Origin of the sequence: Roseateles cavernae (assembly GCF_040187885.1) — a bacterium.
Classification (GTDB): Bacteria; Pseudomonadota; Gammaproteobacteria; order Burkholderiales; family Burkholderiaceae_C; genus Roseateles_E; species Roseateles_E cavernae.
In genome coordinates this window covers 1-56,626 of the sequence record NZ_JBDPLH010000002.1, presented here as the reverse complement: position 1 = coordinate 56,626, position 56,626 = coordinate 1, and the positions used below count along the sequence as shown (strand labels likewise).

General features: G+C 68.7%; 47 protein-coding genes and 2 riboswitches (1 of these 49 cut by a window edge). Of the genes, 25 read left to right on the top strand and 22 right to left on the bottom strand.

The window, feature by feature from the left end; translation table 11 throughout:
- Positions 1–2,586 carry the 5' portion of a TonB-dependent receptor gene (locus ABGI63_RS07105; protein ID WP_349741780.1) on the bottom strand. Its footprint begins 138 nt before the window's first position, so only the first 2,586 of its 2,724 coding nucleotides appear in the window; its start codon is at positions 2,584–2,586; the stop codon falls past the left edge of the window.
- A 196-nt stretch (positions 2,587–2,782) separates the two neighbouring features.
- On the opposite strand from ABGI63_RS07105, the gene ABGI63_RS07100 reads away from it, so the two are divergent.
- Positions 2,783–3,448, top strand: a complete 666-nt coding sequence (locus ABGI63_RS07100; protein WP_137944793.1) for a response regulator transcription factor — start codon at positions 2,783–2,785, stop codon at positions 3,446–3,448.
- Positions 3,445–4,866, top strand: a complete 1,422-nt coding sequence (locus ABGI63_RS07095) for an ATP-binding protein (protein WP_349741779.1) — start codon at positions 3,445–3,447, stop codon at positions 4,864–4,866. Before ABGI63_RS07100 ends, ABGI63_RS07095 begins: the two co-directional genes overlap by 4 nt.
- Here the strand turns inward: ABGI63_RS07095 and ABGI63_RS07090 are convergent.
- Positions 4,810–5,631, bottom strand: coding sequence for a GntR family transcriptional regulator (locus tag ABGI63_RS07090; protein WP_349741777.1), 822 nt, complete (start codon positions 5,629–5,631; stop codon positions 4,810–4,812). The two genes, ABGI63_RS07095 and ABGI63_RS07090, sit on opposite strands and share 57 nt — an antisense overlap.
- Positions 5,632–5,797: 166 nt before the next feature.
- On the opposite strand from ABGI63_RS07090, the gene ABGI63_RS07085 reads away from it, so the two are divergent.
- Together ABGI63_RS07085 and ABGI63_RS07080 are read left to right on the top strand one after the other, a co-directional pair.
- Positions 5,798–6,301 carry a hypothetical protein gene (locus tag ABGI63_RS07085; protein ID WP_349741776.1) on the top strand — a complete coding sequence of 168 codons (504 nt, stop codon included), beginning with the start codon at positions 5,798–5,800 and terminating at the stop codon, positions 6,299–6,301.
- 191 nt (positions 6,302–6,492) lie between these two features.
- On the top strand, positions 6,493–6,741 hold the full coding sequence (locus ABGI63_RS07080; RefSeq protein ID WP_137944788.1) for a GlsB/YeaQ/YmgE family stress response membrane protein: 249 nt from the start codon (positions 6,493–6,495) through the stop codon (positions 6,739–6,741).
- 12 nt (positions 6,742–6,753) lie between these two features.
- On the opposite strand, the gene ABGI63_RS07075 is transcribed toward ABGI63_RS07080, so the two are convergent.
- From ABGI63_RS07075 to ABGI63_RS07040, 8 genes are all read right to left on the bottom strand, one after another.
- Positions 6,754–7,914, bottom strand: coding sequence for a lactonase family protein (locus ABGI63_RS07075; protein WP_349741775.1), 1,161 nt, complete (start codon positions 7,912–7,914; stop codon positions 6,754–6,756).
- Between the two features lie 11 nt (positions 7,915–7,925).
- Complete coding sequence (locus tag ABGI63_RS07070) at positions 7,926–9,026, bottom strand: ABC transporter ATP-binding protein (protein ID WP_349741773.1); 1,101 nt, start codon at positions 9,024–9,026, stop codon at positions 7,926–7,928.
- Positions 9,027–9,032: 6 nt separating this feature from the next.
- Positions 9,033–9,848 (bottom strand): carbohydrate ABC transporter permease, encoded by an 816-nt coding sequence (locus tag ABGI63_RS07065; RefSeq protein ID WP_349741771.1) that lies wholly within the window; start codon positions 9,846–9,848, stop codon positions 9,033–9,035.
- The gene (locus ABGI63_RS07060; RefSeq protein WP_349741770.1) at positions 9,841–10,728 is read right to left on the bottom strand and encodes a carbohydrate ABC transporter permease; all 888 of its coding nucleotides are present in this window, start codon (positions 10,726–10,728) and stop codon (positions 9,841–9,843) included. The genes ABGI63_RS07065 and ABGI63_RS07060 overlap by 8 nt, the downstream gene beginning before the upstream one ends.
- Positions 10,728–11,951 (bottom strand): ABC transporter substrate-binding protein, encoded by a 1,224-nt coding sequence (locus ABGI63_RS07055; protein WP_349741768.1) that lies wholly within the window; start codon positions 11,949–11,951, stop codon positions 10,728–10,730. The genes ABGI63_RS07060 and ABGI63_RS07055 overlap by 1 nt, the downstream gene beginning before the upstream one ends.
- Positions 11,948–14,116 (bottom strand): family 20 glycosylhydrolase, encoded by a 2,169-nt coding sequence (locus tag ABGI63_RS07050; protein ID WP_349741766.1) that lies wholly within the window; start codon positions 14,114–14,116, stop codon positions 11,948–11,950. The genes ABGI63_RS07055 and ABGI63_RS07050 overlap by 4 nt, the downstream gene beginning before the upstream one ends.
- Before the next feature lie 209 nt (positions 14,117–14,325).
- Positions 14,326–17,028 (bottom strand): TonB-dependent receptor, encoded by a 2,703-nt coding sequence (locus ABGI63_RS07045; RefSeq protein WP_349741765.1) that lies wholly within the window; start codon positions 17,026–17,028, stop codon positions 14,326–14,328.
- A gap of 75 nt (positions 17,029–17,103) precedes the next feature.
- Complete coding sequence (locus tag ABGI63_RS07040) at positions 17,104–17,838, bottom strand: chitinase (protein WP_349742384.1); 735 nt, start codon at positions 17,836–17,838, stop codon at positions 17,104–17,106.
- A 131-nt stretch (positions 17,839–17,969) separates the two neighbouring features.
- Between ABGI63_RS07040 and ABGI63_RS07035 the strand changes: the two genes are divergently transcribed.
- On the top strand, positions 17,970–18,632 hold the full coding sequence (locus ABGI63_RS07035; RefSeq protein WP_349741763.1) for a response regulator transcription factor: 663 nt from the start codon (positions 17,970–17,972) through the stop codon (positions 18,630–18,632).
- Complete coding sequence (locus ABGI63_RS07030) at positions 18,629–20,020, top strand: sensor histidine kinase (RefSeq protein WP_349741762.1); 1,392 nt, start codon at positions 18,629–18,631, stop codon at positions 20,018–20,020. The genes ABGI63_RS07035 and ABGI63_RS07030 overlap by 4 nt, the downstream gene beginning before the upstream one ends.
- Here ABGI63_RS07030 and ABGI63_RS07025 read toward each other — a convergent pair whose 3' ends face one another.
- Genes ABGI63_RS07025 through ABGI63_RS07015 form a run of 3 tightly spaced genes read right to left on the bottom strand, consistent with a single transcriptional unit; the run spans position 20,021 to position 24,666 of the window.
- The gene (locus ABGI63_RS07025) at positions 20,021–21,253 is read right to left on the bottom strand and encodes a DUF5009 domain-containing protein (protein WP_349741761.1); all 1,233 of its coding nucleotides are present in this window, start codon (positions 21,251–21,253) and stop codon (positions 20,021–20,023) included.
- Positions 21,254–21,269: 16 nt separating this feature from the next.
- The gene (locus ABGI63_RS07020; RefSeq protein ID WP_349741760.1) at positions 21,270–23,906 is read right to left on the bottom strand and encodes a TonB-dependent receptor; all 2,637 of its coding nucleotides are present in this window, start codon (positions 23,904–23,906) and stop codon (positions 21,270–21,272) included.
- 43 nt (positions 23,907–23,949) lie between these two features.
- A complete protein-coding gene (locus tag ABGI63_RS07015) occupies positions 23,950–24,666 on the bottom strand; it encodes a chitinase (protein WP_349741759.1) in 717 nt (238 codons plus the stop codon).
- Positions 24,667–24,812: 146 nt separating this feature from the next.
- Between ABGI63_RS07015 and ABGI63_RS07010 the strand changes: the two genes are divergently transcribed.
- Positions 24,813–25,475 carry a response regulator gene (locus tag ABGI63_RS07010; RefSeq protein WP_349741758.1) on the top strand — a complete coding sequence of 221 codons (663 nt, stop codon included), beginning with the start codon at positions 24,813–24,815 and terminating at the stop codon, positions 25,473–25,475.
- On the opposite strand, the gene ABGI63_RS07005 is transcribed toward ABGI63_RS07010, so the two are convergent.
- Positions 25,427–26,365, bottom strand: coding sequence for a LysR family transcriptional regulator (locus ABGI63_RS07005; protein ID WP_349741757.1), 939 nt, complete (start codon positions 26,363–26,365; stop codon positions 25,427–25,429). The genes ABGI63_RS07010 and ABGI63_RS07005 overlap by 49 nt on opposite strands.
- A 90-nt stretch (positions 26,366–26,455) precedes the next feature.
- Here ABGI63_RS07005 and ABGI63_RS07000 point away from each other — a divergent pair, with 90 nt between their 5' ends.
- Both ABGI63_RS07000 and ABGI63_RS06995 read left to right on the top strand, forming a co-directional pair.
- Complete coding sequence (locus tag ABGI63_RS07000; protein WP_349741755.1) at positions 26,456–26,671, top strand: DUF1127 domain-containing protein; 216 nt, start codon at positions 26,456–26,458, stop codon at positions 26,669–26,671.
- Positions 26,634–28,142, top strand: a complete 1,509-nt coding sequence (locus ABGI63_RS06995) for an AMP nucleosidase (protein ID WP_349742383.1) — start codon at positions 26,634–26,636, stop codon at positions 28,140–28,142. Before ABGI63_RS07000 ends, ABGI63_RS06995 begins: the two co-directional genes overlap by 38 nt.
- Here the strand turns inward: ABGI63_RS06995 and ABGI63_RS06990 are convergent.
- Positions 28,136–32,215: a PAS domain S-box protein gene (locus ABGI63_RS06990; RefSeq protein WP_349741754.1), complete on the bottom strand. Its 4,080-nt coding sequence runs from the start codon at positions 32,213–32,215 to the stop codon at positions 28,136–28,138. The genes ABGI63_RS06995 and ABGI63_RS06990 overlap by 7 nt on opposite strands.
- Entirely contained in the window at positions 32,216–33,343 is a 1,128-nt protein-coding gene (locus tag ABGI63_RS06985) for an HD-GYP domain-containing protein (RefSeq protein ID WP_349741753.1), read from the bottom strand. It abuts the gene before it with no gap.
- Between the two features lie 166 nt (positions 33,344–33,509).
- Between ABGI63_RS06985 and ABGI63_RS06980 the strand changes: the two genes are divergently transcribed.
- The 3 genes from ABGI63_RS06980 (at position 33,510) to ABGI63_RS06970 (ending at position 37,884) form a co-directional block, all read left to right on the top strand.
- Entirely contained in the window at positions 33,510–34,685 is a 1,176-nt protein-coding gene (locus ABGI63_RS06980) for a GGDEF domain-containing protein (RefSeq protein ID WP_349741751.1), read from the top strand.
- Positions 34,686–34,793: 108 nt separating this feature from the next.
- Positions 34,794–35,444 (top strand): GNAT family N-acetyltransferase, encoded by a 651-nt coding sequence (locus tag ABGI63_RS06975; protein ID WP_349741750.1) that lies wholly within the window; start codon positions 34,794–34,796, stop codon positions 35,442–35,444.
- A gap of 124 nt (positions 35,445–35,568) precedes the next feature.
- A complete protein-coding gene (locus ABGI63_RS06970; RefSeq protein ID WP_349741749.1) occupies positions 35,569–37,884 on the top strand; it encodes a DUF6351 family protein in 2,316 nt (771 codons plus the stop codon).
- 7 nt (positions 37,885–37,891) lie between these two features.
- Here ABGI63_RS06970 and ABGI63_RS06965 read toward each other — a convergent pair whose 3' ends face one another.
- Positions 37,892–38,647: a TetR/AcrR family transcriptional regulator gene (locus tag ABGI63_RS06965; protein WP_349741748.1), complete on the bottom strand. Its 756-nt coding sequence runs from the start codon at positions 38,645–38,647 to the stop codon at positions 37,892–37,894.
- A 60-nt stretch (positions 38,648–38,707) separates the two neighbouring features.
- Here ABGI63_RS06965 and ABGI63_RS06960 point away from each other — a divergent pair, with 60 nt between their 5' ends.
- On the top strand, positions 38,708–39,283 hold the full coding sequence (locus tag ABGI63_RS06960) for a GNAT family N-acetyltransferase (RefSeq protein ID WP_349741747.1): 576 nt from the start codon (positions 38,708–38,710) through the stop codon (positions 39,281–39,283).
- On the top strand, positions 39,249–40,874 hold the full coding sequence (locus tag ABGI63_RS06955; RefSeq protein ID WP_349741745.1) for an acyl-CoA dehydrogenase family protein: 1,626 nt from the start codon (positions 39,249–39,251) through the stop codon (positions 40,872–40,874). Before ABGI63_RS06960 ends, ABGI63_RS06955 begins: the two co-directional genes overlap by 35 nt.
- Here ABGI63_RS06955 and ABGI63_RS06950 read toward each other — a convergent pair.
- On the bottom strand, positions 40,871–41,671 hold the full coding sequence (locus ABGI63_RS06950) for an alpha/beta hydrolase (RefSeq protein WP_349741744.1): 801 nt from the start codon (positions 41,669–41,671) through the stop codon (positions 40,871–40,873). The genes ABGI63_RS06955 and ABGI63_RS06950 overlap by 4 nt on opposite strands.
- 11 nt (positions 41,672–41,682) lie before the next feature.
- Positions 41,683–42,861 (bottom strand): PQQ-dependent sugar dehydrogenase, encoded by a 1,179-nt coding sequence (locus tag ABGI63_RS06945; RefSeq protein WP_349741742.1) that lies wholly within the window; start codon positions 42,859–42,861, stop codon positions 41,683–41,685.
- Between the two features lie 99 nt (positions 42,862–42,960).
- A riboswitch (glycine riboswitch) is annotated at positions 42,961–43,050 on the top strand.
- Positions 43,051–43,160: riboswitch (glycine riboswitch) on the top strand.
- An 82-nt stretch (positions 43,161–43,242) separates the two neighbouring features.
- Between ABGI63_RS06945 and ABGI63_RS06940 the strand changes: the two genes are divergently transcribed.
- Positions 43,243–44,556, top strand: a complete 1,314-nt coding sequence (locus ABGI63_RS06940; protein ID WP_349741740.1) for a D-amino acid dehydrogenase — start codon at positions 43,243–43,245, stop codon at positions 44,554–44,556.
- A gap of 77 nt (positions 44,557–44,633) precedes the next feature.
- A complete protein-coding gene (fusA, locus tag ABGI63_RS06935; protein ID WP_349741739.1) occupies positions 44,634–46,727 on the top strand; it encodes an elongation factor G in 2,094 nt (697 codons plus the stop codon).
- 3 nt (positions 46,728–46,730) lie between these two features.
- On the opposite strand, the gene ABGI63_RS06930 is transcribed toward fusA, so the two are convergent.
- Positions 46,731–47,339, bottom strand: coding sequence for an SRPBCC family protein (locus ABGI63_RS06930; RefSeq protein ID WP_349741737.1), 609 nt, complete (start codon positions 47,337–47,339; stop codon positions 46,731–46,733).
- A 111-nt stretch (positions 47,340–47,450) separates the two neighbouring features.
- Between ABGI63_RS06930 and ABGI63_RS06925 the strand changes: the two genes are divergently transcribed.
- The 5 genes from ABGI63_RS06925 (at position 47,451) to ABGI63_RS06905 (ending at position 50,375) form a co-directional block, all read left to right on the top strand.
- Entirely contained in the window at positions 47,451–47,996 is a 546-nt protein-coding gene (locus tag ABGI63_RS06925; protein WP_349741736.1) for a hypothetical protein, read from the top strand.
- 341 nt (positions 47,997–48,337) lie between these two features.
- Positions 48,338–48,523 carry a hypothetical protein gene (locus ABGI63_RS06920; protein ID WP_137944755.1) on the top strand — a complete coding sequence of 62 codons (186 nt, stop codon included), beginning with the start codon at positions 48,338–48,340 and terminating at the stop codon, positions 48,521–48,523.
- Between the two features lie 30 nt (positions 48,524–48,553).
- Positions 48,554–48,817 (top strand): hypothetical protein, encoded by a 264-nt coding sequence (locus ABGI63_RS06915; protein ID WP_269841348.1) that lies wholly within the window; start codon positions 48,554–48,556, stop codon positions 48,815–48,817.
- Positions 48,818–48,925: 108 nt separating this feature from the next.
- The gene (locus ABGI63_RS06910) at positions 48,926–49,768 is read left to right on the top strand and encodes an HDOD domain-containing protein (protein ID WP_349741735.1); all 843 of its coding nucleotides are present in this window, start codon (positions 48,926–48,928) and stop codon (positions 49,766–49,768) included.
- A gap of 1 nt (position 49,769) precedes the next feature.
- Positions 49,770–50,375, top strand: coding sequence for a methyltransferase domain-containing protein (locus ABGI63_RS06905; RefSeq protein WP_272648459.1), 606 nt, complete (start codon positions 49,770–49,772; stop codon positions 50,373–50,375).
- Here ABGI63_RS06905 and ABGI63_RS06900 read toward each other — a convergent pair.
- Positions 50,372–50,854 (bottom strand): Lrp/AsnC family transcriptional regulator, encoded by a 483-nt coding sequence (locus ABGI63_RS06900; RefSeq protein WP_137944751.1) that lies wholly within the window; start codon positions 50,852–50,854, stop codon positions 50,372–50,374. The two genes, ABGI63_RS06905 and ABGI63_RS06900, sit on opposite strands and share 4 nt — an antisense overlap.
- A 123-nt stretch (positions 50,855–50,977) precedes the next feature.
- On the opposite strand from ABGI63_RS06900, the gene hppD reads away from it, so the two are divergent.
- Positions 50,978–52,105: a 4-hydroxyphenylpyruvate dioxygenase gene (hppD, locus tag ABGI63_RS06895; protein WP_349741734.1), complete on the top strand. Its 1,128-nt coding sequence runs from the start codon at positions 50,978–50,980 to the stop codon at positions 52,103–52,105.
- Here the strand turns inward: hppD and ABGI63_RS06890 are convergent.
- Positions 52,089–53,012, bottom strand: coding sequence for an esterase/lipase family protein (locus tag ABGI63_RS06890; protein WP_349741733.1), 924 nt, complete (start codon positions 53,010–53,012; stop codon positions 52,089–52,091). The two genes, hppD and ABGI63_RS06890, sit on opposite strands and share 17 nt — an antisense overlap.
- Before the next feature lie 82 nt (positions 53,013–53,094).
- Between ABGI63_RS06890 and ABGI63_RS06885 the strand changes: the two genes are divergently transcribed.
- The 3 genes from ABGI63_RS06885 to ABGI63_RS06875 all read left to right on the top strand — a co-directional run bounded on the left by ABGI63_RS06885 (position 53,095) and on the right by ABGI63_RS06875 (position 56,561).
- Positions 53,095–53,838: a DUF8198 family protein gene (locus ABGI63_RS06885; protein ID WP_349741731.1), complete on the top strand. Its 744-nt coding sequence runs from the start codon at positions 53,095–53,097 to the stop codon at positions 53,836–53,838.
- A gap of 87 nt (positions 53,839–53,925) precedes the next feature.
- On the top strand, positions 53,926–55,614 hold the full coding sequence (locus ABGI63_RS06880) for a long-chain-fatty-acid--CoA ligase (RefSeq protein WP_349742382.1): 1,689 nt from the start codon (positions 53,926–53,928) through the stop codon (positions 55,612–55,614).
- A complete protein-coding gene (locus ABGI63_RS06875) occupies positions 55,614–56,561 on the top strand; it encodes an MBL fold metallo-hydrolase (RefSeq protein ID WP_349741730.1) in 948 nt (315 codons plus the stop codon). The genes ABGI63_RS06880 and ABGI63_RS06875 overlap by 1 nt, the downstream gene beginning before the upstream one ends.
- The last annotated feature ends 65 nt before the right edge of the window (positions 56,562–56,626 follow it).

Here is a 56,626-nt window from a genome sequence, read left to right as displayed (position 1 = left end):
GCTGAACTTGTAGCTCAGCGAGGCGGACAGGGTGCCGCTGGCGTCCATATGCTGGGCGAAGCTGCGGTCGATGCCGGCCAGGAATGAGCTGCGGTAGGTGTAGTTCAGCCGCGCATTCCATCGGACGTCTTCATAGTAGGCGCCCAGGTTGTAGCTGTGCTTGGAGGCGCCGACCAGGTCCTGGCCGGCGCTGTCCTCGCCGTCGGCATAGGTGTAGTTGGCATTGCCGCCGAAGTTGCCGAACAGCGGCGCCTGCACGGCCAGCTCCAGGCCCTTGTTCTTGGCCGACACAGTGATGGGCGCGGTCACCGTGTAGCTGCGCACCACACCCTGCTTGTCGTTGAAGAAGTCGGCCTTGTAGCTGCCGTAGCTGACGTAGGAGCCCATGTCCATATAGAAGACGCCGGCCGACAGCAGCGAGCGCGGCGCGAAATACCACTCGGCCGACAGATCGAAGTTGTTGGAGCGCACCGGGTTGAGCTGCGGATTGCCGCCCGAGGCCGTCAGCGTGTCGTCGTTCAGACCGACAGAGCCGCCCAGGGCACTGAAGTCGGGCCGCGTCATCGTGCGCGAGGCCGAGGCGCGCAGCAGCAGATTGCGGTCCAGCTCGTAGCGCAGGCTGGCGCTGGGCAGGTAGTCGGTGTAGCTGCGCTCGCTGCGGACCTGGCTGTACTTGCCCCAGGCCGAGCCCACGATGGGCTTGGCGCCGCCGGCCACATTGATCAGCGTCTCCTGCGTGGTCTTGACGACGCGCAGGCCCACATTGCCGCGCCAGCCCCTACCCGAGAGCTGGGCCATCAGATAGCCGGCCCGGGTGTCTTCCTTGAGCTCGAACTCGGCCGGCCATTCGTGGCGCACCACCGGGTCGGCATAGCGGTTGGCCAGCGACCAGTCGCGGATGGCCGCAGGGTCGAGCAGCCACAAGTCCTTCAGCACAGGGCCTCCCAGGCCGCCGCCGAAGTCGCCGGGGTATTTGCCGCCCGACCAGCCGGGAGCCCCCTTGACGCCCGTCAGCGAGGGGCGCGCCTGGATGGGCACTTTGACATCGCGCTCATGCGAGGCAAAGCGGGCACCGAACTTGACCGACTCCAGCACGCCGCGGTCCAGCGTCCAGTCGGCATCGATCTGGCCATAGCTCTCGCTGTCCAGCGACTTGCTCTGGCGGCCCCACAGCCAGTTGAAACCGGTCTGTTTGAAGTCGGCCGGGTTGGCGCCCGGAAACTCGACATGGGCCGGCTTCATGCCGTTCAAGCCATAGCCCAGGCCCGAGTTGGCCAGGTCGGCGGCGTAGGCGTGCTCCTCGGCGGTCTCGCCGACGCCACGGGTGCGGCCCAGTTGCGCCGTCAGGACCAGCGCATCGCTGAACTGATATTTGCCGTCCAGGTTCAGATAGGAGCTCTCGGCCTTGGAGCCGGGGCGGTAGATGCTGTCGACCTCGGCCACCGCCAGCGCCGTCTTGTCCCAGCTGGCGCTGCTGAGCAGGCCGTTGCTGACCACGTACTTGGACGGCGCCAGGCCGTTGACGCCCGTGTCGCCGGGGGTGTTCGGGTCGGGCGCGCGGCCGTCGAACAGGCGGTCCGGGCGGGCCAGGTAGTTGACGTTGTAATTGGCCGCGTCGAGCTTGGAGTAGAAACCGTTCAGGCCCAGGACCAGGTCGCGGCCCAGCTTGCCCTGCAGCTCGAAGGCGCCGCCCTGGCGCTTGCGTTCCTGCTGGAACAGGCTGGAGCCGATCATGGTCGGGTAGCTGACGCCCTTCAGATCGGGCTTGCTGGCCAGCACATGCTGGTGGCCCCAGGCGCTGCCGTCGAGGGTGGCATAGCCCAGGATCTCCTGGCCGTCGCGGCGCACATGGCGGGTCTGCGAGAAGATCTGGAACAGCGCCCCCAGATCGCCGGCCGCGTTCTTGATGTTCACCAGCGCGGCCAGCTGCGGATCGGTCTTGCCGGCCTTGTCCGAGTGCACGGCCTGGGCCGAAGCGAACACGGTCAGCGCCTTCTTGAACTCCAGCGGCTTGCGGGTCTCGACATTGACGGTGCCGGCGGTGCCGCCCTCGATCAGGTCGGCGCGCGCGCTCTTGTGCACCGTGACCTTGCCGACCAGCTCGGAGGGCAGCAGCGAGAAGCTGGCGCTGCGCCCCACCGAGCCGAACTGGTTCAGGATGAACCAGTCCCCAGTGCCGATGGCGTGGCCGTTGATCAGGGTCTGGGTCAGCGTCGGCGTGGTGCCGCGGATGCTGACGCGGTCGTTCTCGTCGAAGCCGCCCTCGCCGCCGGCGGCCGAGCTGATATTGATGCCGGGCAGGCGCTGGATCGAGTCGGCGACGTTCTTGTCGGGCATCTTGCCCACGTCTTCGGCCGTCACCACCTCGACCAGACCATCGGCCTGGCGCTTCTGGTTCAGGGCCTGCTCGAGCGCGGCGCGGATGCCGGTCACGACCACCGCATCCAGCGCGGTCGGCTTGGCCGCCGGTGGCGATGGCTGCGCCTGCGCGGCGCCCGTGCCCAGGGCCAGGCAGGCGGCCAGGGCCAGCGGCGTCAGCGCGGGTGTGTGGGGGGCGAGTTTGTGGGGGGCCGTAGCGTGTCTCATCGGTTTTGTGTTCTCTTGTGGGATGGCGGGACGAAGGCGGCGAGGCCTTGCGAGGCTGACTGCAAACCCGGCAGCGACCGGCATGCGTACCGGACGACAACTGGTTTTGAAGTGGTAGCAATATCGCCAGCCAGTTTTCAGGCTTCTTGAGCATCGCCTTAATGGCGCCTTAAGAGGCTTCGACTACAGTGTTGGCATGAGGGTATGTCTGGTCGAGGATGATCTGGCGCTGGGGCGCGCCCTGCAGGCCGCGCTGCAGGAATCCGGTCACGAAGTGGTATGGGTTCGGCGCAGCGTCGATGCCCGGCACTGGGTGCAGGACGAGCCCTTCGACGCACTGCTGCTGGACCTGGGCCTGCCCGATGGCGACGGGCTTGAGCTGCTGCGGCGGCTGCGCGCCCAGGGCAAGCAGGTGCCCATCCTGGTGATCACCGCGCGCGACGGCGTCGAGGACCGGCTCAACGGCCTGGACATGGGTGCCGACGACTATGTGATCAAGCCCTTTGTGATCCCCGAGCTGCTGGCCCGGCTGCGCGCGGTGGCGCGCCGCGCCGGGCGCTGGAGCGACGGCGACGCCGGCAGCCGCTGGGCCTGCAAGGATCTGGTGCTCGACGAGGGCCGCATGATGCTGACCCGCGCCGGCGAGACCGTGCATCTGTCGCGCACCGAGTTCATGCTGCTGCAGACCCTGATGCGCTACCCCGACCGGGTGCTGACCCGGCGCGAGCTGGAGGCCCGCGCGCTGCCGCACAGCGAGGGTCAGGCGCTGGACGTGCATATCTTCAATCTGCGCAAAAAGCTCGGCGAAGGCTATGTGCGCACCGTGCGCGGCATCGGCTTCGTGGTCGAGAGCGGCCCATGAAGCGCCGCACCCTGCTGGGGCGCATGCTCACGGGATTTGCCCTGGTGCTGCTGCTGGCCTGGTGCCTGCTGATCGCCTTCGAGGTCTACGAGGTCAAGGTGCTGCAGCAGCGCTACTCCAAGGCAGAGAACGACAGCCGCGCCCGCGGCCTGCTGCTGCTGGCCGAGTCGCTGCGCGACCGGCCCCAGCAACTGGCCCAGGCCATAGAAACCCAGGAGCAGCTGCGTCACCAGTACTGGTGGACGCTGGGCTATAGCGCGCCATGGATCCATCTGCAGATGTGGGTCGATGGCCGCCAGGTCTATGCCTGCAGCCCGCCGCTGCGCAGCGCGCAGCCGGCCGAGCTGACCCCACCGCCCACGCTGCCGCCCGACCGCGGCTGGAGCTATGTCCAGGTGCGCAGCGATGATGACCGCGTGGTGATCCGGCGCTGGCAGGAGCGGCCGGGCACCTGGCATTTCAGCAATGCCGGCATGGTGCACTACACCCGCCCGCTGCTGATGAGCCTGCCGCTGCTGCTGCTGCCGGCCTGGCTGATCCTGCGCCAGGGTCTGCGGCCCCTGCGCGCCATCGGCCGCCAGATCGAGCGCCGCGACGCCAAGGACCTGGCACCGCTGCCCGACACGCCCTATGCCGAGCTGGCCCCGGTGGTCGACGCGGTGAACCGGCTGATGGCGCGACTCTCGCGCCGCCTGTCGCGCGAGCGTGAGTTTCTCGTGGATGCGGCCCATGAGCTGAAGACCCCGCTGGCCGTGATCGAGGTCAATGCCGACCGCCTGTTGCGCGCCGCGCCGGCCGCCGCCCAGGCCCGTGATGGCCTGCACGAAGGCGTGCAGCGCATCACGCACACGGTGCACCAGCTGCTGTCGCTGATGCGCTCCGGCGCCGAGTCCGAGACCGAGGGCAATGCGCTGAGCCGCCAGGATCTCGCCGCCTTGCTGCGCGACCGGCTGGCGCTGCTGGCGCCGCTGGCGCATCGCCAAGGCGTCGAGCTGGAGCTGCAGGGGCCGGACGAGGCCTGGCTGCAGCTGGCCCGCGAGGGCATGGCCTCGCTGCTCGACAACCTGATCGACAACGCGATCAAGTACGGCGCCGCCCAGGTGCTGCTGCGCCTGGACGGCAGCGAGGCCGAGGGCTGGCAGCTCAGCGTCAGCGACGACGGGCCGGGCATACCACCGGCCCTGCACGCCAAGGTGTTCGAGCGCTTCTACCGCCTGCCCGGCCAGGACCAGCCCGGCAGCGGCCTGGGCCTGGCCATCGTCGAGCAGGTGGCGGCGCGCCATCGCGCGACCATCAGCCTGGGCACCGGACTCGGCGGCCGCGGCCTGGGTATCACGCTGGTGTTCGCGCCGGCCTCCCGCTCAGCGCAGCTCCATCACCAGGCCGGCCTGGTCCGCAAGCCGGTAGCTGTGGCTTAGCACCAGGGCCTGGCCGCGCGGCCCATAGCTCTGGCGGGTGATGTGCAGCAGCGCGACGCCCGGCGCCAGTCCCAGCAGCCGTGCCTGCTCGGGCGTCGCATTGCAGGCGCGCAGGCGCTGCAGCTCGCGCGTCGGGCTCAGGCCTTGCTCGGCCAGCCAGTCTTCCAGCCGGCCGTCAAACTGCTGCGGCCGGGGCAGCAGATGCAGGGCCAGGCAGCGGCTTTCCAGACCCGCCCAGCCCGGGTCCGCTGCGCCCCCCGTTGCGGCTGCCGTCTCGCGCCACTGCAGCCGCGCCACCGGCGTCTGCGGCGACAGGCCCAGCGCGAACAACTCCTCCGGCGTGGCCGCACCGGCCTCGCGCACCAGCCAGTGGCGCGGCAGGCTGGCGCCGGCCGGGCTCTCAAGTAAACGAAGGGCCGTTCCCGAGTTTGCTTGACCCCCTCGGGGGGCCTGACGCAAAGCGGCAGGTCTGGGGGCGCTCAGCAGCGGCTGCAGCGCCGGAGCCTGGGCCGCCGCGTCCACCAACGGCTGGGTCAGATAGGTGCCCGAGCCCCGCCGACGCTCCAGCATGCCGCGCTGGCACAGCAGATCCAGGGCCCGCCGCGCCGTGTGCCGCGACACCGCCAGCCGGTCCGAGAGCTTGCGCTCGGAGGGCAGGCCGGTCTGCCAGCGCCCCTGCCGCACCTCGTCCAGCAGCTGCTGCATCAGGCGCAGGTAGAGCGGCGCCGAGTCGGTGGGGGATTCGATTTCAAGCGTGTGCGACATGGTGTTGCCACTGTCGCAGCCGGGCTTTCAGCCCGGCTCAAGATTGCTTTAAGAGTGAATTAAGGTCATGCGGCGAACGATCTGCGGCAACAATCCGACGACGCCTGCCAGTGCGTCCATGGGCACATGGCACCCTCCGCTTGCAATTCTTGCTCATGATCTGCCGATGAAAACCCTGCTGCGCGCGTTTCCTGTCATCCACGGCCTGATGGCGATCCTCTTTGCCTGCGCCGCGCTGATGCTCACCCTGATTGCCGCCAAGGTCGGCTGGCTGGCCTTCGAGGGCGGGCTGGACCGCGGGGCCGCGCTGCAGATCATTGAAGCGGTCGGCCTGCTGGCCGCCGCCGTGGTGGCCCTGCAGATTGCGCAGACCATTGCCGAGGAGGAGGTCGTGCGCGACGCCCACATCAGCGGGCCGACCCGCGTGCGGCGTTTCCTGTCGAGGTTTCTCGTCGTCGTCGTCGTGGCCCTGGCGATCGAGGGTCTGGTGGCCACCTTCAAGGCCGCGCACGAAGACCCCGCCCACATGCTGTACGCCGCCGCCATCGTGCTCTCGGCCGGCGTGCTGCTGGCGGGCTGGGGCTTCTTCATCCGCATGAACCGCTACGCCGAGGAACTCGAACCGGAGGCGATGGCGGAAGCAAAGCGCGAGGACACCAAACTCAAATGACCGCTCGTTGTTGGACCCGCTCGAGGCTCAAGGCTTGAAGGCGGCAGGTGAAAGCCCCGCTGGCAAGCCCTGACCCCCTCGGGTTTTCATCCCCCGCATCCGAGCAGCCGCAACGCACCGACAGCGCCGCTATCATGATCCCGCCGCGCGATACCGTCCGGCCTCAACCCTCGAAGGAAAGAAGAGCAGCCATGGGCATCGTCTGGACCATCTTGATCGGGTTTCTTGCGGGGCTGGTGGCGCGTGCCGTCAAGCCGGGTGACGACTCGGCCGGCTTCATCGTGACCACGCTGATCGGCATTGGCGGCGCCTTGGCCGCCACCTATCTGGGTCAGGCGCTGGGCTGGTATACCGCCGGCCAGGGCGCGGGCTTCATCGCCTCGGTGCTCGGCGCCGTCGTGCTGCTGCTCGTCTGGGGCGCGATCAAGAAGAAGGGCTGAGCGGCTGCGAGCTCAGCCAAACACCACTGCCGCCGGGCTGCCCACCGCCCCGTACTGCTCGGCAAAGCGCAGCCCGCCGTCAACGGTGCTGCGCTCGAACACCGCCACATGGTCGCTGTTCTGGTTGCAGACCAGCAGCCAGCGGCCGCTTGCATCCAGCGCGGCGCTGCGCGGATAGCTGCCGCGCGTCCATTCCAGGCCGCGCAGGCGCGGTGCGCCATCGGCCAGCAGGTCGAAGATCGCGATGCTGTCGTGCAGGCGATTCAGGCTGTAGAGCTGACGCCCATCGGGCGAAACCAGCAGGCCGGACGCGAAGCTGGTGCCCTTGAAGCCGGCCGGCAGCGCGCTAACCTCGCCCAGCGGCACAAGCCGGCCTGCGGCTGCATCCAGGCGCAGCCAGCTCAAGCTCGAGGCTTCCTCGTTGAGCACATAGACCAGCTCGGGGCGCTGCGGATGAAAGACAAAGTGACGCGGCCCGGCACCCGGCGAGACCGCTGTGGCTTGGGGCGAGCTCAGGCGGCCGGTGGCGGCGTCGAAGCGCCAGACGATCAGCAGGTCCAGGCCAAGATCGCAGACGATCACGAAGCGTCCGCTGGGATCGCTGGCCGCCATATGGGCATGGGCGGCGTCGTGGCCGCTGATCGCAAAACTGCCCTCAGGGGCGCGCGCAGCACGCTGCGGCCCGGGCCGCAACTCCGGCGCGAAGGCGGTGGGCCGCACCTCGAGGGCCGGGCCTGGCCGGCCATGGTCCAGCAGCGGCAGCACGGCCACCGTGGCCCCGCCATAGTTGGCGACGAAAAGATGGCGGCCCGCCGGATGCAGGCTCAGATGCACCGGGCCGGCCCCGCCCGAGGCTGCCGTGCCCAGCGGGCGCAGCGCGCCGTCCACCGCCAGCGCATAGGCGCTGACCGAGGCAGCGGCCTCGTTGGCGCCGTAGAGCACCCGGCGACCGGCGTCCAGCGCCAGCCAGCTGGGGCTCAGTTCATTGGGGGTCAGGTCTTGTGGCTTCAGCGCGCCGCTGACCGGGTCGAGGCGAAAGCGATGGATGCCTCGGGATTTGGGGGCATAGCCGCCGATATAGACGGTCAGCGCCGGGTTCGGGAAGGAAGTGGCGGCAGCGGTCATCGGCAGGGCGGCTAGAGTCAGCAACAGGGTGCGGCGACGATTGATCATGGTCAGCAAGCCTAGCCGACCCGCAGGCCGCTGTCCGGATCGAACAGCAGGCACTCGTGGGGAAGGATGTCCAGCGCCAGCGGGGCGCCGGTCATGGCCCCGCAGCTGGGCTGAATGCGGCAGCACAGGCGCTGGCCATCCAGCGCGAGCATCACATACGTGTCGGCACCGGTGGGCTCGACCAACTCGACCACCGCCTCGAAGCGATGGCCGCCCGGCGGCGCCTCACCCTGGGCATTGACGATCAGCTCGGGCCGCAGGCCCAGCAGCAGCTCGCGGCCGGCCCAGGCGGCCAGGCGCGGATTGGCGAGCGCCAGGCCCATGCGACTGCCGGCGCCGGCCAGGCGCAGCAAGGGCGTGCCGTCCTCGACATCGACGCGCACGCGCAGCCAGTTGATGGCCGGCGCGCCCATGAAGCCGGCGACAAAAAGCGTGGCCGGGCGGGCATAGATCTCGGTCGGCGTGCCGAACTGCTGGATCTGGCCATCCTTCATCACCGCGATCTTCTGGCCCAGGGTCATGGCCTCGACCTGGTCGTGCGTGACATAGACCGAGGTCGTGCCCAGGCGCTGCTGCAGCAGCTTGATCTCGGCACGCATCTCCACCCGCAGCTTGGCATCGAGATTGGACAGCGGCTCGTCGAACAGAAAGACCTTGGGCGAGCGCGCCAGCGCCCGCCCCATCGCGACGCGCTGGCGCTGGCCGCCCGAGAGCTGGCCGGGCCGGCGCGCCAGCAGGGGCTGCAGCTGCAGCATCTCGGCCACGCGGGCGACCGTGGCCTCGCGCTCGGCCCTGGGCACCTGGCGCATCTCCAGGCCGAAGCCGAGGTTCTGCGCCACCGTCATATTCGGGTAGAGCGCATAGCTCTGGAACACCATCGCGATGTCGCGGTCCTGCGGGCTCAGCTGTTCAACACGCCGGCCGCCGATATGGATCTCGCCGGCGTCCGGCGTCTCCAGCCCGGCGATCAGGTTCAATAGCGTGGACTTGCCGCAGCCCGAGGGCCCGACCAGTATCAGGAACTCGCCGTCGGCAATCTCCAGTTCTATGTTCTTCAGCACCGCCTGGGCACCGAAGCCCTTGCTCAAATTCTTGATCGCAAGCCCGGTCATCTGTACTCAACCTTTTACTGCACCGGCCACCAGGCCGCGGGTGAAATGCCGGCCGGCCAGCAGGTAGACGGCCAGCGTCGGCAGGGCCGCCAGCAGGGCGCCGGCCATCTCGACGTTGTATTGCTTGACCCCGCCCTCGCCGGCCGCGCCGAGCTGGGCCAGGGCCGCGGTGATGGGCCGGTCGCCGTCGCCGGTGAAGACCAGGCCGAACAGGTACTCGTTCCAGATCGTCGTGAACTGCAGGATCACGACGACGACGAACACCGGCTTGGACAGCGGCAGCACGATGCGGGTGAACAGGGCCCAGAAGCCGGCGCCGTCGATGCGGGCGGCGCGCAGCAGCTCGTCCGGGAAGCCCAGGTAATGGTTGCGGAAGAACAGCGCCAGCGGCAGGCTGTAGATCACATGGATGGCGATCAGCACCCCCAGCGACTTGCCCAGGCCCAGCCTGGCCAGGCTGATGGCCAGCGGCAGCAGATAGACCTTGATCGGCAGGAACAGCGCCACCAGCAGCAGCAGGAAGATGGCCTCGCTGCCGCGAAAACGGAACTTGCACAGGATGAAGCCGTTCAGCGCTGCCAGCAGGCTGGACGCCGCCACCACCGGCAGCGCCAGCAGCAGGCTGTTGCCGAAGCTGCCGCCCAGGGCGGCCCAGGCCTGGCGCCAGCCCTCAAGACCCGGCACCCGGGGCCAGCCCAGAAAGCCGCCCTGGGCCAGCTCGGCCGCGCTCTTGAAGGAGTTCAGGAGCATGAAGGCCAGCGGCAGGATGAAATAGATCGCGAACAGCGCCGCCAGCGCGTAGGCCAGACTGCGCTTAAGCATGACCTGCCCCCTGGCGCGAACTGGCACGGCCACGCGCATAGGCGTAAGGCAAGGCAATTGACAACACCATCATCATCATCACCATCGCGCTGGCCGCGCCCAGACCCAGGCGGCTGCGCTCGAAGGCCATCTGGAACATATACAGGGCCGGCAGCTCGCTGGCGTGGCCGGGCCCGCCATCGGTCAGCGCCACCACCAGATCGAAGCTCTTGATCGAGGCCGGCAGCAGCACCAGCAGGGCCGAGAACAGGCTGGGGCCCAGGGTTGGCAGCAGGATGCGGCGGTACAGCGTGAAGCCGCGCGCGCCGTCGAGCCGGGCGGCATTGACCACCGCGTCGTCCACGCCGCGCAGACCGGCCAGGAACACCGCCATCACAAAGCCGGTGATCTGCCAGACCGCCGCGATCACCAGCGTGTACAGCGCCATCTGCTCGTCGGCCAGCCAGTCGAAGCGGAAGTTGCTGAAGCCGAGCTGGCGCAGCCCTTGCGGCAGGCCCAGCTCGGGGTCCAGCAGCCAGCGCCAGACCGTGCCGGTGACGATCAGCGACAGCGCCATCGGGTGCAGATAGATCAGGCGCAGCGCGCCCTCGGCGCGCAGCTTCTGGTCCAGCAGCACGGCCAGCAGCAGGCCCAGCGCCAGCGGGATCGCGATGAAGAGGCCGGCGAAGCGGGCCAGATTGGCCAGCGCGGCCAGCCAGCGCTCATCAGCAAACAGGCGCTGGTACTGCATCCAGCCGACGAACTCGCTGCTGGGCAGCAGGCCCGAGCGGGTCAGCGAGATCCAGCCGGTCCAGGCCATGAAGCCGTAGAAGAACAGCAGGCAGACGATCAGCGAGGGCGCGATCAGCAGCGGCGGCAGGTGGCGGTGTTGCAATTTCATCAATCGACCACCCGGGCTGCTTTCACGAGGCGCGCCTGCGCCTGCTCGGCCGTCATCCGATCACTGGCCCAGAAGGCCGCCACCACATCGCGGTAGGCGCCGTGGGTGGCCTCGGGCAGCTGGGCGCCCAGGGCCAGGGTCAGGCGGCCATCAGCGCCGCTCTTCTTGAAGTCGGCATAGGAGCGCTGGGCGCAGGCGTTGAAGCCCGCCAGATCGGCATCGACCCGCACCGGAATGCCGCCCTTGCTGCGCGCGAAGCGGGTCGAGGCCTCGGGCTGCAGCAGGGCCTCGGCCAGCCGCGCCTGCTGGCGCGCCTGGGCCGGGCTGGCGGGCTTGAAGAACAGGATGCGGTCGAACTCGAAGTAGTGCAGATCGCCATGGCCCGGCGCGGCCGTGCAGTCGTAGTCGCGCCCGGCCACCCAGCCGGCCTTCAGGAACTCGCCATTGGCCCAGTCGCCGGTGAACTGCATCGCGGCCCGGCCCTGTATCAGCAGGCTGGTGGCCACGGCCCAGTCGCGCCCGACCTGGCCGGCATCGGTATAGCGCTTGACCCGCTTGAAGTCGCGCAGCATCGATAACATCTGCGGCCCGCCCAGCAGCGTCGCGTCGCCCTTGACCAGGGCCTGGCGGAAGAAGGCCGGCCCGCCCTGCCCCAGCACGATATTGGCGAACACGCTGAACTGCTGGCCCACCGTGCCGCCTATGGCCAGCGGAATCACGCCGGCCGCCTGCAGCGCCTCGGCGGCCGCGAAGAACTCCGGCCAGCTGCGCGGCACGGCCAAGCCATGGCGCTTGAGCAGGGCCGTGTTGCTCCACAGGCTGTTGAGGCGGTGCACGTTGATCGGTACGGCCACCGCCTTGTCCTGGTACAGCAGCTCGGTGTAGATCGCCGCTGGCAAGACCTGGCCCCAGCGCTGGGACCGGGCCACCGCCGTCAGGTCGGCCAGCGGCACGGCCTCGCCCCAGACCCAGACCGCCTTGTCGAGCTGGGCCAGCGCCGGCGGATGACCGGACAGGAAGCGGGTCTTCAGCAGGGTGTTGGCATTGCCGGCCCCGGCCACCGGCGACTCGCGCCAGTCCACCCCGGCCTCCCGCGCGGTCTGGCGCACTTCGGCCAGGGTCTGCGCCTCGCTGCCCGAGGTCCACCAGTGCAGCAGGTCCAGCGGCTGGGCGCAGACCGCGCCCGCGCCCAGCAAGGCCATCAACAACAAAACAGTTTTCAAGAGCAGGCCTCCAACAGGCTCTCCAGTGCCGGCACCAGGGCCAGCACCACTTCGTCGACCATGGGCGCGGCAGCGTCCAGCGTTTGCTGGGCGGCGCGGCGCCGCGCCTCGGGCAAGACCTGGCCCTGCTCGACAGCGTCCAGCAGCTCCAGGCCCAGCGCGCGCAGCCCGGGCAGGCGCTCGGCCAGCGGCAGCAGCGCCGCCAGACCGGCGTAGCCACGCAACAGGGCCGGCAGCCCGCTCCAGTCCTCGGCCAGCAGCGCGCGCCAGCGCGCACTATCGATGGGGGCACGCGCCAGCTCCTGCATCAAGCGGTTCTCGGCCGGCAGTACATCGGCCAGGCGGTTCAACGGCTCGTCCAGGTGGTAGCGCCCGCCGAGCTTTTTGCGGTGCTGGCGGGCGTAGTAGCCGGCCGGCTCGAGCAGGCACACCAGGCGCTGCAGCTCGGCCAGCGCGCGCTCGTCGCCGTCCACCAGGGCCAGCAGGCCCTGGCGATGCTGAGCCTCGTGCTGCAGACCGAGCTCGCGCACGGCCCACAGCGACACCGCATCCAGGCGCTGCAGCATGGCCGCCTCGCCGGGCGGCGGCGCGGCCGACCAGAAGCGCTCGGCCACCGCGAACAGGCGCGGCCACAGGCGCAGATCGATGTTGTGGGCGTCGACCAGCTCGCTCCACAGCGCCGCCTCGGCCCCGCGCACCCGCGCGAGCGCTGCCTCATCCAGCGGCGCCGGCGCAGCGCTCGGCTGGTCCGGCGCATACAGGGCCTCGCCCTCGGCCGGGTAAAGCACATTGGCGATGCGCATCACACCCCGCAGCCGTGCCGACGGCGCTTCCTCGTGCAGCCGCGCGCTGAGCTCACCCATCCAGGTATCAAGGCCGAAGCGCAGCTCGGCACCACGCCAGGCCAGCGTCCGCAGGGCCAGCGGCGTCTGGCCCTCGAAAGCGATCCAGCCGCGCCACTGGCCGGCCTTGTCCTCGATCAGGCCCAGCTCGGCGCGCAGCTGCTGCACGCCCAGGTCCAGATGCAGGCGCCAATGGCGCGCCAGCTCGCCGGGCCGGCAGCGCAGCTTGGGCGCGGCCGGCGGCAGCAGGGGTCGGCGCCAGTGGTAGGCGCTGGCATGGGGCTGATCCAGATAGAAACCGGCCGACAGCAGCACCGCATGGCCGCGCCGCGCCATCCGGGCCAGGCTGTCGGGTCCGCGCCAGGACTGGACCATCACCTCGGCCGGCAGCGCCTCGTCCTCGCCGAGCTCGTCCCAGCCCAGCATGCGTTTGCCGTGGCGGGCCAGGATCTCCAGCAGCCGGCGATTGAACAAGGCCTGCGTGGCGCGCGGCGCCAGGCCCAGCGCCTGCCAATGGCTGCCCTCGACCTCGTCGCCACCGATATGCACAAAGGGATCGGGGAAGACCGTGGCCCATTCGGTCAGGATGTGGTCGAGGAACTCGTAGACCTCGGGCTTGCGCGGATCGAGGCAGGGCTTGAAGACGCCGAAGCCCCGCTCTGTCTCATACGGCCCGGGCGCGCTGAACAGCTCGGGATAGGCGGCGGCCAGCGCCGTCGTGTGGCCTGGCACATCGAGCTCGGGCACGACGCGGATGCCGCGCTCGCTGGCATAGGCCACCAGCTCGCGCGCCTCCTCCAGGCTGTAGCACTGCCCGCCGCCGGCATGGCTCTGCAGGCGCGGATAGCGCTCGGAGGCCAGGCGCCAACCCTGGTCATCGGTCAGATGCCAGTGCAGCACATTGAGCTTGGCGGCGGCCATGCCGTCGAGCTGGCGCTTGAGCACCGCCAGCGGCAGCCAGCGCCGCGCCACATCGATCAAGAGGCCGCGCCAGGGGTAGGCCGGTGCGTCGATGATCTCGACGCAGGGACAGGTCTTGCCATCGCGCAGCTGACTCAGCGTCTGCAGGCCGCGCAGCGCGCCGAACACCGTGGCCGCATGCAGCACGATGCCGCTCTCGCGGATCGCCAGGCGATAGCGCTCGTCCATGCCAGGCGGCGGCGGCGCGCCGTCGTCGGGGGTGTCGAGCAGCAGGGTCAACTCGCCGGGACCAGCGATGCGGCGCAGCGCTGCGCGGGTCGCCGGCAGATCCTGCCCGTCCTGGACCGGTAGCCCCTCAAGGCAGCGCAGCTCGCGCGGCCAGGGCATCAGAGGCGCCGTCATCGGCAATGGCCCATCGGCCGGCAAGAGAGAACACACAGCATCGAGAGCGTCAGGGAACAGGCCGCGTCGGGCCGGCCGGGGGAAAACATCAGGGCCTACAACTGTCGCCGGTATCGGCGGGCAGCGGGTTCAATATTGAATTAAGGAAACTGCAAAAAACCCACCTCGCAGCGTCGCTGCGAGGTGGGGAGGACGGCGCTGCCGTCGGCTCAGTAGTAGACGGTGGCCCGCACGCCCAGCATGCGCGGCGGGGCGAAGGTGGCGCGCACATGGCCGCCGACAGGGCTGGCGTCGATGAAGGTCTTGACCACGTTGTCGCTCAGGTTGGTGCCCCAGAGCTCGACGTCCCAGCGCCCCTTGCCATCGGCCAGCTTCACGGCGGCATTGATATTGCCGTATGACTTCTGGAACTGGCCCAGGCTCGCGTCATCCAGATTGCGTGCCCGGAAGTACATCTTGCTCTGCCAGCGGTAGCTCAGCGACGGCGTGAGCACCAAGTCGTCGGCGACATCGAAGTCATGCGCATAGTGGAGCGCAAACGAGTATTTCGGCGAGTTCGGCAGCTGCTTGCCGCGCACGTCGTAAGGCCGCTTCGAGGCCAGCAGCGGGTCCGAACCGACATACAGCGGCGGGCATGGGTTGGCCGTGTTGGCGCGGTCGCCGCACAGCCATTCATCGCTGAAGGTGTGCCACTTCTTGATGCTGGTATCCAGCAGCGAGGCGTAGCCCGACAGTCGACCGTCGCGCCATGGCAGCGCCTTGAACTCAAGCTCCAGCCCGCGGATGCTGGCGCTGCCGATGTTCTGGGTGGTCCAGCCGCGCACCAGGCAGGTCGTCGATGTGCCGCTGCAGTTCTCGCTGCCCACGGGCTGGCGAGCGCCTATCGTGTGCATATCGGTGTACTGCATGCCTTCGAAGTCGGTGTTGAACAGCACGACGCTCAGGTCCAGCTTGCGGTTCAGCAGGCTCGCCTTGTAGCCCAGCTCCAGGTTCTTGGTGGTCTCCGAGTCGTACTCGCGGAAGTACATCCGGCTCGCCTCCATGGCCGGGTCGGCGCATTTGTATTTCCTCTCCCCGCATTTGTCGGCCGGATCGGAGAAGCCGCCGGGCCGATAGCCGGTCGCCAAGGACGCGAACAGCATCTGGGACTTGTCGAGGTCGTACTGCAGGCCCAGGCGGTAGGTCTTGGACTTGTAGGTGTCCGAGTGCGTGTTCAGCCCGACATTGTTCGGATAGATGCCCAGGCCGGCCCAGGGACCCATCTCGAAAGTCAGGTCGGTGCCATTGTGGGGAATTCCGGCACTCAGCGGCGGCGGCGTGTATTTGCCGTTGTAGTACCAGGTTCCGCCGCCATAGTTCTCGGAGCTGCGCCCCGCGAGATCGGCGCGCGTGTCTTCGCTGATGCGCAAGCCCACGGTCGCGGTCCACTGTTCGCCCAGTTTCAGGTCACCTTGGGCGAAGAAGGCCTTGGACTCGACCCGGCGATCGGTCTGGCTCCAGAAATGCCCGGCCGGCAGGGCCGTCCCGCCATTGGTCAAGCGATCCTGGGCCTGGTCGATGGCGTTCTTCTCGCGCATATCGAAGTAGCCCGCGACATAACGCCATTGCTTGGTGTCCTGCTTGATCTGGATTTCGTTGACCATGGTGCGGTAGCGCGAGCCCAGCACATAGGTGGCTTCGTCGGTCACATGCGGCCGGGAGCCGGTCAGCGAGCTGCTGCCTGGGTTGTAGACCCAGACCTCGCTGTCCAGCGGATGCAGGCCGCCGTCATTGTCCTGATGCTGGACGCGCTTCTGCACCGAGTAGGAGTTCTTCAAGGACAGCTCGGCGCTGTCGCTGAACTTCCAGTTCAGGTTGTTGCGCAGGGTGTCCAGGCTCATGTCGATCTTGCCGGGCACATTGATCTTGGCATGCCACTGCCCTTCCGGACCGCAGGCCCAGCGCGAGCCCGCCGCCATGCCGCAATCGCGCAGATAGACCTCACCGGCCCCCTTGTTGTGGAAGCGCTCGACCGTGCTCTGCAGATCGAGCTGCGGCGACAGCGCCCAGCGGGCGCTGAGGCGGCCGGCCCATTGGTTGGAGTTGTAGTAATGGTCGCTGGGCTTGAGCACGCGGTTCAGGCGCTGATCCACATCGGGCTTGCCGTCCGGCGTGAACTTGAAGCCACCCTTGCCATCGGGGACGCGATAGCCCCGATCGGTCAGATCACGCTCCTGGCTGATGAAGCCATCGCGGGTGTCGCGCATATAGGCCATGCGCAGCGCGAAGCGCTCGCCGAGCGACTTGTTGTAGACGCTGCGCAGCTGGCGGCCGTTGTAGTCGCTGAGCTGCAGCGAGGTCCAGCCATAGTCGGACTTGAAGTCGGGTTTGGCCGACAGCACATTGATCACGCCGGCCGTCGAGCTGCGGCCGAACAAGGTGCCTTGCGCGCCGCGCAGCACCTCGATGCCGTCGAGGTCGAACATCAGCGCCAGCGCCCCCTGCGGACGCGGTGAGTAGACGCCGTCGATATGCACACCGACGGCCGGATCGCCGATCTCGGTGAAGTTCGTCGAGCTGACCCCGCGGATCGACATCGCCACCCCGGAGTCGGCCGGCGACAGGCCGAACTGCACATTGGGCACCATGCCACTGAGGTTGCGGATTTCCTTCACGTTCTCGCGGACCAGATCGTCGGCCTTCAAGGCCGAGACGGCCACCGGCGTCTTCAGCAGATGGGTGGTCCGGCGGGTCGCCGTCACAGTCACCTGGGGCAGCTCATTGACCTCGCTGCCCTCCTTGGCCGGTCGCGGCTGGGCGTTCCTTGCGTCGGCCGGCGCCTGCGCCAGAACGGGCAGGCCCAGGCTCATCACCAGCGCGCTGACGGCCAGGCTGGCCGCGCTGCGATGCAGGCGCGCTGCGGTGGATCCCATGTCTTTCTTCTTCACTATGTCTCCTTCGTGGTTGATCTTGCGGGGTCGGATGAATGGAGTGCCCGCGCCGGGGCCTCAGCAGCCGAGCCCCTGGCCCGGCTCCACCTTGAACAGCGCGCTGTAGTCGCGGAACAGCTTGATGCGCCGGTTCAGATTGCGCGCGGTCGGCGCATCGGGGGCCTTGTCGCATTCGAGGGTGCCGTTGATGGCGCGCACCGCTTCGCCGAAGCCGGCGCCGTCGACGATGGCCTGGTGGCCGGGCATGCGGCCCGGACCGCTATTGCTCATCCAGTACCAGATCGCGGTCTGCCAGGCGATCTTGGCGTCGCGGGCGACGCGGTCGGGGTCGGCCCAGAGCGCCTGGCCCAGGCCCAAGGCCTGGCCGGCCGCCAGGTACTGGTAGTTCCAGCTCAGCTGGATCGGACCGCGGCCGTAGTACTGCTGGCCGGGCGCGCAGCTCTCGCCGGGGCCCTGACGGCAGTAGTTGTTGTGATTGGCCTGGTTGTACTCGCGCAGCGCGCGCAGGAAGTCGGACTCGTGGGCGATATTGGCCAGGAAGGCGGCCATCTCGCGCCGGCGCACCGCGTCGCTGCCACGGCCGGCGAAGGCCGGATAGCTGGCGACGGCTTGCACAAAGCCCTCGTAGCTGTAGAAGTCCAGACGGTCGGGAAACAGCGCATCGAACTGCGCCCGGCTGGGCAGGAACTGCGCGGCCAGGCCCGGCTCGGGTTCGGGCTCAGCGCCACCGCCGCTGCCAACACAGGCGGCACAGGCCGCCAGCAGCAGGGCGGCCAGCGCCCCGTTCAGCATCTTCACAAGCATCTCCTCCATGAACATCCGTCTCGTGACTTCGAGGCCGGACTATCGCGAGTGCTCGTTTTAGGAAGCCTCAAGGCTGCGTTAAGCCTCTGTTAAAGCCGCTGTTGCTACAGTGCGCCGTCATGAAGATATGCCTGGTGGAAGACGATCTCGAGCTCGGGCGTTCGCTGCAAGCCCTGCTGCAGGAAAGCGGCCACGAGGCGGTCTGGGTGCGGCGTGCCTCGGATGCGCGTTACTGGACCAGCGAGCAGGCTTTCGACGCCGTGCTGCTGGACCTGGGCCTGCCCGACGGCGACGGCATGGGCCTGTTGCGCCAGCTGCGCCAGATCGACAAAAAGCTGCCCATCCTCTTGATCACCGCCCGCGACGGCATCGAGGACCGGCTGGACGGGCTCGACGGCGGCGCCGACGACTATCTGGTCAAGCCCTTTGCCAGCGCCGAGTTGCTGGCGCGGCTGCGCGCGGTGACCCGTCGTGCGGCCGGCGCGGCGGCCGATCTGCCGCATGAGTGGCGGCTCAAGGACCTGACCCTGGACGAGCACCGCATGGTGTTGACGCGCGCCGAGGAGCGCATCAATCTCTCGCGCACCGAGTTCGCCATCCTGCTGGCCCTGCTGAAGCTGCCGGATCGCGTGATCACCCGAAGACAACTGGAGGCCAAGGCCTTGACCCATACCGACGGACGCAGCCTGGACGTGCACATCTTCAACCTGCGCAAAAAGCTCGGCGAGGGCTATATCCGCACCGTGCGCGGCGTCGGCTTTCTGGTGGAGAGCAAGGCATGAGCGCCGAGACCGCCCCGCCGCCGGCGCACCGATCCCTGTTCAACCGCACCATGGGCGCGGTGTTCGCGGTGATCTTCCTGACCTGGGCCGGGCTGATCGTGCGCGAGCTGGCCGACATCAGCCTGCTGCAAAGCCGCAACGGCCAGGCCGAAAACAAGCTCTGGGCCCAGCTGGTGCGGGCCCAGCTGCAGGACAAGCTCGACGACCCCGCCGCCATCAATGCCGCGCTGGGCGACCTGGAGGAGCTGCGCAATGCCGAATGGCGCCAGAAGGGCCATCGCACGCCGCACAGCGTGGTGCAGGTCTGGCAGCACGGCCAGCTGCGCCAGCAGCTCGCTCCCCCGGACCCCAAGGACCGCGCACCGCCACAGCTGGACCGGCTGGAGAGCGACAAGCTCTGGCTCTACACCGAGGCCAGCGCGCCCGAGCAGGGCCTGACCGTGCGGCGCTGGCAGGAGATGCCGGGCGACTGGCATTTCAGCGTCAAGGGCTTCAGCTACTACGCGCGCCCGCTGCTCTACGGCCTGCCGCTGCTGGTACTGCCGGTCTGGTTGCTGTTCCGGCGCGGCTTCGCGCCGCTGCGGCGCATCGGCGCGCAGATCTCGCAGCGCTCGGCCAAGGACCTGTCGCCGCTGCCCAGCTCGCCCTATGTGGAGCTGGCGCCGGTCGTCAATTCGGTCAACGCGCTGATGAACCGGCTGCAGCAGCGCCTGGAGCGCGAACGCGAGTTCCTGCTCGACGCCGCTCACGAGCTGAAGACGCCCTTGGCGGTGATACAGCTGAACGCCGAGCAACTGGAGGGCAGCGCCGCGACAGCGCGCCAGGCCGAGGCCGCACAGCGCCTGACCGAAGGCGTCAAACGCGCCACCCACACGGTGCACCAGCTGCTGGCGCTGGCGCGCTCGGGCGCCGATCTGGATGCGATGGACATGCGCGAGCATGACCTGGTGACGCTGACGCGCGACCGCATCGTGCTGGCCAGCCAGCTGGCACTGCGGCGCGGCATCGAGGTGGAGCTGAGCGCGCCGGAGGAATGCCGGATCCGCATGAACCGCGAGAACATGGGCTCGCTGATCGACAACCTGGTGGACAACGCCGTCAAGTACTCGCCACCCGGCAGCCAGGTGCTGGTGCGGCTGGCGCCACAGCCCGAGGGCGGCCTGGGCCTGTCGGTCTGCGACCAGGGCCCGGGCATCCCGGTGGCGCTGCGCCAGAAGGTGTTCGAGCGCTTCTTCCGCCTGCACGACGGCGAGCAACCCGGCAGCGGCCTGGGCCTGGCCATCGTCGAGCGCGCCGCGGCCCAGCATGGCGCGCAGCTGCGCATGGACGACGGCCCCGATGGCCGCGGCCTGTGTGTCAGCCTGAGCTTCCCGGCGGCACCGGCCTGATCAGATGCGCAGGCTGATGCCCCGAGCGTCCAGCCAGCGCACCGCCACCGCGATCAGCAGCGCGAACAGCGGCGCCCACAACAGGCCCGGCAGGCCCTGATTCAACAGTGCCGGCCCTTGCAGGCCCAGCAGCTGCATCAGCCAACCCAGCACGAACGGCAGCAGATAAGCCAGCAGCGGATGGGCGGCGACCGGCCCCAGCAAGGCCGGCCACAGCGGCCGCGTGCCGGCGCGCGTCAGGCCGTGCAGCAGCGCATAGATCAGCACGCAGGCCGCCACGCTGTACAAGGCCCAGCTGGGCGTCGCGTGGATCTTAGAGATCTTGTAGTCCGGCCTCAGCCAGGTAGCCAGCCAGGCCGCCGCGAAGGCCAGCAACAGCGCCAGCAGCAGTGCGCGCCGAGCGCTGGTGCCGGTCTGGAAGTAGATCAGTGCGCACAGGCAGCCGCTCAGCACGATGGCGATGTGCGAGGCCTGGCCGCCCTGGCTCAACAGCAAGGCAAGACCTGGCCCCGGATCGGGGCGCTGGCCCAGCAGGTAGTAGCCCAGACACAGCGCGATCCCCGCCAGCAAGCCGGCGGCGGCACGCTCGCCGAGCCGGGCCGCCAGCAGATAGACCAGGCAGGCTCCCAGATAGGCCCAGCCGATCAGGCCCAGAATGCCCCACCACTGCGGGCTCATGCCCTGCTCGCCGCCAGGCCCACCGCGATAGGCCAGCGCCAGCCCGACGAACAGCAGCACGCCCGCGCAGCGCCAGACCCGTCCCAGCCCCTGCCCTCGCCAGCCGCCCCACAGCCAGAAGGCGGCGAGATAGCTCAGCAAGGCCCAGGCTGCGATAGGCAGCAGCATGCGATCAGCGTTGAACCCGCTCTCGGCATTAACCATGAAGACACCGATCAGCACCAGGCCCAGGCCGCGCTGCACGACATGCGCGACCTGCCGGCCGAACGAGTCCCCGCGCGCTGCGCGCTGCTGCAGCGCGAACGGAATCGACATGCCGACGATGAACAGAAAGGCCGGGAACACCATGTCGACGAAGCTCATCGCGTCGGCGTCCGCCGGGTAATGCTTCATCCAGTCCGGCAAGCCCTGCACCGGATGCCATTCGTTGACCGTGATCATCAGCAGCACGGTCAGCGCGCGCATCACGTCGATCGACGCGATGCGGCCGACGCGCAGCACAGGACCGGGAGCGTGGGAGACGGCCCCGGCCGCCGGTACAGCAATCATCGACATGCGCTGGCCTCCGCCATCAATAGTTGAAGGTGGCCCGCACACCGTACATGCGCGGCGGGTTGTAGCTATTGAAGGTGTAGCCGCCGGCCGTGCCCTGACCCATCCAGTTCTTGACGATGTTGTCGCTCAGATTGGTGCCCCACAGCTCGACATCCCACTTGCCATCGTCGGCCGCCAGCTTCACCGAGGCGTTCCAGTTGGTGTAGGCCTTCTGGTAGTCACCGATCTTGTCGTTGTCCAGATTGCGCGGCGTGAAGTACATCTTGCTCTGGTAGCGCGCGCCTATCGTCGGCGTCAGGCTCAGGCCGTTGCCCAGCGAGAAGTCGTGCGAGTAGTTGAGCGCATACGAGACCTTGGGCGCGTAGGGCAGCTGGTTGCCGCGCACGTCGTAGATCTTGCGGCCACGCTTGCTCGGGTCGGTGCCCATATAGACCGGCGCGCAAGGCTCGGCACCGTTCTGGGTCCGATAGCCGCACATCCAGTTGTCATCGAAGGTGTCGTAGGACTTGACCTTGGCATCGAGGTAGGACAGATAGCCCGACAAATTGCCATTGGCCCAGGGCAGCAGCTTGAACTCCAGCTCGACACCCTGGATCTTGGCGTCGCCGATGTTTTCGGTCTTCCAGGCATTCACGACATCGCAGGTCGGCTCCCAATCGGCGCAGACGCGGTTGAGCTTCTTCTGACCCACGGCGAACATATTGGTGACGTGCATGTCCTTGTACTTCGTGTTGAAGTAGGTCGCACCGATGTCCAGCTTGTTACCCCAATGGCGGCCCTTGTAGCCCACCTCGAAGTTCAAGGTGGTCTCAGGCTTGTAGTCGAGGAAGCTGTACTTCTTGGTCCCGCCGTCCACGCATTCACCACCGCCGCAGGTGTCAAATCGATCACCGAAGCCGCCAGGCCGATAGCCACTGGCCAGCGAGGTGAAGACCATCTGGGCCTTGCTGAGGTCATATTGCAGGCCGACGCGGTAGGTGGATTTGCTCCAGCTCTTGCTGTAGGTGTTGACGATGGGCGAGGGGTAGACCGACAGGCCGGCAAACGGGCCCATGCCCATGGTCAGGTCGGTGCCGTTGTGCGGGGTGCACAGGCCCGGCGCACAGGGCGGCGTGTACTTGCCGTTGTAGTACCAGGGCGTGCTCGCGTCCCACAGCCCGGCGCTGATGCCGCCATTATCGCTGCGCTCGTCCTTGCTGAAGCGGATGCCGGCAGTGGCGGTCAGGTCCTTGGCCAGCAGCAGGTCACCCTGGGCGAACAAGGCCTTGGATTCGATGCGGCGATCCGGCTGCGAATAGAACTGGCCCTGCGGCATCGCAAACGGCGCCTTGACCAACTCGTCGGTCGCAAAGTCGATCGCGTTCTTCTCCGACAGGAAGAAGGCACCGGCCACATAGCGCCAGTCCTTCGTGGTCTGCTTGAACTGCAGCTCGTGGACCCAGGACTTGTACTTCGAGGCCATCGTGTAGGTGGCCGTGTCGATCGCATGCTGCTTGCCCCAGTTGCCCCAGGGCTGCATGATGTCGACCTCGGAATTGAGCCAGGTCTGTCCGCCGTCGTCGTCATGGAACTGCGAGCGCTTCTGCACCGCGTAGGCATTCTTGTAGACCAGCTCGGTGGTGTCGCCGAGCTTCCAGCTCAGCGTGTTGCGGAAGGTGCTGATGCTCATGTCGAGCTTGCCCGGCACATTGATGATGGCGTGCCACTGCCCCTTGTCGCCGCAGTCCCATAGCGAGCCCTTCGCACCGGCGCAGTCCTTCAGCCCGATATCGCCGGCACCGTTGTTCTTGAAGTGCTCGAAGCTGCCCTGCCATTCAAGATCGCGGTTGACGGCCCAGCGCGCCGTCAGCCGCGCGGCCGCCTGGTCGGAGTTGGTGTAGTAGTCAGACGGGCTGAGCTTGCGATTCAGGCGCTGGTCGGTATCGGGCTTGCCATCGGGGCTGAACGTGCCATCGGGCTTCTTGATGCCGCGATCGCGCAGGTCCTGCTCCTGTTTGATGTAGCCGTCCCGTTTGTCGACCATCACGGCGGCGCGCAGCGCGAAGTTGTCGGCCAGCGACAGGTTGTAGATCGAGCGCAGCTGGCGGCCCTTGTAATTGCCCAGCTGCAAGGTGGTCCAGCCGTAGTTGGACTTGAAGTCGGGCTTGGCCGGGATGACGTTGATCACGCCGGCGGTCGAGTTGCGGCCGAACAAGGTGCCCTGCGCACCGCGCAGGACTTCCACCTGGTCCAGGTCGAACATCAGCGCCAGCGAGCCCTGCGGCCGCGGCGAGTAGATGCCGTCGATATGGATGCCGACGGCCGGATCGCCGATCTCGGTGAAGTTGGTCGAAGTCACGCCGCGGATCGAGGCCAGCACACCGGAGTCGGCACCGGACAGGCCCAGCTGCAGATTGGGCACGAAGCCACTGAGGTCGCGCAGTTCCTTGACGTTGTCGCGCACCAAATCATCGCCTTGCAGCGCCGTCACCGAGACCGGCGTCTTCAAGGCATCGGTGGTGTTGCGGGTCGCGGTCACCGTGACCTGGGGCAACTCGAGCGGGCTGCTCTTGTCCTTCTTGCTCGTGTCGACCGACTGGGCCAGCGCCGGCAGCGCAAGGCCCAGCAGCGTGACCAAGGGCAGGGGCCTGAGAACGCGGATCTTCTTTTTCATGAGGGATCTCCAAGGGGGTTCGTTCGGGAAGGGTCGGAAAAATTCAGCAGCCCAGCCGGGTGTCGGGACTGACACCCAGCAGGGTTGCGGCACGGCGGTAAAAATCAGCTCGGCGCGCGAGCTTGCGGGCGACCTCGCGATCACCGGGCTTGTCGCACTCGATCACGCCATTGATGGAGCGCACCGTTTCGCCGAAGCCGGCGCCACTGACCATGGCCTGGTGGGCAGTCATGGTTCCGGGGCCGGGTTGGGTCATCCAGTACCAGAGGGCGGTTTGCCAGGCCACACGCGGATCACGCGCCACCCGGTCGGGATCGGCCCACAGGTCCAGGCCCAAGGCCTGGCCGGCGGCCTTGTACTGATAGTTCCAGCTCAGCTGAATGGGGCCGCGACCGTAGTACTGCTGGCCCTTCGCGCAGGCATCGCCGGGCTCGCTGAGTCGGCAGTAGTGGTCGTAGTTCTCGCGGCGGTATTCGCGCAGCGCGCGCAGCTCGTCGGACTCATGCGCGATCTGACCCAGGAACGCGGCCAGCTCGCGCCAGCGTTGCTCGGCCGGGCCCTCGCCAGCAAAGGCCGGAAAGGAGCGGGCTGCCGCAACAAAGCCCTGGTAGCTGTAGAACGCCAGACGCTTCGGGAACAGCGTCTCGAACTGCGCTTCGCTGAGCAGCAACTGGCCACCGGGCTCGCTGCTGGCGCCTTGCGCCGCCGCTGCCAAGCTTGTTGCCACCACGATGGCGATCAGGCCCTTGAACACTCGCATCAACCGCTTCTCCTCAGGTTTAACCCAGTAGCCATCGATATCGGCACTGGTACGCTATTGGTCATTACTATCCAATGAATCAGCGTCGCAGTGCCTCAAGAGATGATTAAGGATGCGCAGATGCGACGCCATCAGGACGCCCAGAAATGAAGATATGCCTGGTGGAAGACGACCTCGAGCTGGGTCGATCCCTGCACTCCCTGCTTCACGACAGTGGTCACGAATTGGTCTGGGTACGGCGTCTGGTCGACGCCCAGCAGCAGCTGCTGGAGCGGCGCTTCAACGCCCTGGTGCTGGACCTGGGTTTACCCGATGGCTGCGGGCTGGCGCTGCTGCTGAAGCTGCGCCAGCAGGATCCGCAATTGCCGGTCATCGTGATCACCGCGCGCGACGGCATCGAGGACCGGCTGGAGGGTCTGGACAGCGGTGCGGACGACTATCTGGTCAAGCCTTTTGCCAGCGCCGAGCTGCTGGCGCGGCTGCGCGCGCTGGCACGGCGCTCGGGCCTGCAAGGCTCATCCGATGAGCCACTGGCCTGGCAGGCCCGCGACCTGTCGCTGGACGAGGGCCGCATGGCGCTGACGCGCGGCAACCAGGCGATCAATCTCTCACGCACCGAGTTCAGCATCCTGCTGACCCTGATCAAGCGCAGCGGCCATGTGGTGACGCGCCGCGAGCTGGAGGCGCAGGCCCTGCCCCACTCGGACAGCCATGCGCTGGACGTGCACATCTTCAATCTGCGCAAGAAGATCGGCGACGGCTATGTGCGCACGGTGCGCGGCGTCGGCTTCGTTCTCGAGGCGGCCTGAGAGCTGCGGGGCTGGGCGGCGCCCAGCAGCGCGTCCAGCACCGGCCAGACCGAGGGCGCCAGCAGCTCGCGCGGCCGGTGCAGCAGACCCAGCTCGCGCCATAGCGGTGGCGACAGGGGCCGCAGCTGCATCCCATGCCGGTCCTGGGCTTCGGCCTCGATAGGCAGGATGGCGGCGCCGTAGCCGGCCGCCACCAGGCTCTTCATCGCCTCGGTGTAGTTGAGCTCGATGCCGGGCCGCGGCACCTGGCCGGCCGCGCCGAACCAGGCCAGCGTCATCCGCTGCATCTGGGTGCTGGCGTCGTTGACGATCATCGGCCGATCGGCCAGCCAGGCCGGCGTGATGCGGGCCGGCGCCGACCAGCCCGATGGCAGGCAGGCCAGCATCGGATCACGCCGCCAGGGCCGGCACTGCAGCCCCGGCTGCGGCTCGACCGGCAGGGTCACGATGCCGATGTCCAGCGTGCCGGCCAGCAGGCCCGCCAGCGTGTGATGGGTGCCCAGCACGCTCAGCGCCAGCTCGATCTCGGGCCGCTGCGCCGCCAGCGGCAGCAGCAGCGGCGGCAGCACATGGGCGGCCACCCCGGTCTGGGCGGCCAGCCGCACCCGCCCGGCCAGGCCCTTGGCATGGCGGCCCAGCTCGGCCAGCGTTTCCTCGGCCTCGCGCAGCAGGCCGCGTGCGCGCTGCACCAGCAGGGCCCCGGCCGAGGTCGGCAGCGCGCCGCGCCGGCCGCGCTGCAGCAGCTGGGCACCGACCCGCGACTCCAGCTCGCTGATCTGCAGGCTGATGGTCGGCGCCGCCAGGTGCAGGGCCTGGGCGGCGGCCGCGAAACTGCCCAGGTCGGCAATCGCCACCAGGCTGCGCAACTGGTCGAGATTCAGGCTACGCATAGGAATTCCTGTTGGCTGCGATCAGATGATTCAACTTTTCAAATCTTAGCCGAGGGCCGAGCATGGCCAGCATCACCACCGGAAGCCCTCATGCCAGACCATCACGCCCCGACGCTTTTGCAATGCCTCAGCCAGCGCTGGCATGCGGCGCTGCGCCGGCACGCCGAACGCCGCCAGCTGCTCGCGATGAGCGAGCGCGAGCTGCTGGACCTGGGATTGGGGCGCGGTGAGCTGGAGGCCTGCGCCGCCGCGCCACAATGGCGCCATGATGAACAAGCCGCCCTTCTTCGCCCCCACCGCGTTTGACCAGGCCGAGGCCGCGCTGGCGCGCGCCCAGGAGATCTACGCCGCCAGCGTCGCCAGCCTGCGCGATGCGCTGCAGCGCTTCGTCGCCGGCGAGGAGATCGGCCGGGTGCGCGCCTGCTACCCCTTTGTGCGCATCCACACCCGCACGGTGGCGCGCGCGGTCTCGACCCTGGCCTATGGCTTCGTCGCCGGCCCCGGCAGCTACGAGACCACGCTGACCCGGCCCGACCTGTTCGGCGACTACTACCTGGAGCAGTTCCGCCTGCTGCTGATCAACCACGGTGTGAGCCTGGAGGTGGGCACCAGCCACCAGCCCATCCCGCTGCACTTCGCGCTCGGCGAGCACGACCATGTCGAGGGCGCGCTGAGCGCCGAGCGCCGCCTCTTGATGCGCGATCTGTTCGACCTGCCCGATCTGGCCGCGATGGACGACGGCATCGCCAATGGCACCCACCAGGGTCCGCCCGGCGCGCCGGCGCCGCTGGCCCTGTTCACCGCACCACGGGTCGACTACTCGCTGCACCGGCTGCGCCACTACACCGGCACCTCGACCGACCACTTCCAGAACTTCGTGTTGTTCACCAACTACCAGTTCTATATCGACGAGTTCGTGCGCCTGGGCCATGAGTTGATGGCGCGCACGCCCGACCCGGCGAATCCACACGAGCACGACGACTGCATCGCCTTCGTCGAACCCGGCAATCTCGTCACGCGCCGCGTCGGCCTGTCGGCGGAAGCGGCCGATGCCCTGGGCCAGGCCCTGCCCCGGCTGCCGCAGATGCCGGCCTACCACCTGATCCGCCAGGACCGCAGCGGCATCACGATGGTGAACATCGGTGTCGGCCCGGCCAATGCCAAGACCATGAGCGACCATATCGCGGTGCTGCGCCCGCATGCCTGGCTGATGCTGGGCCACTGCGCCGGGCTGCGCAACAGCCAGGCCCTGGGCGACTATGTGCTGGCCCACGGCTATGTGCGCGAGGACCATGTGCTTGACGAAGAGCTGCCGCTGTGGGTGCCGATCCCGCCGCTGGCCGAGATCCAGCAGGCGCTCGAAGAGGCGGTGGCCGAGGTGACAGGTCTTGCCGGCCCGGCGCTCAAGCAGATCTTCCGCACCGGCACCGTCGCCTCGACCGACAACCGCAACTGGGAGCTGCTGCCCAATCATCTGGACGGCGGCCCCGAGCGCCGCTTCAGCCAGAGCCGCGCGGTGGCGCTGGACATGGAGAGCGCCACGCTGGCGGCCAACGGCTTCCGCTTCCGCGTGCCCTACGGCACCCTGCTGTGCGTCTCCGACAAGCCGCTGCATGGCGAGATCAAGCTGCCCGGCATGGCCAACCAGTTCTATCGCGAGCGCGTCGACCAGCATCTGCGCATCGGGCTGCGTGCGGTCGAGCTGCTGCGCAAGCGCCACCTGACCCAGCTGCACAGCCGCAAGCTGCGCAGCTTTGCCGAGGTGGCGTTTCAGTAGCCCAGTCCGCGCAGCAGCCGCAGCGCGGTCTCGAAATCAAAGGCACGGATGCGCTCGCCGAGTTCATGGGCGCGCGCCCCATGCCGGGCGCGCAGTGCCGAGGCCAGCTCGCGGTAACGCTCGACGGCGCGGAAATCGCCGGCCGCCAGCAGCGCCGCCAGCCCGGCCAGCCTGGTGGGGTCGGGCGGCGGCTCGTCGAGCTCGGCCGGGCGCGTCTCCTCCATCAGCGGCGCGGCCCGCAGATCCTGCACCAGCGCATCCAGGGCCGCCGAGGCGCGCTCGACCAGCGGCCGCATCTGCGCCGCCGGCAGCTCGTCGCCGGCCTCGATACGGCCCGCCAGCTCGCTGAGCTGCTGGGCCCCGACCGCCGCCGCCGCGCCCTTGAGCGAATGGGCAAAGCGCCGCAGCGTGTCGCCGGCGCCGACCTCGATCCCCGCGGCCAGGGCCGGCATGCCGTCCTGGAAGTGATGGGCGAACTGCTGCAGCACGCGCCAGTAGGTGGCCGGCCGCCCGCCCGTGTAGCGCAGACCTTGCACCACATCCAGGCCCGGGATCCGCGTCAGCCAGTCCGGCAGCAGCTCGGCCTCGCTGACCACCACATCGGCCAGCGGCTCGGGCGGCGGCGGCAGTGCCTCGACCGAGTGAGCGCGCGCGGGCAGCCATTGCAGCAGGCGCGCATAGAGCTGGGCCGGCGCCACCGGCTTGCCGACATGGTCGTTCATGCCGGCGGCCAGGCAGGCGGCGCGGTCCTCGCCAAAGGCATTGGCCGTCATCGCGACAATCGGCAGCGCCGCCATGCCGGGCAGGCGGCGGATCTCTCGGGTCGCCTGCAGCCCGTCCATCACCGGCATCTGCATGTCCATCAGCACCAGCTGGTAGTCGTTGCGCTGCACCAGCTGCAGGGCCTGCCGACCATTCGAGGCCAGGTCCACCGTCAGCCCGGCCGCGTGCAGCAGCTCCTGGGCTACGTCCTGGTTGATCGGGTTATCCTCGACCAGCAGGATGTGCGCGCCACCATGCCGGCTGGCCAGCTGGTCCAGCGCCTCGCGCTCGCTGCCCGCCGCCGAGGCCATCGCGGCGGCCGCATCGGCCCCATCGGCGGCCGGCAAGCGCGCGGTAAACCAGAAGCGGCTGCCCCGCCCCGGCTGGCTCTCGACCCCGACCTCGCCGCCCATCAGCTCGGCCAGGTGGCGGGTGATGGCCAGGCCCAGGCCGGTGCCACCATAGCGCCGCGTGGTCGAGCTGTCGCCCTGCTCGAAGACGCGGAACAGGCGCTGCTGCTGCTCGGCCGTGATGCCCACGCCGGTGTCGCTGACCTCGAAGCGCAGCAGCTCCGGGCCCAGCGGCTCGCCATGCAGCCGTACCGAGCCCTGCTCGGTGAACTTGATCGCATTGCTGAGCAGGTTCAGCAGCGCCTGCGACAGGCGGGTCGCGTCGCCGCGCACCCAGGGTGGCAGCGCGTCGGCCACCAGGCTCAGCTGCAGGCCCTTGTCGCGCGCGCGCTCGCCCACCAGATCGCAGCAGCGCGTCAGCAGCTCGCGCAGCGCGAAGGGCTGGTCCTCCAGCTCCAGCTTGCCGGACTCGATCTTGGAGAGATCGAGGATGTCGTTGATGACCTGCAGCAGGTGCTGGGCCGCGCCGTCGAGCTTGGCCAGCCGGTCCTGGGCCAGCGCATCGCGGCTGTCGCGCCGCAGCAGATGGGTCAGGCCGATGATGGCATTCATCGGCGTGCGGATCTCGTGGCTCATATTGGCCAGGAAGGCGCTCTTGGCCAGGCTGGCCGCCTGGGCCGCCTGCGTCACCTCGGCCAGCTCGGCGGTGCGCGCCTGCACCAGCTCCTGCAAATGGTGGCGATGCTGGTCGAGCTCGGCGCTCTGGCGCTTGTGCGCGCTGATGTCCTCGCCGATCGACAGCACATGGGTGACGCGCCCGTCGGCCTGGCGGATCGGCGCCATATGGACGAACTCGTGAAAGATCTCGCCGTTCTTGCGATGGTTCAGCAGCTCGCCCGACCAGTTCTGCCCCTGCTGCACGGCCCGCCGCATCTGCTGCACGCGCTCGCGCGGGCCGCGCTGCGGCTGCAGCTCCAGCCGCGTGCGGCCCAGCACCTCCTGGCGGCCGAAGCCGTTGATGCGGGTGAAGGCCGCGTTGACGTATTCGATTGCGCCGGCCAGGTCCGAGATCAGGATGCTGGTGGGGCTTTGCTCGACCGCCAGCGAGAGCTTGCGCAGCAGCTGTTCGCTGGCGCGCTTGTCGCTGATGTCGGTGAAGGAGCTGACGACGCTGACAATGCTCTGGCCGTCGGTCGAGCGCAGCGGCTCGGCATTGAGCGTGAGCCAGCGCCGCTGCCCGGCCCGGCTGCGCACGCCCAGCTGCAGGCCGTGCTGGCCCTGGCCGGTGCTCAGCACACGGCTCAACGGCAGCTCGCTGGCCGCCAGCGGCTGGCCCTCGTTGTCGCACATCTCGAGCGCGCGCCACTGCCAGTCGGCCGCCTGCATCTGCGCCTGGCCGTAGCCGAGGATGCGTTCGGCGGCCGGGTTGCTGGCCAGCACACGCCCGGCAATGTCGAAGATGATCACGCCCTCGCTGAGGGCCGAGACCATCGAGCGGTACAGGCGCTCGCTCTCCTGCAGCGCCTGCTCGATGCGCTGGCGCTCGCCGATGTCCGCGCGCAGCAGCTCGGACGACTCCTGCAGCGCCTGCTCGATGCGGCGGCGCTCGCCGATGTCGCTGACGATGCCCAGCACCGCCGGCCGGCCCAGGTAGCTCATGCGGCTGGCGCGCAGCTCGATCCAGACCCGCCCGCCCTGCTTGTCGAGCCAGCACAGCTCGTAATGGCGCTGCGGCTCCGGGCCGGCGCCGGTGCGCGCCAGGAAGCGCGCGGTCCACAGCTCCAGGAACTCGGGCGCCACCACCGCCGCGAACGGCAGGCCGACGAACTCGTCCTCGGTATAGCCCAGCAGCTTGGGCAGGGCCGGATTGGCGAACACGAAACGCAGATCCTGGGCCACGAAGACCCCGTCTGCCAGCGCCTCCAGCAGGGTGCGGCTGCGCAGCTCGCTCTCGGCCAGCAGCGCCTGGGCCCAGCGCTGCCGCCGCAGCCGCCAGACCACGGCGGCGATCAGCATGGCCAGCAAGGTGCTCGCGCCTATCCAGCGCGCCTCGCCCCAGACCTTGGCATCGACCTCGGCACGCGCCACCTTGCTGACCAGCAGCCAGTCGGTGCCGGGCACGGCGCGCAGCGCGCCCAGCGAGGGCACGCCGGCATAGTCGAGGCCGGTGATGGTCAGCCCCGGCAGCGCCCCCTCCCGCAGCGCCTGGCCCACCAGCAGCTCGGGCCGGTCCAGCGGCCGGCGCAGCCGGCCGGCCGAGCCGGGCTGCTGGCGCAGCTCGCTGAGCGCCAGCGCCTCGTCGCCGACGCGCCGCCACAGCACCGACTCGCCGCTCTGGCTGGGCAGCGGCCAAGCCGCGAGCAGCGGGTAGAGCTGGTCCCAGGGGCTGATGCGCAGCACCACGGCGGCCGGCGGCGCCGCCCCGGCACGCGCGCGCAGCGGCACGACGATGTCCAGCCGCTCCGGCAGCGTGGCCGACTCGACCGCATAGATGTCGGTGCGCGCCGTCTTGCCGCTGGCCAGCGCCTGCTGCACGGCGGCGCGCAGCTCGGGCGGCGGCTTGTCGGGCCCGGGACCGTCGCGCGAGACGATGCGGGCCTGCGCATCGAGCAGCAGCACCCGGTGCATCTGCATGGCGCCGGCAAAGCGGGTCAATTCCTGCATCAGGCGCTGCTGCGCGGCCGCGTCGGCACGCTCGGTCCAGGCCTGGTACCACTCGCCCAGCTGGCCATGCTCGGCGACAAAGCTGGCGGCCCGCAGCTGCGTCTCGAGCCAGGCCCGCACCTGGCTGGCGCGCAGCGCGGCAATGGTCTCCAGCCGCGCCGCCTCCTGCGCATGGTGCTGGCGCCGCGAGTAGTCGAGCGCCAGCAGGCCCAGCAGCAGCAGGCCCAGCAGCGTCGCCAGCAGGGTCAGGTATTGCGCACGACGCGCCGGCAGGGGCAGGCTCGGAGCGCCAGGCATCTAGCGCTCGGCGACCGCCACGGCCGAGGATGGATGCCCGGGATCGGCCAGGCGCCGTGCGATCGAGCAGAACTCGTCGAAGCAGGCGACAAAGGCATCGACCACATCCGGGTCGAAATGGCTGCCGCGCTGCTCGACGATATGGGCCCGCGCCGCCTCGTAGCTCCAGGCCTTCTTGTAGACGCGCGGACTGATCAGCGCGTCGAACACATCGGCCAGCGCCATCAGCCGCGCCGCCAGCGGGATCGCCTCGCCCACCAGGCCCTGCGGGTAGCCGCCGCCGTCCCAGCGTTCGTGATGGCTGCGCGCGATGTCCTTGGCGTAGTGCAGGAAGTCGACACCGCCACCCGGCCCGGCATCGCGCTCGGCCAGCTCGATGGCCTCGGCACCGAGCGCGGCATGGGTCTTCATGATCAGCCACTCGTTGGCGTCGAGCTTGCTGGGCTTGCAGAGAATGCGGTCCGGGATGCCGACCTTGCCGATATCGTGCAAGGGCGCCGAGCGCGCCATCAGGTCCACCGTCTTGGTATCCAGGCGCCGCGCAAAACGCGGTGTGCCGATCAGCTGCGTGCCCAGCTGGCGCACATATTCGCGGGTACGGCGCAGATGGTTGCCGGTTTCGTTGTCGCGGGTCTCGGCCAGGCGGGCCAGCGCATGGATGCCGATATCGCGCAGGCGCTGGTTCTCGGCCATGCGGCGCTCGATCTCGAGCTCCAGATCGTGGTTCTGGTCGGCCAGGCGTTCGCGCGCGCGGCTCAGCTCCACATGGGCGGCCACCCGGGCCAGCAGCACCGGTGGCCGTATCGGCTTGGTGATGTAGTCGACCGCGCCGTGCAGCAGGCCGCGCTCCTCGTCCTCGGTGGCCCCCATCGCGGTGACGAAGATCACCGGAACGCTGCGGCTGCGCGGCTCGGCGCGCAGCCGCTCCAGCACCGCATAGCCGTCCAGGCCCGGCATCATCACATCCAGCAGGACCAGGCTGGGCAGCGGCTCCAGCTGCATCAGCTGCAGCGCCCGCTCGCCCGAGTTGGCCGCCCGCACCTGGTAGAGCGGCTGCAACAGTTCACCCAGCACGGTCAAGTTCTCGGCGTTGTCGTCCACGATCAGGACGAGCGGCCGCTGGCTCATAGGCATTTTTTTGGCTCCCTGCACTGCCCGACGACCGATGGTCGCATTTGCCGCGCATCAAGCCAAGCCCGGGCACGCCGGATTGCGCCCCGCACGCGACAGATTGGTGCGCGGCCCGAAATGCCACCACAATGCACGGGCCACAGGCCTGCTCATTCAGACCGCCATGCACTTCGATATCGCCACGCTTTTCAGTCTGCTCGTGATCCAGGCCCTGGCCCTGGCCCTGGTGCTGCCGGTGCTGATGGGCTGGCGCAACGCCAGCCCCGGCGCCCGCCATGCCCAGGTCGGCATGGGCCTGCAGGGCGCCGGCTGGCTGGCCCTGCTGCTGGCCTCGGTGCTGTGGGACCGGGCGCTGGGCACCGTGGCGATGGGCCTGATCAGCGCCTCGCTGAGCGCCCTGTGGCTGGCGATGAATGACTGGCTGGGCCGGCGCCGCGGCCGGCGCCTGATGCTGGCGCTGCCGCCGGCGGTGGCCCTGCTCTATCTGCTGAGCTTCGACAGCTATGTCTGGCGGGTCGGCCTGTCCAATCTGGTCTTCGTGCTGCAGCTGCTGATGATCTGCGTCACGCTGGCCCAGCCACCCAAGGCCCTGGAGCCCGAGCTGGCGCGGCCGAGCCGGCGCTGGCGCGGCCTGCTGCTGGGCTGCCTGCTGCTGCTGGCGCTGCTGACCCTGTGGCGCGCCTGGCTGGCGGTGTTCGCGACCGCCAGCTACCCCGACTTCTACACCCCGCACCCGGTCAATGTGCTGGCCGCCGTGCTCAGCAATGTCGCGGTGACGCTGAGCCTGGCGGCCGTGCTGGTGGCCTGGCGCGGCGAGACCGAGGGCGCCTTTCTGCGCCTGGCCCAGACCGATGTGCTGACCGGCCTGAACAACCGCCGCGCCTTCAGCGCCCGCGCGGTCGACATGATCTCGATGGCGCGGCGCTACCAGGAGCCGCTGGCGCTGATGATGCTGGACATCGACTTCTTCAAGGCCGTCAACGACAGCCATGGCCACGAGGTCGGCGACAAGGCACTGCAGCTGTTCGCCCGCTGCCTGCGCGAGCAGCAGCGGCTCGGCGATCTGGTCGGCCGGGTCGGCGGCGAGGAATTCGCGGTGCTGATGGCGCGCTGCGACGCCCAGGGCCCGCAGGCGCTGGACAAGCGCATGCGCGACGCGCTGGCCCTGATGGCCCCCAAGGAGCTGGGCTTCGCGCTCGACTTCAGCGCCGGTTGGGCCCGGCTGCGCCACGGCGACCGCAATATCGCCGACCTGATGCGCCGCGCCGACGCCGCACTCTACGAGGCCAAGCGCGCCGGGCGCGGGCGGCTGCAGGCCGAGCCGGGCCTGGAGGGCTGAGCGAACGAGGCAGCGGCTGGCACGCCGCTTGCATAAGGGAATACCAGGCCCCGCCGCCTCCAGAAGAAGCGGTGGGTTCCCGGCCCGATCAGCAGTCCACCATCCGCCATGTTCCTCCGCCAAGCCAAGTCCGCCCTCGTCTCACCCGCCGCCCGCGACCTGGGTTTCCAGGCCGAGCTGTATGAGCTCAGCACGCAGCGCCAGACCCGCTACGAACCCAGCCTGCCGGCGGTGCGGCGCCTGACATCGCGTGATCTGCAATGGCTGCCGGCGCTGTGCGATCTGCTGACCGACAGCGTGCATCACGGCGCCTCGCTGGGCTTTCTGGCGCCGATGTCGCGCTATGCGGCGCTGGACTACTGGCACGGCGTGTTCGCCAAGCTGGGCCAGCATCACAGCCTTTGGATCGCCTGCGAGGGCCAGGCCGACCGGCCCGCCCAGCTGCAGGGGGCGGCCCAGCTGTCGCTGTGCCCGCAGGCCAATGCCCACCATCGCGGCGAGGTGCAGGGCCTGATGGTGCACAGCCAGTCGCGCGGCCGCGGCATCGCCAGCCAGCTGATGACCAGTGTCGAATGTGCCGCCATGCAGCAAGGCCGCACGCTTTTGGTGCTCGACACCCCGGCTGCCAGCCAGGCCGAGGCCGTCTATGTCCACCTCGGCTGGCAGCGGGTCGGCGAGATCCCCGACTACGACAGCTGCGCCGAAGGCCGGCTGCACAGCACCGCGCGCTACTACAAGCGCCTGCAGATGCCGCGCTGAACCTAGGGGGACGACAGGACCGCCGCGACGGGTCTATCGTCGGGGCGGCCTCGTCGCCGCCCTCCGGCTTCATGGCCGACGCAAAACCAACAAGGCCCGTCACGGGCCCAAGGAGACGCCTGCCATGAAACTCGGAACCCTCAGGGTCGCCGCAGCGATCCCTTTTGTCTTGCTGCCCCTGTGCAGCCTCGCGCATGGCGATCATCACGATGATCGCGGGCCGCGCACCGCGCTGGAGCTGCTGTCCGGGCCGGCCGAATGGGTCAGCGGCGGCGACGCCCGCATCGCGCTGCACGCCGCGCCGGGCCTGCGCGACAAGCTCGTGCTGTGGCTCAATGACAGCCGCATCCAGCCGGTCTGGCAGCAGCGCGGCGACCGGCTCGAAGCGGTCATCAGCGGCCTGGTCGAGGGTCGCAACCGCCTGCTCTTGCGCCACCGCAGCGGCGCGGTGCTGGACAGCCTGAGCCTGAACAACCACCCGATCACCGGCCCGCTGTTCTCCGGCCCGCAGCAGCAGCCCTTTGTCTGCACCAGCCAGCAGGGCGCGGTCGGCAAGCCGGCCCTGGTGGACGCGGCCGTGCCGCCGGGCAACCCGGTCAAGGACGGCCTGGGCAATCTGCTGGGCTATAGCCGCGACTGCAGCATCGCGACCTTCGTCACCTATTGGTACCGCAGCACCGGCAATCAATGGAAGCCGCTGCCGGCCGACGGCAGCCGCCCGGCCGACATCGCCAGCACCACGCTGGCCGACGGCCGCGTCGTGGACTTCGTCGTGCGCCAGGAGCGCGGCACGATCAACCGCTTTCTCTACAGCTTCGCGATGCTGGCGCCGCGCGGCGAGAGCCCGGCGGCGCCGGACCTGGGCCTGTGGAACGGCCGGCTGCAATACTGGTTCCAGGGCGGCGTCGCGATCGGCCACAGCCAGGGCACGCTGCATGGCGGTGCGATGAATGCCGACATCCTGCGCAGCGGCACGGCCATCGTGCACTCCAGCGGCAACAACACCGGCACCCACTACAACCTGCAGCTCGCGGCCGAGACCGCGCTGATGACCAAGGAGCGCTTCATCGAGCGCTACGGCCGGCCGCTCTACACCTATGGGCTGGGCGGCTCGGGCGGCGCGATCCAGCAATACATCCTGCAGCAGAACCAGCCCGGCATCCTCGATGCGGCGCTGCCGGTGCAGAGCTATCCGGACATGGTGACCCAGACCATCCATGTCGGTGACTGCGAGCTGCTGGAGCACTATATGGACGCGACCGACCGCGCCAACCCGAGGTGGCGGGTCACGAAGAACCGCACATGGCTGGTCGGCTTCAACGCCGAGGAGGCGGTGGCCGACCCGCTGGCCGGCCTCAAGGCGGGCCTGGGCTACAGCACCGCGCTGGGCTCGACCGAGTGCGTGAAGTCCTGGCGCGGGCTGTCGCCGCTGACGATGAACCCGCATTACGGCCAGGTGCCGAACCAGCAGTTCTACGAGCCGCAGAGCGATATCGCGGCGATACGCTGGACCCATTACGACGATCTGCGCACGATCTACGGCGTCGATGCCAGCGGCGCGGCGCGGCCCACCTGGGACAACGTCGGCGTGCAGTACGGCTTGCGCGCGCTGAAGGAAGGCCAGATCACGCCGACCGAGTTCCTCGATCTGAACCGCAAGATCGGCGGCTGGAAGCATCCCAGCGAGATGGTGCAGGAGGGCTTCCCCTTCCTGGGCGGCTTCGATCCGGCCAATTTCGACCCCTGGAGCCGGCGCAATATGAACCTCGCCCCGGCCCCGGACCAGCCGGCGCCGCGCACCCGCGGCGACAGCCGAGCCCAGCGCGCGGCCTACAGCTCGGGCATGGTGTTCGGCGGCCGGCTGGAGATCCCGACCATCGACCATCGCCAGTACCTGGAGCGCGAGCTGGACATGCACAACGCCCACCAGTCCTTCGCGGTGCGCCAGCGCATGCGCGAGGAGATGGGCCACAGCCGCCATCTGGTGATCTGGTTCACCGACACGATGCCCGGCCAGCCCAAGGCCAGCCAGACGCTGGATGCGGTCGCGGTGATGGATGAGTGGATGGCCAATATCCGCGCCAATCCAAGAAAGAGCCTGGCCCAGAACCGGCCGGCGCGTGCGGTGGACAGCTGCTTCGATCTGCAGGGCCGGCTGATCTATGCCGGCGAGGATGCCTGGAACGGCATCCTCGACCACAAGCCCGCCGGCCCCTGCACCCAGCGTTTCCCGCTCTACGGCACCTCGCGCACGATGGCCGGCGCGCCGCTGGAGGGCGGCATCTACCAATGCGCGCTGAAGTCCGTCGAACGGGCGCTGCGCGACGGCACTTACTGGCCCTGGGTGCCGGATGCGGCGGCCATCACGGCACTGAAGAGCACCTTCCCAGAAGGCGTCTGCGACTACAGCCGGCCCGACCGGGCACGGCCGCGCTGGTAGAGCTGGCTCAGGCGGCCGCCACCAGCTCGGCGACGGCCGTGATGCGGGCCTGCAGATCGCGCCAGGGCCAGGTCTTGCCCGAGCCGGGCACCAGCGCGATCTCCAGCAGGGCCGCGCCGTGCAGCGCGGCCCAGACCGTCTGGGCGCGCAGGTCCGCATCGCCGCCCGGCAGCCGGGCCAGCAGCTCGCGCAGCAGCGCATAGGCGTCGGGCGCGCCGTCGGCTTCGGCCGGCAGCGGGTCCAGGGTCAGCAGCCGGTAGTGGTGCGGATGGGCCACGGCCCAGCGCAGATAGGCGGCGGCCATGCGGCGCAGCGCGGCGCGCGCATCGCCGGGGCCGCTGAGCTGCCCCTCCAGCGCCGCCCGCAGGCCTTCGCGGCCCTCGGCCCCCAGGCGCGCCAGCAGCGCCGCCTTGTCGGCGAAGAAGCTGTAGAGCGTGGCATGGGAATAACCGACCGCAGCCGCCACCTCACGCAGGGTCACGGCCTCCTGGCCCTGCGCGACAAACAGCGCCCGCGCCGCGTCGACGATGCCCTGCTCCAGCGCCTCCTTGTGCGCGGCCCGGCGCAGGGCCGAGGCCGTCGCCTTCTTCAGCGGCCCCTCGGGCTTGGGCGTCTTGGCGCGCTGGCGCGGCTGCGGCTTGGCCAGCGGTTTCTGCAGCGCGTCGGGCGCCGGCGACACCACCCCCGAGGCCCGGTGCATGCCCTTGGCACCGCTGGCGCGTGGCGGCGGGTTCAGATGCGGGTTTGCAATTTTTCTAACCATTGGTTAGTATTTTGTCATTGGCTATTCAAACCGCAAGACTACACCAGCACAAGGCAAGCAATGACCGAAGGACTGCATCTGCAAACCGTGGCGCGTGGCGACACGAGCGCCCTGCCTGCGCTGACGGCGCTGCTGCTGGACGCCGTCAAGCGGGGCGCCTCGCTGGGCTTTCTGGCCGCGCTGGACGAGGCCGAGGCCGGCGCCTACTGGCAGGCGGTGCTGGCCAGGCTGGGCCCGAGCCACAGGCTGTGGCTCTTGTCCCAGGGCGGGCACTTGCTGGGCACGGCCCAGCTCGCGCTGTGCGAGAAGCCCAATGGCCGCCACCGCGCCGAGGTGCAGAAGCTGATGGTGCACAGCAGCGCGCGCGGCCGTGGCCTGGCCACGGTGCTGATGCAGGCGCTGGAGCGGGCCGCCCGGCTGGACGGCTGCAGCCTGCTGGTGCTGGACACCGAGGCCGGCTCCCATGCCGAGACCGTCTACCGCCATCTGGGCTGGCTCAAGGCCGGCGAGATCCCGCGCTATGCGGCCAGCCCCGATGGTCAACTGGCCGCCACCGCGCTCTACTACAAGCTGCTGGACGATCAGCAGCAGGAGAGCCGCGATGTGGAGCACGCACGAGATCAGCAACCAGGTTGACGAGCTCAGCGACTACAACCCGCTGAGCAGCGACGCCGCGCTGCGTGAGGGGCTGGTGCGCCATGGCGCCGCCTGGGCCCTGCCCCAGTTGCAGGGCTATGCCGACATCCTCGGCAGCGCCGACACCTTGGCCCTGGCCGAGCAGGCCAACCAGCAGGGGCCGACGCTGCGGACCCACGATCGGCGCGGCCGCCGCATCGACCAGGTGGACTTCCACCCCAGCTGGCATGCGCTGCTGGCGCTGTACCGCGGCCAGGGCCTGGTGTCTTTGCCCTATGACAGCGAGCGCGGCGGCCGCTGGGCGGCTTTTGCGGCCGGCTTCTATCTGCATGGCCAGATCGAAGCCGGCACGCTATGCCCGGCGACGATGACGCAGGCGGCGATCCCGGTGCTGGCCAGGGAGCCGGCACTCTATGCCCGGCTGGGCCCGGGCCTGCTGTCGCGCGCCCATGATCCGCGCGACCTGCCGCTGGACCAGAAGAGCAGCTTGTGGATAGGCATGGGCATGACCGAGAAACAGGGCGGCTCCGATGTGCGCGCCAACACCACCCGGGCCACACCGGTCGGCGCTGGCGGGCGCGGCGCCGACCATGCCTTGCGCGGCCACAAATGGTTCTACTCGGCGCCGATGAGCGATGCCCATCTGGTCGTGGCCCAGACCGAGGACGGGCCGTCCTGCTTCTTCGTGCCGCGCTGGCGGCCGGACGGGACGCGCAATGCGGTGCAGATCCAGCGCCTGAAGCACAAGCTCGGCAACCGCAGCAATAGCAGCGCCGAGGTCGAGTTCCAGGACGCCCACGGCCTGCTGCTGGGCGAGCCCGGCCGCGGCATCCCGACCATCATCGAGATGGCGACGACGACGCGGCTCAGCTGCGTGATCGGCAGCGCCGCGATCCAGCGCCAGGCCCTGGTCCAGGCCCTGCACTACACACGCCGGCGCCGAGCTTTCGGCCGCGCGCTGGCCGGGCAGCCGCTGATGCAGAGCGTGCTGGTCGATCTGGCGCTGGAGAGCGAGGCCGCCTGCGTGCTGATGCTGCGCCTGGCCCAGGCCTTCGAGCAGCAGCAGCGCGGCTGGCAGCGGCTGATGACGCCGGCCGCCAAGTTCTGGGTCTGCAAGCGCACGGTCGAGCTCTGCGGCGAAGCCATCGAGGTCTTCGGTGGCAATGGCTATGTGGACGAGGGCCCGATGGCACGGCTGTACCGCGAGGCGCCGGTCAATTCGATCTGGGAGGGCTCGGGCAATGTGATGTGCCTGGACCTGCTGCGCGCGCTCGCGCGCGAGCCGCCGTCGGCGTTCGAGCTGCTCGACGAGCTGCAGCAGATGGCCGGCGACGAGACGCTCTTGCGCACCGAGCTCCAGGCCCTGCGCGAGCTGCTGCACACCGAGCCGGCCGAAGCCCTGGGCCGTCAGCTGGCGCAGCGCCTGGTGATCACGGCCCAGGCCTGCCTGCTGCGCCGCGATGCGCCGGCCGCCATCGCCGAGGCCTTCATCGCCAGCCGCTTCGATGCGCGGCATGGCCGCTTTTACGGCGCCCTGGACACGCGCGGGCTGGACGTCCAGGCGGTGCTGGCGCGCGCCTACCCGGACTAGGGGCCGCGCAGCGCCTCGCGCATGGCCTGCAGATAGGGCTCGAAATTCTGCAGATCATTGTGGCCGGCACCGGCAATGCGCTGCAGCCGGGCTCGCGGCGCGTGCGCCAGCAGTTGCTCGGCCTGCTGCAGCGGGATCAATTCATCCTGCTCGCCATGCAGCAGCAGCAGGGGGCCGTCGAGGCGCGCGACAGCGGCGGCGGTATCGAGCGGATAGCGCAGCAGCCACCTCGGCACCCAGGGATAGTGCAGGCGCATCAGCGCGGCCATGCTGGCATAGGGCGAGACCAGCACGGTCAGCTCGGGCCTGACCTCGGCCGCCAGACCGGCGGCCAGCGCCGTGCCCAGCGAACGGCCATAGATCACGCGGCGCAGGCCCCGGTAGCGCGGCGCCACGCTGTCCCAGGCGGCCCGCACATCGGCGCGCAGCTGGGCCTCGCTGTCGATCTGGCCCGTGCTCTTGCCGTAGCCGCGATAGTCCAGCATGAAGAGGTCGTAGCCGGCGCGGCGGTAGAAGTCGACATTGACGAACCAGCTGTCCAGATTGCCGGCATTGCCGTGCAGAAAGAACACCAGGCCGCAGGGCGCCGGCAGGCGCAGATGCAGGGCCGACAGCCGGGCATCGGGCACGGCGATCTGCAGCTCGTGGACATCGTCGCCCAGCGCGAAGCGGTGCGCGGCCGGCAGCGGCTGGGGCATGAAGAGCAGGCGCTCCTGGCGCCAGTACAGCCAGGCCAGCAGCAGGCCATAGACCAGCAGCGCCAGCGCGACGACGAGCAGCAGCCGGCGCATCAGCATCCATCAAGCCCTCAGCGCGCCAGCCGCATCAGCTTGCCGCTGTCGGTCAGCAGCAGCAGCGCGCCGTCCGGCGCCTGGCGCACATCGCGGAAGCGCTCGCCCAGGCTGGCGAACATCGCCTCGCGCGCGGCCACCGTGTTGCCGCTGAGCTGCAACCGCCACAGGGCCTGGCCGGCCAGCGCGCCGGAGAACAGCTGGCCGCGCCACTCGGGGAACATCGCGCCGGTGTAGAAGACCAGGCCGGCCGGCGCCACCGAGGTCGGCACCCAGTAAGTCAGGGGCTCGATAAAGGCCGGCGCATGGACACCGCCGCCAAGCCTGCAGCCCTCGCTGACCGGCGAGCCATAGTTGCAGCCATAGCTCTTGATGGGCCAGCCGTAATTGGCGCCGGCTCGAGCGATATTGATCTCGTCGCCGCCCTGCGGGCCATGCTCGCTGAGCCAGAGCTCGCCGCTGCTCGGATGCAGGGCCGCGCCCTGCGGGTTGCGGTGGCCATAGCTCCAGATGCCGGGCCGCGCACCGGCGCCCAGCGCCGGATTGCCGGCCGGGATGCTGCCGTCGCGCTGGATGCGCACCACCTTGCCCAGGGTCTGTGCCAGGTCTTGCGCGGGGCTGCCGAGCTGGCGTTCGCCCAGCGTGACGAACAGGGTCTTGTCGTTGGAGAACACCAAACGCGAGCCGAAATGGCCGCCCCCGCTGACCTTGGGCGCCTGGCGGAAGATCACCACCACGTCCTGCAAGGCATTGCCGACCAGGCGACCACGCGCCACCGCGGTGCCGCTGCGGCCCGCTTCGGCGCCGCTGCCCGGCTCGGAATAGGACAGATAGACCCAGGACGCGCTCGCGAAGTCCGGGTCGAGCGCGACATCGAGCAGGCCGCCCTGGCCGGCCGAGACGACCGCCGGCACGCCGCTGATCGTGGCCAGCGTGCTGCGGCCATCGGCGCTGAGCAGCAGCAGGCTGCCGGCCTTTTGCGTCACCAGCATGCGGCCATCGGGCAGCAGGGCCAGGCCCCAGGGCGCCGACAAGCCGCTGTGCAGAGTCGTCAGCTGCGGCGCCGCAGCGGGCGGCGGTGTCGCCGGCGGGGTGGGCGCGGCGACCACCTCGCCGCCCCCGCCCCCGCCGCAGGCCACGGCAAAAATGACACTGGCGACAGCAAGACTCAGTTTGGACATGGATTCGAGACGCATCGTGAACTCCCGCACGGGGATGGCCCGCCAGCTTACTGCAGGCGACGGCCGCGGCGCCCGCGCAGGGTTGACGCCCCATCAGGGCCCCGCCTACACTGGGCCCCGGATTCAGGAGAGAGCATGCCCTCGCGCATGCCGCCGAAGGCGCAAGCTCCCATACTCGCTCAGGCCCCGTACTGGATCCGTCACAAGCCGAATGCTGGAGAGCGCGGTCCGCAAGGGACCGCCACCGAAGGAGCAAGGCGCACATCGGGTGATGGGCGCTGAATCTCTCAGGTATCAGGGACAGCGGGAGCGGCGCGCGTCAGGCGCACGCATGCCCGGGTTTCTTCCCTCCATAACCCACGTCCGTCTGGCGCTCAGCTCCTCCTGGAGTTCAGCATGCAAGTCATCGTTCTCGGCGCCGGCGTCACCGGCATCACCACCGCCTGGTATCTGCGCCAGGCCGGCCACGAGGTCACCGTCATCGAGCGCCAGCCGGCTGCCGGCCTGGAGACCAGCTTCGCCAACGGCGGCCAGATCTCGGTCTCGCACGCCGAGCCCTGGGCCAATCCGGGCGCGCCGCTGAAGGTGCTGAAGTGGCTGATGCGCGAGGATGCGCCGCTGCTGTTCCGCCTGCGTGCCGATGCCGCGCAATGGCGCTGGGGCCTGCAGTTCCTGCGTGAATGCACACCGGGCCGTACCGCCCACAATATCCGCAACATCGTCAGCCTGGGCCTGTACAGCCGCGCCAAGCTGCAGGCGCTGCGCGCCGCCACCGGCATCGAGTACGCGCAGCGCACCCAGGGCATCCTGCACTTCTACACCAGCGAGGCCGAGTACGAGGCGGCCCAGGAACCGGCCCGCCTGATGCGCGAGCAGGGCTGCGAGCTGGACATGAAGAGCCCGGACGAGTGCGTGGCCATCGAGCCGGCGCTGGCGCAGTGCCGCTCAAAGATCGTCGGCGGCAGCATGACCCCCAGCGACGAGTCGGGCGACGCGCACCTGTTCACGCAGGAACTGGCGCGGCTGTGCGCGGCGGCCGGCGTGCAGTTCCGCTACGAGACCCGCATCCTGGGCTTCGAGCGCAGCGGCGACCGCATCGATCAGCTCATCGTGGCCGATGCGCGCGGCGAGGTGCAGCGCCTGCAGGCCGACGCCCATGTGCTGTGCCTGGGCTCGTTCAGCCGCGGCCTGGCACGCGAGCTGGGTGTCGATCTGAACATCTATCCGGCCAAGGGCTATTCGGTCACCTTGCCGGTCACCGCGCCCGAGCACAGCTACCAGGTCTCGCTGACCGACGACGAGTACAAGCTGGTGTTCTCGCGCCTGGGCGACCGGCTGCGCATCGCCGGCACGGCCGAGCTCAACGGCTACGACACGAGCCTGAACCTGGCCCGCTGCGAGGCCATCGTGCGACGCACCCGCGAGCTGTTCCCGCAGATGAGCGACGGCTCGGGCGCGCAGTACTGGACCGGCCTGCGCCCCGCCACCCCGTCCAATCTGCCCTATATCGGCCGCAGCAGGATCGGCAACCTCTTTCTCAATACCGGCCATGGCACGCTAGGCTGGACCCACAGCTGCGGCTCGGGCGCGGCCATCGCCGACATCGTCGGCGGCCGCGTGCCGGAGCTGGATTACGCCTTCACGGCGGCCAGCCGCGCGGCGGCGCGCCCAGGGAACAGGCCTCTTGTGCCGCAGCCGCGCTTGCCCTAGGCTGTGCCCAAGCCGGGGCTCAAGACCCGGCACTGCTTCAGCCGTCATCCCTGTGCAATGACCGAAGGAGTGCGCCCATGCCCGCCAGCCACAGCAAGGCCCCAGAGACTGCAGCCCCGGGCAGTCTGGGCCTCTCCGCGCAGATCGCCCAGATCCGCGCCCTGGCCCTGGTGGGGCCGGCCGGCGCCGGCAAGACCAGCCTGATCGAGGCCTTGCTGCATCAGGCCGGCGCGATCGCTGCGGCCGGCTCGGTGGAGCGCGGCAACACGGTCAGCGACTTCGATCCGCTGGAAAAGCGCGCCCAGCATTCGCTGCATGCCTCGGTCGTGCACATGAACCATGGCGGCCTGCGCATCCATGCGATCGACACGCCCGGCGCGCCGGACTTCATCGGCCAGTCGCTGCCGGCGCTGGAGGCGGCCGACACGGCCATCGTCGTGATCAATGCGCTCAACGGCATCGAGCTGATGGCCTCGCGCATGATGGAGACCGCCGCGCAGCGCGGGCTGTGCCGCCTGATCGTGATCAACCGCATCGACGCGCCCGGCGTGCAGCTGCCGGCGCTGCTGGAGCAGCTGCGTGCGAGCTTCGGCCGCGAATGCCTGCCGCTGAACCTGCCGGCCGATGGCGGCACGCGGGTGCAGGACTGCTTCTACAGCAGCAGCGGGGCCAGCGATTTCTCGTCGGTGGCCGAGGCCCATCGCGCCTTGGTGGAGCAGGTCGTCGAGGTGGACGCGGCTTTCGTCGATCGCTATCTGAACGAGGGCGATGTCGACGCCAGCGAGCTGCATGCACCGCTGGAGCAGGCGCTGCGCGAAGGCCATCTGATCCCGGTCTGCTTTACCTCGGCGCGCACCGGTGCCGGCGTGGCCGAGCTGCTGGACGTGATAGCGCGCCTGCTGCCCAATCCGAGCGAAGGCAATCCGCCGCTGTTCCTGCGCGGCGAGGGGCCGGACGCGCTGCCGCTGCAGGCCCTGCCAGAGCCCGGCGCCCATGTGCTGGCCCATGTGTTCAAGATCAATGCCGACCCCTATCTGGGCAAGATGGGGGTGTTGCGGGTGCACCAGGGCAGCTTGACGAAGAACAGCCAGCTCTTCGTGGGCCATGCGCGCAAGCCCTTTCGTGTCGGCCACCTGTTCCTGCTGCAGGGCAAGGAGCATGTCGAGATCGAGCAGGCCCTGCCGGGCGATATCTGCGCGATCGCCAAGGTCGAGGAGCTGCATTACGACGCGGTGCTGCATGACGCGCCCGAGGACGAGCACATCCACCTGGCGCCACTCGAGTTCCCGGTACCGGTGCATGGCCTGGCGATCAGCCCGGCGCGCCATGGCGACGAGCAGCGGCTGTGGGAGATCCTGAACCGCCTGATCGACGAAGACCCCTGCCTGAAGGTCGAGCATGCCAGCGTGACCAACGAGACCCTGGTCTATGGCCTGGGCGAGCTGCATCTGCGCATGCTGCTGGAGCGGCTGCGCGAGACCTACAAGTTCGAGGTGCAGACCCAGCCGCCGCGCATCGCCTACCGCGAGACCGTCTCGAGTCCGGCCGAGGGCCACTACCGGCACAAGAAGCAGAGCGGCGGGGCCGGTCAGTTCGGCGAGGTCTATCTGCGCATCGAGCCGCTGGCGCGCGGTGCCGGCTTCGAGTTCGTCGACGCGGTCAAGGGCGGCACGATACCGGGCCAGTTCATGCCGGCGGTCGAGAAGGGTGTGCGTTCGGCACTGGACAGCGGCGTCGTCGCCGGCTATCCGCTGGTCGATCTGCGGGTCACGGTGTTCGACGGCAAGCACCATTCGGTCGACAGCAAGGAGATCGCCTTCGTCACCGCCGGCCGCAAGGCCTTGATCGCCGCCGTGCGCGAGGCGCGACCGCTGGTGCTGGAGCCCATCGTCCATGTCGAGATCAGCACGCCCGAGGCGGCCATGGGCGATATCACCGGCGACCTGGCGGCGCGGCGTGGCCAGGTCAATGGCACGCGCTCGGCCGTGCCCGGCGTGATCACGGTGCAGGGCCTGGCGCCGCTGGCCGAGCTGGCCAGCTACCAGACCCGGCTCAATGCGATGACCAGCGGCCAGGGCCGCTACACCTTGGCGCTGTCGCACTACGAGGCGGTGCCACCCAACACCCAAACGGCACTGATCTCGTCCTACAAGGTCAAGGACGAGGAGTAGCCCTCACTTGCTCGCTGCGGAGGCCGCTGCAGCAGCCTTCTGCTGGGCGCGCCACTGCGCCAGCTGGGCCAGCCACTCGGTCCAGTCCTGCGGGCCGCTGTCATAGCGCTTCTTCAGATTGGCGAGCACGTTGCCCCAGGCCCGATCGAAGTAGGCATAGGCCTTGTCCCACTCGCCGCCCTCGCCCCAGCCGGTGTGGTGCAGGCGCACCCGGGTCTCGGTCTCGCTGATGGGCTCGAAACGCAGGATCACGAATGTGCGCTGGGCCCGCGCCTCGGGCAGATGCGGCGGTGCATTCCAGTCGAAGCTGAGCATCTTCTTGGGTTGCAGCGCCAGGAAGCGCATCTCGTCGGCGCCCTTCATGCCCGGCGCGGCGCCGGGATCGATATAGATCTGGAAGGCACCGCCGACCCGCGGTTCTATCCTGGCATCGGGCGCAAAGAAGGCGACGATGCCTTCGCGGGTGGTCCAGCTCTGCCAGGCCTGGTCCAGGCTGGCCTTGATGATCACTTCTTTATCAAGACTGCGCTCGGCGGCCACCACCGGCAAGGCCGCGACGCACAGGACCCACAAAGCGCCCGCGCGCAGCAGAGAAGCCATGAAAAAAGTCATCTCGCTCTCCTCGGCCAGCCCCGGACCGGCGGCCCAGGATGAAGGGAGCTTTATCATACGCAGATGTCATCCGCTCCCCGGGACACCGCACAAGTCCGTTTGGACAATGCGATGCGCCTGTTTGAAGAATTCGTCGCCGCCACCGTCAAACACCCCGATGCCGCCACCTTGCGTGGGCTGGAGCGGCGTTTCGCGGAGCGCTTGCAGATCCAACCGAGCTACTGGAGCCAGATCAAGGGCCGCTCCCGCCAGATCGGCGAGCGGCTGGCGCGCCAGTTCGAGCAGCTGTTCCACAAGCCGCCGGGCTGGATGGATCACGACCACCCGGCCACACCGGCCGCCAGCCCGGTGCAGGAGGCCACGCCCAGCGTGCCGCAGGACGATGATGAACGCTTCATCGTCGGCCTGGTGCTGACCTATTACCGCCGCCACCCGCAGCGCGCCCGCACCCGTTTGCTGGACCTGCTGGGCGAGGTGCTGACGCCGCCGCCCACCGAGGCGGCGGCGGTCAAGCCGGCCGCCGCAGGCGGCACAGCCACCACGCGCAGCCCGGCCGGCAGCGCCCGGCCGGCGGCACTGGCGCAGATGGCCGACGATGTCGATGCCTGGCGCAAGCTGCAGCAAGGCATCGCGCCCTTGAAGCCGAAGAAGCGCTGATCCCTAACTTCTTGATCAATCACGATAAAAAGCACTTGCGCAAGATAATCAATCGTTTATCATTTGCGCAAGTTGTGGCCTGGTTCACCACAGCGACACCTTAACGCCAACACTTCAACCCGCAGGCCTCGCCGGCTTGCGATGCTGCCGCCCACCGTCCCTGGGGTCCGAACCTGGCCCCGGATCGGCGTCAGCCGTTCCCGCTCCAAGAGCCCGTCCTGCCGGCTCTGTATGTCTGGTCCCGGTTTCTCTGGTCCCGCTACGTTTCACGCTGCCCGCGCCGCAGTGGCGCCGCCGCATTGTTTATCCCGCCGCGAACCCGGTTCGCAAGGAGTGTTTTGATGACTCAGTTCACATCCCCCCGGCCGCAGATCCTGAATCTGCGCAAGCCGCGCAACCCCCTGGTCGCGCCCAGTCTGATGCGTCAGGCCGGTCGCCATGGCAGCGCGCCGAAGGCGCAGCGCCAACAAGCCAATCTCGAGTTGCGCCAGCAGATCTGGCGCAGCGACAGCGATCGCAGCCCCTGAGACGGGCAGCGACAACGATGGAGAAGAATCATGATGAGACAGCAACAAGTTCACGCGCTGCGCCGCTGGCCCGAGGCCGCGGTGAGCCAGCAAGGCTGGCGGCATAGCCTGGCCGGCGGCCTGCGCAGTGCCAGCGCTCGCCTGGCCCGTCTGGCCGAGCGTCTGAGCGGCGTCCATGGCCGCAGGCGCCGTGCGCCGGAGCTGGAGTTCTACGCCGAGGCCGGCGCGCCCGAGGGGGCGCTCTATGTGGACGGCCGCCTGGTCGGCACGCTGCACGGAGTGACACGGCTGTGATGCCAGCACTGCTGGGTCTGGTGGCGCTGGCGGTATGGGTCAAGATGGACGCAGGGATGCCGATATACGATTACCGCCACCCCTGCACCAGCAACCCGACCCGCACCCATGCCCGCGTCCACCAGCCCCATTCCGCTGCGCAAGGCCCTGCCCGATCTGTCCTGGTGGACAGCGGTGTTCCGCGACGCGGAGATTCCCGTGCTCGCGGCGACTGCCGAGTCGCTGGAGCTGATGCGGGCCAATGAGGACGCCTTCGATGCCAACAGCATCGGCGAGATGGTCGCGACCGACCCGCTGATGACCCTGAAGGTGCTGGCCTACGCGGCCTCGAATCGCTCCAGCCGGCTGCTGACCGATGCCGAGACCGTCACCGCGGCCCTGGTGCTGATGGGCATCACGCCCTTCTTCACGGCCTTCGGCCCGCAAGCGACGGTGGAGGACCGCTTGGCCGGCCAGCCCGAGGCGCTGCAAGGCCTGCAGCGGGTGCTGAAGCGGGCCGAGCGCTCGGCCCGCTTTGCGCTGGGCTTTGCCGCCCATCGCATGGACCCGGATGCGGCGGTGATCCACAGCGCCGCGATGCTGCATGACTTTGCCGAGATGCTGCTGTGGTGCCACGCGCCCGAGCTGGCGCTGCAGATCCGCGCACGCCAGCAGGCCGACCGCCATCTGCGCAGCGCGGCGGTGCAGCGCGAGATCCTGAACATCGAGCTGGCCGATCTGGAGCAGTCGCTGATGAAGGCCTGGCACCTGCCCGAGCTGCTGACCCATATCACCGACGACAAGCGCCTGCATGACCCGCAGGTGCAGTGCGTGCGCCTGGCCGTTCGGCTGGCCCGCCACACGGCCGATGGCTGGGACGACGCGGCCATCCCCGATGACGTCAACGATATCGCCGCCTTGCTGAATATGCGGCAGGAGCCGACCCTGAAGCTGCTGCACGAGCTCTATTGAGATGGCCGGCCCGACACAGGACTTCTGGCAGCAGCGTTTCGAATCCGGGCAGACGCCCTGGGACCGGGGGGCGCCGCATCCGCAGCTGCAGCTGTGGCTGGATCAGGGCCTGCTGACCCCCGAGCACGCGGTGCTGGTGCCCGGCTGCGGGCGCGGCCATGAGCTGCTGCAGCTGGGCCAGGCCGGCATCGCGGCCACCGGGCTGGACTATGCGCCGGCGGCCGTGGCGCTGGCGCGCGAGCGCCTGGGCACGCTGCCGGGCCGGGTCGAGCAGGCCGATGTGCTGCAGTGGCAGCCCGACGTACCGGTGGACCGCGTCTATGAGCAGACCTGTTTGTGCGCGCTGCATCCCGATCAATGGCGCGCCTATGCCGATCAGCTGCAGCGCTGGCTCAAGCCCGGCGGCCTGCTGCTGGCGCTGTTCATGCAGGCGCGGCGCGAGTCGGCGGCCCAGGGCTTCGTCGAAGGCCCGCCCTATCACGGCGATATCAACGCGATGCGCGCGCTGTTCCCGGCCGAGCGCTGGCGCTGGCCGGCACCGCCCTATGCGGCGGTCGCCCATGGCCAGGGCTGGGCCGAGCTGCCGGTGGCGCTGACGCGCCTCTAGACCGGCACGGCCGTCGTGTTCTTGACACGGTCCAGCACAAAGCTGGTCTTGCAGTCCTGCACGCTGGGATGCTTCAGCAGGGTCTCGGTGATGAAGCGGGCGTAGTGCGCCATGTCCTGCACCAGCACGCGCAGCAGATAGTCCATCTCGCCGGTCAGGGCCGCGCACTCGACGACCTCGGGCCAGGTCTGCACCGCCGCACGGAACAGATCCATCGGATTGCGCTTGTGGCTCTCGGTATGCTTTTCCAGCCGGACGTTGATATAGGCGGTCAGCGCCAGGCCTACCGCCTCGGGCCGCACCAGGGCCACATAGGCCGAGATCGCGCCCGACTCCTCCAGCCGCCGCACACGGCGCAGCACGGCCGAGGCCGACAGATTGACCTGGGCGGCCAGTGCGTCATAGGTGACGCGGCCGTCGAGCTGCAGCGCCCGCAATATGCGTCGGTCTATCGCATCGAGCTGGGATCCATTTTCCATAGCCTGGATTTTTGCAGGATTTCGGCGCGCCGGAAGAGTTCAGCGCCGAAACTCGCAGGAATCCTGCGCCCGCTCGCGCCTACAGTCTTGATCCATCGCAAGGCATACGCAGGAGACCCCGCCATGGCAGCATTCACCCCCTGGGACAACCCGATGGGCACCGACGGCTTCGAGTTCATCGAGTTCGCCGCCCCCGATCCGACCGCTTTGGGCCAGCTCTTCGAGACCATGGGCTTCACCGCCGTGGCCAAGCACCGCCACAAGAACGTGACGCTGTACCGCCAGGGCGGCGTGAACTTCATCATCAACGCCGAGAGCGACAGCTTTGCCCAGCGCTTCGCGCGCCTGCACGGCCCGTCGATCTGCGCGATCGCCTTCCGCGTCAAGGACGCCGCCCAGGCCTACAAGCGCGCGCTGGAACTGGGCGCCTGGGGCTTTGACAACAAGGCCGGCCCGATGGAGCTGAACATCCCGGCGATCAAGGGTATCGGCGATTCGCTGATCTATTTCGTCGACCGCTGGCAGGGCAAGAACGGCGCGCCCACCGGTGCGATCGGCAATATCAGCATCTACGACGTCGACTTCGTGCCGCTGCTGGACGCGGCCGGCCAGCCGATCGACGCCAACCCGGTCGGCCATGGCCTGACCTATATCGACCACCTGACCCACAATGTGTTCCGCGGCCGCATGAAGGAATGGGCCGAGTTCTACGAGCGCTTCTTCAATTTCCGCGAGGTGCGCTACTTCGACATCGAGGGCAAGCTGACCGGCCTGAAGAGCAAGGCCATGACCAGCCCCTGCGGCAAGATCCGCATCCCGATCAACGAGAGCAGCGACGACAAGAGCCAGATCGCCGAGTATCTGGACCTCTATCACGGCGAAGGCATCCAGCACGTCGCGATGGGCAGCGACGACATCTACAAGACCGTCGAAGGCATGCGCGGCACCGGCGTGCAGTTCCAGGACACCATTGGCACCTACTTCGACCTGATCGACAAGCGCCTGCCGGGTCATGGCGAAAACGTCGAGGAACTGCGTCGCTTGAAGATCCTGATCGACGGCGCCGCCCATCTGGACGCGCCCAACGAGCTGCTGCTGCAGATCTTCACCAAGGAGGTGATCGGCCCGATCTTCTTCGAGCTGATTCAGCGCAAGGGCAATGAGGGCTTCGGCGAGGGCAATTTCAAGGCCTTGTTCGAGAGCATCGAGCTGGACCAGATCCGCCGCGGCGTGCTCAAGGCCGAGGCCTGAAGTCAGCGGCGCTCAGCTCGCCCAGCACCTCATCGAGCACCGCGCCGTCAAAAGCCAGCCGGAGATGGCCGACACCGGGCTTGTAGCGAGCCTCGGCGTCGGCCAGCACGGCGGTGCCGGCCGGGCAGACGATCTGGTCGCAGTTGCTGTAGTAGCAGATGAAGCGCTGGCGGAATTCGGGCGCTTCCTGCGCGGCCAGTTCCTGCAGCCAGGCGCTGCCGCGCCGCATCTGACGGGCGTTGGTGGCCGATGAGAAATTGGCCATCAAGGTGCCGGCATGGGGGCTGCCCAGCGTGACGATGCGGTGCAGGCGGGCGGTATCGCCGCCATGGCGGCGCCACCAGGCCCGCACCGCCAGCCCGCCCATGCTGTGGGCGACGATCAGCGGCGGCCGGCCGGTCGCCTGCGCCAGGCGGCGCACCGCCGCCTCGATGGCGTCCGCATAGGCGTCGATCGAACCGAAGGCCGGCTCCATGCTCAGCGCCAGATAGGCATGGCCGCGCTGCCGCAGCTGCGGCAGCCAGTGATTCCACAAGCCCCGGTTGCAGGTATAGCCATGCAGCAGCAGCACGCCGCGCGGCGCTTGCGCCGACGCGCTCGGCGGCGGCAGATGATCGGGCAGGCGCCGCTCGGCAAAGGGCTGCTGGACACCAAACACCCACTCGCAGGTCCAGAACTCGGCCCACCAGGCGCGCAGCAGCTGCAGCGCGCGTGGCGACGTGGTCGCGCTCGCGTTGATGCGCAGCAAGAGGCCGAAATTCACCGCCATCACCAGGCCATAGAACCAGAACAGCAGCAGGCCGGTCGAGATCGCCAGCACCGGCCCGCGTGGCCACAGCCACAGCAGCGCGCCCAGGGCCAGCAGCAGACGCAGCATCATTTGAAAACGTTGGATACGAGCATTCATCTCGGCATCATCGCCGATGGGCAGGCAGGCATAGCCCGGCACAATCGCCGCTTACCGCACCAGATCACGCCACCGGCCGCCCATGCCCACCGAGACCGCCAGTCAAGCCCAGCGGATCCTGAACCACCTGCAGATCGTCAGCGCGCAGCTGGCCTTGCGGGCGGCCTCGCCGCCGCTGCTGGCCAAGGTTCAGGCGCTCAAGCGCTATCAGCAGGCACGCTTCGAGCGCAGCTATGCCGATCTGCTGCAAAGCCCGCGCTATGCCGGCGCCGCCCGCTTTTTCCTCGAAGAGCTGTACGGCCCGGGTGACTTCAGCCGGCGCGATGCGCAGTTCGCGCGCGTTGTGCCGGCCCTGGTCAGGCTGTTCCCGGCCGAGGTGGTGACCACGGTGGAGCAGCTGGCCCAGTTGCACGGCCTGTCCGAGCAGCTCGATACGCGGATGGCCCAGCAATTGGACAGTCCGGCGCTGGACCGGGTCGCCTATATCGGCGCCTGGCAGGCCTCGGCTCGCCCGGCCGAGCGAGAGCAGCAGATCGCGCTGACCCTGGCCATCGGACGGGCCATGGAAGGCTTCACACGCAAGCCGCTGCTGCGCCAGGCCTTGCGCATGATGCGCGGGCCGGCGGCGGCGGCCGGCCTGTCGGAGCTGCAGCATTTTCTCGAGAATGGTTTCGACACCTTCAAGGCCATGCAGGGCGCGCAGGGGTTTCTGGACATCGTGCAGCAGCGGGAACAGGCTCTTGTCGACGCGCTGTATGCGCCCGATGCGCTGGCGCGGCTGGCGGCTTGTCCCCCAGGTGACGAGTCACTAGGGCAATTACCCTAGCCCTCGCCCCCCTGCGCAGCCGAGTATCAGTCACCGCAAACAAGGCCGTCCCCACGCAGGGACGCGAAGGAGACAACGGTGCAAGATTTGGCGACCAAGCCCTGGCTGAAGAGCTACCCGGAGGGCGTGCCGGCGGAGATCCGTGTGGACGCGTACAAATCGCTGGTGGAACTGCTGGAAGAGGCTTTCCGCAAACACGCCGATCGCGATGCGGCGGTCTGCATGGATCAGCGCCTGCGCTTTGGCGAGGTCAACGAACTCTCTCAGGCGCTGGGTGCCTGGCTGCAGTCCAAAGGTCTGGAGCGCGGCGCGCGCGTCGCCATCATGATGCCCAATGTGCTGCAGTACATGGTGGCGATCGCGGCCATCCTGCGCGCCGGCTATGCGGTGGTGAACATCAATCCGCTGTACACGCCGCGCGAGCTCGAGCATCAACTCAAGGACTCGGGCGCGCAGGCCATCATCGTGCTGGAGAACTTCGCGACGACTTTGGAAGAAGTCGTCGAGCGCACGCCGGTGCGCCATGTGCTGCTGACCGGGCTCGGCGATATGCTGAACTGGTGGCGCGGGCCGCTGATCAACTTTGCGGTGCGCCATGTGAAGAAGATGGTGCCCGAGTTCCGCTTGCCCACCGAGCCAGGGCGCAGCGTGACCCGCTTCAATCGCGCGCTGGAAGAAGGCTCGCGCATGAATCTGTCGCGGGTCGATGTCGGGCCGGATGACGTCGCCTTCCTGCAGTACACCGGCGGCACGACCGGCCTGTCCAAGGGCGCGACCTTGCTGCACCGCAATGTGGTGGCCAATATCCTGCAGGCCGAGGCCTGGTTCGCGCCGATGATGGCCAAGCTCGGCAACAAGCCGATGACCTCGGTCTGCGCTCTGCCGCTGTATCACATCTTTGCGCTGACGGCCTGCTATATGCTCGGCGCCCGCCTGGGGATGACGAATCTGCTGATCCCCAACCCGCGTGACATCCCCGGCTTCATCCGCACCCTGCAGAGCTACAAGGTGAATATGTTCCCGGCGGTCAACACCCTGTTCAACGCGCTGGCCAATGAACCGGCTTTTGCCCGGCTGGATTTCAGCGAACTGGTGATCTCCAACGGCGGCGGCATGGCGGTGCAGCAGGCCACCGCAGAGAAGTGGCTGAAGATCACCGGCTGCCCGGTGGTCGAGGGCTACGGCCTGTCGGAGACGGCGCCGGTGGCAACCATCAATCGCATGGATGTGCATGATTTTAATGGCTCGATCGGCTTGCCGGTGCCCTCGACCGAGATTGCGATCCGCGATGACAGTGGGCAGGACATGCCGCTGGGCGAGCGTGGCGAGATCTGCATCCGTGGCCCGCAGGTGATGGCCGGCTACTGGAACCGCCCGGACGAGACCGCCAACGTGATGTACGCGGACGGCTTCTTCAAGAGCGGGGATATCGGCGTGATGGATGCCGACGGCTATATCCGGATCGTTGACCGCAAGAAGGACATGATTCTGGTGTCCGGTTTCAATGTCTATCCGACCGAGATCGAGCAGGTCGTCAATATGCATCCCGGCGTACTGGAATGCGCAGCGGTAGGCATACCCGATTCGCGCTCCGGGGAGACGGTCAAGCTCTATGTCGTCAAGCAAGACCCGGCCCTGGCCGAAGAGGATCTGAGCGCTTTCTGCCATCAGCAACTGACGGCCTACAAGCGGCCCAAGTACATCGAGTTCCGCGACGAGTTGCCGAAGAGCAATGTCGGCAAGATCCTGCGGCGCGAGTTGCGCACAGCGGCCTGATGACACCAGAGCCGGGCAATCCTCGCTCGCTGCCCCCCGGCCTGCAGCTCATCGAGCGGGGGTGGCTGTCGTCCAACTCGGTGCTGCTGGGCGGGGACGAGCGCGGCGCCGTCCTCATCGACAGCGGCTACTGCACGCATGCGCAACAGACAGCGTCCTTGCTGGCCGCAGCCTTGGCGGCCGATGCGCCCGGCAGGCCTCTGCGCCTGATCGTCAACACCCACCTGCATTCCGACCACTGCGGCGGCAACGCGCATTTGCAGGCACTGCACCATTGCCCGATCTGGATTCCACCCGGTGGCTTTGAGGCGGCCCAAGACTGGAACGAAGCCGGGCTCAGCTACAACGCGACCGGCCAGCAGTGCCCCCGGTTTACGCCCACCCGAGCCCTCGCACCGGGAGAGCGACTGCGGCAGGCCGGAAGGGCCTGGGAAGTTCACGCCGCGCCGGGTCATGATCCCCATTCCATCATCCTGTTCGAGCCGGCATCGCGGCTGCTGATCTCGGCCGATGCGCTGTGGGAACGAGGCTTCGGCATCGTCTTCCCCGAGATCGATGGCATAGACGCTTTTGACGAGGTCCAGGCCACGCTGGAGTTGATCGAATCCTTGAATCCCGCACTGGTCATCCCAGGTCACGGTGCGCCGTTCGACGACGTCGCCGCCGCGCTGAGCGAGGCGCGTTCGCGCCTGGCATTCTTCCGGCAACGCCCCGACCGTCATGCGCGCCATGCGGCGAAGGCCTTGATCATGTTTCATCTGCTGGAGGCCACGAGCCAAGCTCAGCAACTTCTGCTGGACTGGCTGATGGTGACGCCGATTCATCGCAAGCTGTGGCAGGGCTATTTCCAATCACAAAGCCTGCAGGCCTGGAGTATGGAGTTGATCGATGAGTTGCTGAAGAGCGGCGCCATACGGCGGCGCGACGGGCAACTGCAGCCCACATGAGCTGACCAAACCCCCCAAAGAAAAACCCCCGTCTCTTGCGAGGCGGGGGTTTTTGGGGATATTAG

Coding starts and splice junctions, on each gene's coding strand:
- ABGI63_RS06930 (WP_349741737.1), bottom strand. CDS start 47,339: ATGACTTTTTTCATGGCTTCTCTGCTGCGCGCGGGCGCTTTGTGGGTC.
- ABGI63_RS07035 (WP_349741763.1), top strand. CDS start 17,970: ATGAAGATATGCCTGGTGGAAGACGATCTCGAGCTCGGGCGTTCGCTG.
- ABGI63_RS07010 (WP_349741758.1), top strand. CDS start 24,813: ATGAAGATATGCCTGGTGGAAGACGACCTCGAGCTGGGTCGATCCCTG.
- ABGI63_RS06885 (WP_349741731.1), top strand. CDS start 53,095: ATGCCCACCGAGACCGCCAGTCAAGCCCAGCGGATCCTGAACCACCTG.
- ABGI63_RS06995 (WP_349742383.1), top strand. CDS start 26,634: ATGAACAAGCCGCCCTTCTTCGCCCCCACCGCGTTTGACCAGGCCGAG.
- ABGI63_RS07020 (WP_349741760.1), bottom strand. CDS start 23,906: ATGAAAAAGAAGATCCGCGTTCTCAGGCCCCTGCCCTTGGTCACGCTG.
- hppD (WP_349741734.1), top strand. CDS start 50,978: ATGGCAGCATTCACCCCCTGGGACAACCCGATGGGCACCGACGGCTTC.
- ABGI63_RS07085 (WP_349741776.1), top strand. CDS start 5,798: ATGAAAACCCTGCTGCGCGCGTTTCCTGTCATCCACGGCCTGATGGCG.
- ABGI63_RS06970 (WP_349741749.1), top strand. CDS start 35,569: ATGAAACTCGGAACCCTCAGGGTCGCCGCAGCGATCCCTTTTGTCTTG.
- ABGI63_RS07075 (WP_349741775.1), bottom strand. CDS start 7,914: ATGATCAATCGTCGCCGCACCCTGTTGCTGACTCTAGCCGCCCTGCCG.
- ABGI63_RS06890 (WP_349741733.1), bottom strand. CDS start 53,012: ATGAATGCTCGTATCCAACGTTTTCAAATGATGCTGCGTCTGCTGCTG.
- ABGI63_RS06915 (WP_269841348.1), top strand. CDS start 48,554: ATGATGAGACAGCAACAAGTTCACGCGCTGCGCCGCTGGCCCGAGGCC.
- ABGI63_RS07090 (WP_349741777.1), bottom strand. CDS start 5,631: ATGTCGCACACGCTTGAAATCGAATCCCCCACCGACTCGGCGCCGCTC.
- ABGI63_RS07045 (WP_349741765.1), bottom strand. CDS start 17,028: ATGGGATCCACCGCAGCGCGCCTGCATCGCAGCGCGGCCAGCCTGGCC.
- ABGI63_RS06900 (WP_137944751.1), bottom strand. CDS start 50,854: ATGGAAAATGGATCCCAGCTCGATGCGATAGACCGACGCATATTGCGG.
- ABGI63_RS07065 (WP_349741771.1), bottom strand. CDS start 9,848: ATGCTTAAGCGCAGTCTGGCCTACGCGCTGGCGGCGCTGTTCGCGATC.
- ABGI63_RS06910 (WP_349741735.1), top strand. CDS start 48,926: ATGCCCGCGTCCACCAGCCCCATTCCGCTGCGCAAGGCCCTGCCCGAT.
- ABGI63_RS06925 (WP_349741736.1), top strand. CDS start 47,451: ATGCGCCTGTTTGAAGAATTCGTCGCCGCCACCGTCAAACACCCCGAT.
- ABGI63_RS06985 (WP_349741753.1), bottom strand. CDS start 33,343: ATGAGCCAGCGGCCGCTCGTCCTGATCGTGGACGACAACGCCGAGAAC.
- ABGI63_RS06875 (WP_349741730.1), top strand. CDS start 55,614: ATGACACCAGAGCCGGGCAATCCTCGCTCGCTGCCCCCCGGCCTGCAG.
- ABGI63_RS06975 (WP_349741750.1), top strand. CDS start 34,794: ATGTTCCTCCGCCAAGCCAAGTCCGCCCTCGTCTCACCCGCCGCCCGC.
- ABGI63_RS06950 (WP_349741744.1), bottom strand. CDS start 41,671: ATGCTGATGCGCCGGCTGCTGCTCGTCGTCGCGCTGGCGCTGCTGGTC.
- ABGI63_RS06920 (WP_137944755.1), top strand. CDS start 48,338: ATGACTCAGTTCACATCCCCCCGGCCGCAGATCCTGAATCTGCGCAAG.
- ABGI63_RS07000 (WP_349741755.1), top strand. CDS start 26,456: ATGCCAGACCATCACGCCCCGACGCTTTTGCAATGCCTCAGCCAGCGC.
- ABGI63_RS06965 (WP_349741748.1), bottom strand. CDS start 38,647: ATGGTTAGAAAAATTGCAAACCCGCATCTGAACCCGCCGCCACGCGCC.
- ABGI63_RS07100 (WP_137944793.1), top strand. CDS start 2,783: ATGAGGGTATGTCTGGTCGAGGATGATCTGGCGCTGGGGCGCGCCCTG.
- ABGI63_RS07060 (WP_349741770.1), bottom strand. CDS start 10,728: ATGAAATTGCAACACCGCCACCTGCCGCCGCTGCTGATCGCGCCCTCG.
- ABGI63_RS07095 (WP_349741779.1), top strand. CDS start 3,445: ATGAAGCGCCGCACCCTGCTGGGGCGCATGCTCACGGGATTTGCCCTG.
- ABGI63_RS06955 (WP_349741745.1), top strand. CDS start 39,249: ATGTGGAGCACGCACGAGATCAGCAACCAGGTTGACGAGCTCAGCGAC.
- ABGI63_RS07080 (WP_137944788.1), top strand. CDS start 6,493: ATGGGCATCGTCTGGACCATCTTGATCGGGTTTCTTGCGGGGCTGGTG.
- ABGI63_RS07040 (WP_349742384.1), bottom strand. CDS start 17,838: ATGCTGAACGGGGCGCTGGCCGCCCTGCTGCTGGCGGCCTGTGCCGCC.
- fusA (WP_349741739.1), top strand. CDS start 44,634: ATGCCCGCCAGCCACAGCAAGGCCCCAGAGACTGCAGCCCCGGGCAGT.
- ABGI63_RS07025 (WP_349741761.1), bottom strand. CDS start 21,253: ATGTCGATGATTGCTGTACCGGCGGCCGGGGCCGTCTCCCACGCTCCC.
- ABGI63_RS06990 (WP_349741754.1), bottom strand. CDS start 32,215: ATGCCTGGCGCTCCGAGCCTGCCCCTGCCGGCGCGTCGTGCGCAATAC.
- ABGI63_RS06945 (WP_349741742.1), bottom strand. CDS start 42,861: ATGCGTCTCGAATCCATGTCCAAACTGAGTCTTGCTGTCGCCAGTGTC.
- ABGI63_RS07050 (WP_349741766.1), bottom strand. CDS start 14,116: ATGACGGCGCCTCTGATGCCCTGGCCGCGCGAGCTGCGCTGCCTTGAG.
- ABGI63_RS06940 (WP_349741740.1), top strand. CDS start 43,243: ATGCAAGTCATCGTTCTCGGCGCCGGCGTCACCGGCATCACCACCGCC.
- ABGI63_RS06980 (WP_349741751.1), top strand. CDS start 33,510: ATGCACTTCGATATCGCCACGCTTTTCAGTCTGCTCGTGATCCAGGCC.
- ABGI63_RS07070 (WP_349741773.1), bottom strand. CDS start 9,026: ATGACCGGGCTTGCGATCAAGAATTTGAGCAAGGGCTTCGGTGCCCAG.
- ABGI63_RS06960 (WP_349741747.1), top strand. CDS start 38,708: ATGACCGAAGGACTGCATCTGCAAACCGTGGCGCGTGGCGACACGAGC.
- ABGI63_RS06905 (WP_272648459.1), top strand. CDS start 49,770: ATGGCCGGCCCGACACAGGACTTCTGGCAGCAGCGTTTCGAATCCGGG.
- ABGI63_RS07030 (WP_349741762.1), top strand. CDS start 18,629: ATGAGCGCCGAGACCGCCCCGCCGCCGGCGCACCGATCCCTGTTCAAC.
- ABGI63_RS07015 (WP_349741759.1), bottom strand. CDS start 24,666: ATGCGAGTGTTCAAGGGCCTGATCGCCATCGTGGTGGCAACAAGCTTG.
- ABGI63_RS07005 (WP_349741757.1), bottom strand. CDS start 26,365: ATGCGTAGCCTGAATCTCGACCAGTTGCGCAGCCTGGTGGCGATTGCC.